Consider the following 57,671-nt stretch of genomic DNA (forward strand, 5'->3'; position numbering starts at 1 on the left):
GGCTACGGTTTCCCTTCCCATTTGATCCTGAATAGACCTTACAACTGGTGTTGGTCCTGGAATCATAACTAATCTCCTATTTTTCATTTCTATACCTCCAATTAAAATTTTTTATTGAAAACTTTATATTATTTTAATATAGATAAAGCTTTTTCCATCCTATCCATGGCTTCTTTTATCTTTTCAAGTGAATTTGAATATGATATTCTTACATTTTCTGGAGCCTCAAAAGCCTCACCAGGAACTACTGCTATATGGGCCTTATCAAGTAAGAAATTTGCCACATCCTTTGAATCTTTAATTATTTCTCCCTTGTAACTCTTTCCAAATAGGCTTGAAATATTAGGCATTAGATAAAAGGCACCTCTAGCTTGACTACATCTTATATCTTTCATTTTATTCAATCTATCCAAGAGATATTTCCTTCTTTTGTCATATTGAGTTCTCATATAATCTATGGATTCTTTAGGACCCTCCAATGCTTCTACTGCTGCCATTTGTGATATAGAATTGGCACTGGTTGTCATATGCCCTTGTAAAGAAGTCATTCCCTTTATAACTTCAGCAGGCCCTGCACCATATCCAAGCCTCCATCCTGTCATGGCATAAGCTTTAGAAAATCCATTGACAACTATGGTCTTTTCCTTAATCTCAGATGAAAAGGAAGCTATGGATATATGTTTACAGCCATCATATACAAGCTTTTCATATATCTCATCGGAAATAATATAAAAATCATGCTTTACTGCTAACTGACCTAATTCCCTAAGGGTTTCTTCTGTATAAACCGCCCCAGTTGGATTATTAGGTGTATTAATTATAATGGCCTTAGTTTTATCTGTGATAGCTTCTTTAATTTTTTGGATATTTAACTGAAATTCATCCTCTTCTTCGGTTTTAATCAAAACCGGTTTGCTGCCTGCAAGCTTAATCATTTCGATATAGCTTACCCAACAAGGGGTTGGTAATAATACCTCATCTCCTTCTTCACAAAGAGCCAATACTGCATTGATTAATACTTGCTTGCCTCCAGTAGATACTATTATTTCCTTTGGACTATACTTAATTTTGTTATCCTCTAATAGCTTTTTACATATTGCTTCCCTTAATTCAACTGTTCCTGAAACAGTAGTATATTTGGTAAACCCTTCATCAATAGCTTTTTTGCCTATTCGGCAAACGTTTTCAGGAGTGTTAAAATCAGGTTCTCCAACATTTAATGCAATTACATCTACACCTTGTCTTTTAAGGTCTAAAACCTTAGCTGTAAGTTCTACTGTTGCTGAAGGTTTCATATTTTTAACTCTTTTTGTCAACAACACCATTCCTCCTTCAACTTATATGTTCCACTTTAGATATTTTACTATTGTTAAATATCTTTTCTCTTTATTAAATATATTCTACTTATTTTACAAAATCCCTTCTTTTTTTACAAAAAATTTTTTTGTTTTTTCTATAAAAAATAAAAAGCATAGGAAAAAGCCTCAACATACAATGTATATAGCAAAACCTATTAATAGTTTTACTTAAATTTTTGTATTTGCTTTTTCTATACTTTTAATTGAGATAATTGCATAATTCCAATTTGGAACAATTTCATAATATATAGTAGTTCTCTAAAAATTTTAAAACTCAGGATTGTATCTTCTAACTTTGCTAGTTGAAACTCCATATTTAATTAATCCAGTTAAAATAATTAGAGCACAAGTTACACCATCTAATACTGGTACAGAAAGATTTTTTTGTATAATTCTATCTAATCCTGTCATCCCAGCACAGCCAAGTACTATAACCTCAGCTTTATCTTCCTTTACTGCCAGCTCAGCCGCTTTAGTTAGGCTTTCTTCTTCAGACCATTCATTATCTTTAGATTTTGGAGCTCTAACTGATGCCAGCATATCCTGGAGATGATATTTTCTTACCAGAGCCTCCTTATTGGGAATTGAATGTTCTATTGGAGAAATTACTGAAAACTTATGTCCAAGCATCGAAGCAATTTTCATCGATGCCTCAGCTATTCCCACAACTGGTTTTCTTGTAATTTCCTTAATAAGATCAAGATTTGGATCAGAATGACATGCTATAATAAATCCATCAACCTTTTCTTCATTCTCTTTGACCAACTTTATCATACCAGTAGCGGACATAATATGGTCTTCATACCTTGCAATAAACCTAGGTCCTCCCATAGTAGGCTTACATATTATTTTAAACTCTCCTTTAGCATAGTTTTCAGCTGTCTTTTCTATGGCTTTAGTCATTTCTATATCACTGTTGGGGTTTATAATCATTATCTTCACTTTATATTCCTCCCTTTATAACTCTAGAATTACTTTATGCTATTCATTATATAAAATGATTTATATTCTAAATCAGTCCAGTTTTTATACCACTTTTGTAAATATGGCTTTATCTCCTGAAGCCTTTGGGCATATCTTACTTGCTTTTTACTTAATCCCTTGCTTATTTGTTTTCTTACTTCCTTATATAATAGTTCAACATCTATTGTAACAATTTTTCTATTTTCCATAATTATTTCTCCACCAATAATAACCGTATTAACATAGCTTCCCTTACAGCGATGTATAAATATATCTGCAATATTTAAATTAGGTGACTGCCATGGATCATCCATTATTTTGTTTAAATCAATTAAAACAATATCTGCCTTCATTCCTGGCTTAATAGACCCCAATTCTCCATCAAATCCACAAACTCTAGCAGCATTAATAGTTCCCATCTTTAAAACATCAAAGGAATTCAATGGAGGAGTACTATCGAGATCAAATCCAGAGGTTCTATGAAGGTAATAAATCATCCTAAGCTCCATAATACAATCTTCATCATCATTTATTCCCTTTCCATCAATCCCCAAGGATACATTTACTCCAGCTTTGTTGAGATAGTAAACAGGAGAAATCCCATTTCTTACAGCTAAGTTACAGCTTGGGTGATGGGTTGTCGATGCCTTATGGAAAGCCAAAAGCTCAATATCAGTTTCATTTAAATAAACTGCATGCCCCAATACTAAATTCTCATCCACTAATCCAATATCATCTAAATGGGCAAGTAAAGATTTCCTATACTTTCTTATTCCAAAGGCTTTTTGTATTGGAGTTTGTAGGGTATGTATATGTATAGGAAGCTTTCCTAATTTATCGGCCTTTTCCTTTACCCTAATTAAAAACTCATCGGTTGAACCCTGAACCCAGCTAGGACCAAAAATAATTCTCGTATTATTATTATTGTATTTATGGTAAAGCCTTTCAAAAAGCTCCATATATTCCTCTATAGCAGCAGACTTATCATAAAATACCATTGGCCTTGCAAAATCTTGCAAATCAGAAGGAAGAGTTTTAAAAAACTCAATATCATCATAGGCTAGGGTATTCATATTTCGTACCCCAGGAGAATATGCTATTCTTGCTCCCACTTTTTTATATCCTCTAATCTTTTTTTCTGCCTTTTCCATTGCCTTTGAATCCAAGGCATTTCCCCAATCATTATGATGTATTGTGGTACAGCCGTTTTTAATATGACGAACAGCATTTAGCATAGTGTTGAGTTCTGGATCTATATCTGGAGCAAATGCCCAATCAATTAAAGAATTTTCCAAAAAATCGTACAATACACCTCTTTGTATATATGAAAGCCCTTGCCCATGACTATGACCATCAATTATTCCAGGTATAGCCAGCTGTTTTCCATTCCCTTTGATTTCTACATTAGGATATTTCATTTTTAAAGAATCAAAATCCCCTACTTCAGCTATCCTTCCCTCTGAAATATAAATTCCACCATTATTAATGATACCAGCTTCTTTTAAAGAAGGGTCAGTGATCAAATATTTGCTTCTAACCAATATATCCAAATTTCTCATCTCCCCTAAGTTTATTATGGGAATTATAAGATTGCCTTCAATAATTTTGATATATAAAATAGGTCTATTATGTAAATTTTTTCCTATACTATCACTACCTACAATATTCGATCTAATCTAATTATTGTATCTAACAATATCTCAGTCCCTTTTTTTATATCTTCCCAGTCTGTCCATTCATCGGGACAGTGGCTTTTCCCATCCTTACTTGGTACAAATATCATTCCCGTTGGAACTTTATTAGCTATAGCTTTAGCATCATGGCCTGCGCCACTGGCCATAATTTGATAGGGAATATTTTTATCTATACAAGCCTCTTCAATACACTGAACTATTCTTCTACTTGTCTTAACAGGAGGCTTATTTATTAATAATTCAAATTTAAAGTCCACTTCCCCTATTGATTGTGCTGATTTTTTTATTTTATTTACAGCCTTTTCTATTCTTTCTTGATTTAAGTCCCTCATTTCAAGTATTAATTCTACCCTACCGGGAATAATATTAACTGCCCCAGGAAACACATCAGTTACTCCTATTGTAGCTACAAAAGGAGCTCCCATACTCTTTGCTATTTTCTCTATCTCAACCATAAGCTTAGATGCCCCCATCATTGCATCCTTTCTCAAATTCATAGGCGTTGTTCCTGCATGATTTGCCTCTCCTAAAGCACTTATTCTATATCTAGTTATTCCGGCAATACCTTTAACAATACCAATTGGAATATCCTTACTAAACAAATCTCCTCCCTGTTCTATATGCAGCTCTAAAAATGCTTTAATTTCACTGGTATTTCTAATGGAGCTTTTCACATCATCCAAGGTTAGTCCATATTTTTTCAATTTGTCAGCTAATCCATTCTCTAAGGGATCCTGAAGGCCAACCATTACTCTACTGCCAAAGGTCCCTCCCATTTCACTACCTTCCTCTGCATTAAAAGATACTATTTCTATTGGATGCTTTGTCTTTATATTATTTTCCTCTAATACATAAATACATTCCAAAGCAGCATTCACACCTAAATTCCCATCAAAAAGACCTCCATTTTTAACAGTATCCATATGGGAGCCTATCATTATTGATGGCAAATCATTATTTTTTCCTTCTCTTTTACCAAATACATTTCCCAATCTATCTGTTTTTACTTTCAATCCAGCATCCTTCATTAAATCTTTAAAAACATCAGAAGCTTTATAATATACATCGCTGAAGGCGAGCCTTGTTATACCCTCCCCTTTTTTTCTTCCAATTTCTCCAATTTTTAAAATATTCGATTTAAGTCTTGTCAGATTTATATTCATAATTCAACCTCATTTCATAATAGTTACTTAAATTTATGATAATCAATGAAAATCAAGTAGCTTTAAATTGATATTTAAAGCTACTTAATATATAATAAAGTTGTTGTGTTTTGTTTATGCTATGCCATTTTCCTGATATTGTTGATCGTCAAAAAACCTATTTATAATCTCTTTATTAGGAGGTGGTGTAGCTAAACTTACTAATATATTTGCCAAGGTTGAAGTAAATATAGAAGGCAGTATGGGAAACCATCCAAAGGGCTTTTGCAATGCATACCATATTATTGCAGTAACTATACCAACAATCATACCTGCTAATCCACCTTGAGCATTAGATCTCTTCCATGCAAACCCTATTATTACAGTCATTGCAAGCATAGAACCCAATATTCCCACCATATTTGCCTGTATCCACATAACAGTTGAAGTCATAAACATAGTTGAAATAATAGCTAATATCCCTATTATTAAAGTAGCATATCTTGATATCTTTAATATCTTCTTTGAGTCAGTATTATTAGGGTTTATGAACTTTTGATATATATCCCTAACCGCTGTAGTCCCTGACAATAGCAATACAGAATCAGCTGTTGATACTGAAGCTGCAAGAATTGATGCTAAAACTATTCCTCCTAAAACAGGAGATAAAAGCTCTTTTACCATTATAGGAGCAACTGCATCTGGGTTGGTGATACCTGGAAATAATATTTTACCTGATAATCCTATTAACATAGTAGGTACATAAAATAAAAGTAAAGTAAATCCTGTCCATCCTTGACTCATTCTAGCAACATGTTCATCTTTGCAAGAATAAAATCTGGTCATAATTTGAGGCACTCCAAAGTTTCCAATTCCCCATGTGATACACCATGATATAGCTAACCCCCAGGTCATTGCCCCTCCTGCAAATGGATCCAAGGCTTCTGGCTCAATTTGTGCCAATGTTAAATGGAGCTCTTTAAAACCTCCAACTTTTCCTAAGGATACAAAGGTTAGTATAAATACACCTATTAATATTAAAACTGTTGATATAGTATCTGTCCAGGCTACAGAAATCATGCCTCCTGTTATTGTGAATATAATAAATACTACCCCTATAATTATTATTGCAGTATTAACAGGTATTCCAGTTGCAACATTTACTAAAACGCTGGATCCCACCAATTGTGCACAAGTAAATAATAATGTTGAAAACAAAATTAATACTGCAGCAATACCACTATGAATTTTTCCATATCTTTCTTCTAGAAAATCCGGTAAAGTCACCTTTCCAAATCTTCTTAGCCTTGCAGCAAACCACCCTGCAAATATTATGGTAGAAATTGCAGTTCCTGCCCAATTCCACCAGCCGCCCCATCCCAGCTGATAATAATATCCTAAATACCCCATAACCGATACGGTGCTGACGATGGTGGCAAAATAAGTGCCTGTACTTGGTATAATTCCCAAGCTTCGTCCTGCAACTGCCCAATCATCTGCATTTTTCACATATTTAGAAACAAATATTCCTGCTAAAAGAATTATTATAAGATATAGAAGCATCATCAAACTATAGATCATAACGTTTTCCTCTCCTTCCTATTTTTCTTTTATTTCAATTTGTCTTTTCCTTTCCTTTGCTCTTTTTTCGCCAATAAGGGCAAAAGCCATAGGCAGCATACAAAGTATTATAAAAAATAACCAATACAATTTTAAATTTTTAGGAATATAATCCAACATATGTTCATTTCCTCCCCAATTATTTTTAATACAATCAATATTTAATGATAAACCACCTTAAGGTTTAATTTACACATCTTAAAACTATCGATACTCTTGCCATCTTTCCATGTATAAATTGACCTTTAAATTTGTTTCTTTATATAATAGGCTTTATCAATTCTCCCCATCCTTCTGCTCCTTCATCCACTTCTGTATTCTCCATAATAACTCTGCCTCTAACAATTGTATGTTCTGGCATACCCTTAAGTTTCCATCCTTCGTATACCCTTGCAATATCCTTAGCCTTAGAATACATCTTATCCCTTGACACTGTAAACTCTTTATTCATATCTACAATTACAAAATCTGCATCTGAACCAACTTCAATGACTCCTTTTCTAGGATAAATATTAAATATTTTTGCAGGGTTTTCAGAAATAAGCTCTACAACTCTTTTTAATGTTATCCTTCCTTCATTAACTGCATTTAGCATTAGTGGAAGCCTTAAATCTATACCAGGAAAACCAGCTGGAGATGCAAAAATATCCTCAAGTCCCTTTTCTTTTTCTGAAAGTAAAAATGGTCCATGATCACTTCCAATAAAGTCAACGCTACCATCATTAATATAATCCCATAGTTTATCAACAATTTCTTTATTTCTTAGGGGTGGATTACATTTTGCGAAGGGTCCTAATTCTCTAATTTTGTCCTCTGTAAGGAATAAATAATGGGGACATGTTTCAAGATATAATTCTTGTCCTTCATATTTTGCTTTTTTTACCATTTCCATAGCTTCTGGCGTGGAAATATGTACAAATTCAATTTTAGCCCCGGTTTCCTTTGCAAATTGAATGAGTTTTGAAACTGTTTCAAACTCACTGATTGGGGGACGTGACTCTGCATGAGCCATAAAATCTGTTCTGCCTTTATCTCTAAGCTCTTTAATCTTTCTTTGAATGATATCATTGTTTTCTGAATGTACAGCACATATAAGTCCTGTTTTTGCCACTTCCTTAAATCCATCAAGTATTTCCCCATCATTTGCCATTGTCAATCCAATAAATTCTTCATCTCTACCCTCTGGAGCTTCATGGAGAAATGTCTTATATGCTATTATTCCTTCCTTGGCTATCTTAGAAATTTCCTCTGGAAATTCTGCTCCAGCAGCACCAAAAAATGCAAAATCCACTAATGCCTGGGGCTTTGCAACTTTGATTCTGTTTTTTAATATTTCTGGTGAATATTGTGGTGGCTTTGATATGGGATGCTCAAGTACAGTTGTAACTCCTCCAGCAGCTGCTGCCATTGTTCCCGTTTTAAATGTCTCCCTATCAGATCTACCGGGATCTCTAAAATGCACATGGGGGTCGATACCTCCTGGTAGAACAATTTTATCCTTTGCATCAATTATTTTTTCTCCCTCTGGTAAAAACCTATCCTCACATATTGCAGCAATTTTACCTTCATAGACAGCTATCCCTCCCTTCACTAATCCTCCATTTGTAAATACTAGACCATTTTTGATTACCAAATCTGCCTTTTTCATTTATGATGTCCTCCTTACTTTATTTTTTCTTGCCTTAAGTGAAACAAATTCAAAAGTAAATTTATACATCAAAAAATTGCAAAAGTATGGATATTTATAGTATGTATAAACTAAGTTTTAAGATTGCTTCACCATAGCAAGTTAATAACCTAGTAAAATTAGAATTATACAATTTCCTCACCTAAGTAAATATATTTTCTTAGAAATATTTTCTGCGCTGTCTATAACTTTTTTTAGAAGTAAATCAACCCCTTTCGTTTCGACCCTTTCAATAGGTCCTGCAATGCTTAATCCATATAATAAGTTCTTTTTATCATCAAATATTGGAGCTCCTATTCCCAAGGCACCATCATCATTTTCAGCTTTGCTGATTACATATCCTTTCCTCTTAATATCCTTTAATTGTTTTATCAATACTTCTCCATCGGTTACAGTATTTTCTGTATATTTCTTTAACCCATTCTTAATTAGCTGATTGACATCTTCCTCTGGTGCATATGCCAATAGAATTTTCCCTGTTGCACCACAATGGAGGGGTATATTTCTTCCAGGCTGGGATGTAAGTTTTATTACTGCCTTTGTTTCTACCTTTTCCAAACATATACCTCCATTTTTTGTATATACAGAAAGCATTACAGTTTCGTCAACCTGATTACATAAAGATTCCATTTCTTCTAAAATAATTTCTTTAAAATCATATTGATTCCTTATTTCACTTGCAATATTTAGAATCTTAAATCCCAATCTATATTTTTCACTATGTTTATTCTGAACAAGCCATCCTTCACTTTCTAAAGTTTTTACTATTCTATGAACAGTAGTTTTGTGAAGATTTATAGCTTTGCTTATATCAGTTATTCCTAAATATTTTATATCGCCTTTATAAAGATTAAGTATTTTAATAGCTCTTTTTATTGAATTAATTTCATTGCTCTTTCTAGACTTTTCCATTTTTACCTCCGTATTATTATTCACAATATCGGAACACTGTTTTGTTATTGTGTTTATTGATATTATTCTACAATTTTTTTAAATATCCTTCTTTTTATTACAATTTTCTGAATTATTTTTTATCTTTGCAAAAAAAAAGAACCTACAAAGGGTTCTCTTCTATGGATTCCTTTCAATCCACATACTATATAAATATTTAATTTATCTCTATATGATTTTTTGCAAATTACTAAGAATATATATCAGAAAACTCAATATCCATCATTTCCACATTCCGCTTACCATTAGATTTTTTCCCTTCTCCTTCACCATTTTCCCATGAAACCAATTTAACTGGTAGTTCTATAATAAATTCTGTTCCCTTTCCATATTCACTTTTTAAAGAAATCTTACCATCATGCATTTCTACAAAGGCCTTTACTAAACTTAAACCAATTCCACTTCCTTCAGTTTTTCTAGTTAAACATGAATCAACCTGTGTAAATCGTTCAAAGATTTCTTTTTGTTTCTCCTTTGGAATACCTATTCCAGTATCCTTTATGGAAATGATAATTTTTTCATCTTTATCATGAATATTTACTTCTATAGAATCATTTGGTTTTGTAAATTTAATAGAATTTGAAATTAAATTTAGAATAATCCTTTCTATTTTATCTGAATCAAAGGCCATAATCTTTTCCTCTACATCCGTATCAAAAACAATTTTCTTGGATTTGCTTTTCACATATTCTACAGTTGATAAGGTTATATCTTCAATAGTCGATACAATATTCCCATTTTCTAAATTCAATTTCATAAAACCAGAATCTATTTTTGTTAGATCAAGTATATTATTGATAAGCCTTAAAAGTCTATAACAATTTTGCTTTATGGTATCTACATGGTTATTCAATTTTGTAATATCAAACTTTGAATTTTCTTTTTTGAGATTAAACTTCATCAATTGAGTCGTAGAAAAAATAATATTTAATGGAGTTTTGAATTCATGGGATATATTAGAAAAGAACTCTGTTTTCAAATTTGAATACTCTATTTCCTCTTCTAACTTTTTTCTCTTTTTTTCTAAATCTTTATTCCACTTTAGCATAGGTATGGCTATAAATTGTCCTCCCTTTAAGGATATTGCTGCAATAACTAATATTCCTAAAGCTCCAATAATTAATAATTTATTAGTCTTTTTTATAATTGGACCATATATGTATTTATTAGGTATGATAGTTACTATTTTCCAATTATCTGTATTTGAAATCGTGCTAAAATATGCATTTGAACTTACACCATTGAAAACATACTCTAAATCTCCTCCATCATTATTTAAAATATATAGTCCGTATTTTACAAAATCCTCATTTATATTTTTAGATGGCTTAGTTATATTTTCACTACCAATAAAATTCCTATTGGGATGACAAATAGTATATCCATTTTTATCTACAATATATGAATAGGAGTCCTTATGCTTTACTTTATATCTTTCTATCATTCTACTTAAAGTTTCTATATTTGTAATACCACCTAATGCTCCTACTATTTCTCCCTTATTCCATATCGGTACTGCCATAGTAGCCATTAAGTCTCCACTTTTTTCTGAAATAAATATATTAGATATGGATTTTTTACCCTTCATTGTATTTTTAAAATATTCTTCATTCCTCACATTAATATTTTCCTCATCAGTACTATACTTATTTCCTTGGCTATCTACTATAAATAAATTATCGAATCTTTTAATTGATTTCATATCATCCTCTGATAAATTACTAATATTTGTTAAATTCACTTCCATTTCGAAATATTTTTTGACTCTTTCCCAATTCATATTTTTAACTAAAGGATACTGTGCATAAGTATTTAGTAGATTATATCTTCCTTGAAGATATCCGGAAATTCCTCCAGAGTAGATTTTAGAATTATCTAAGAAATTATCTTCCATCATTTGCAGCATCATGTTTTCTGAAAAATTACTGGAAAAGTAAATAAGGATTCCACTTAATATAGTACAAATTAGAACTGTAAAAGCTAGGACTCGTTTAATTATTTTAACATAGTAATAGTCTCTATCATGCATAAGCTGTCCCCCTTTATAGTATTAAATTAGTCAGATAATTACAATTTCCTCTATAAATCGATTTTTTATAGAGGATTACAGACTAAACTTTACTATATCCTTAATGGTTTTGTTTTCATTTTTTCTATATTTACATCATTATGTTTTTAAAATATATGGTTAAACAATCTATATTTTTTATTACCCTTTAAATTATATCATAAAGTTTAAGTTTAACCTGAGCTCTATTTTTTGCATAAAAAAACACTTGGCTTAACCAAGTGCTATCTTCCCAATATCTTTCCTATACTGTTTTCCTTCAAATTTTATTTTATCAACATTTTTATACGCAATATTTCTAGCTTCATTTATATTTTTTCCGGTGGCAACTACACCTAGAACTCTTCCACCATTTGTAACTATATTTCCATCCATTAACTTTGTTCCTGCATGAAATACTACTGCATCCTTTATACTTTCAAGACCCTTTATGACCTTTCCTTTTTCATATTTTCCAGGATACCCCTGTGAAGCTAATACTATACAAACAGCCTTCTTATCCGACCAAATAATTTCTTGCTTTCTTAGCTTTCCATTTAATATGCTTTCAATAATATCAACTAAATCTGTTTCAAGTCTTGAGAGTATTACCTGGGTTTCCGGGTCGCCAAATCTTGTATTGAACTCTAATACCTTTGGCTCGCCATCTTTAATCATAAGTCCTATAAATACTATTCCTTTATAGTCTAATCCATCATCCTTAAGACCTTTTGTGAAGGAGCTTAATATTCTATTTTCAACCTTTTCTTTAATATCATCATTATATATTACACTTGGTGAATATGTCCCCATACCACCTGTATTCGGTCCTTTATCTCCATCAAAAGCTTTCTTGTAATCTTGGGCACTAACCATAGGTACTATAGTTTCTCCATCTACAAAGCAAAGTATCGAAGCTTCTATTCCATCTAAAAATTCCTCGATAACTACTTTGGTTCCAGCATCGCCAAATTTTTTATCCTTCATAATCATATTTAATGCTTCAAGGGCCTGAACTTCATTTTCAGCAATAATTACTCCCTTACCAGCAGCAAGTCCATCGGCCTTTATCACCATTGGAAATCCATAAATCCCTATATCATTTATTGCTTCATCTACATTGACATATTCCTTATACTTTGCCGTAGGAATATTATGCCTTAGCATAAAGTCCTTTGCAAAGGCTTTACTGCCTTCAAGCTGTGAACATTTTTTGTTTGGACCAAATACCCTTAGGCCCTCTTTTTCAAATCTGTCAACAATACCATCCACTAAAGGTACTTCCGGACCAACTACAGTTAAATCAATATTCTTTTCTAAAGCAAAGCCAAGCAAAACCTCTATGTCTTCAGCCCTTATATTAACTAGCTCTGCCATACTACCTATTCCTGCATTACCAGGTGCACAGTATATCTTATCCACCCTTGGGCTTTGAGAAATCTTCCAAACTAAAGTATGCTCACGTCCACCACTACCAACAACAAGAACTTTCATTTTTTCACCTCCAAAAGGATTGTGCAAGGTTCAAGTAGCCACAAAACTGATTCATAGCATAAGCCAAAAGGATTCTCAGTGGCTAGGACTGTAAATCAAGCTTTATAAGTGTACATCTATACATTTAAGCTAGTAGCTTATTAATGCTTAAAATGTCTCATACCTGTAAATACCATTGCTATGCCATATTTATTAGCAGCATCGATTGATTCTTGATCTCTTATTGAGCCCCCTGGTTGAATTATTGCTGTAATTCCTGCCTTGGCCGCTGCCTCTACACAATCTGCAAAGGGAAAGTATGCATCTGAAGCCATTACACTTCCTTTAACCTCTATAATTGCTTGTCTGATTGAATTTTCCACAGCCCAAATCCTATTTACTTGTCCTGGTCCTATACCTACAGTTTGCTTATTCTTAGCCAATACTATACTATTTGACTTAATATTCTTGCACACCTTCCAAGCAAATTTTAAGTCTTCCATTTCCTTATCTGTAGGTATCCTTTCTGTTACTATCTTAAGTTCATCTTTGTATAGCTTACTATCTACATTTTGAACAAGTATACCACCATTCACTTTCTTAATATTCATGGCATTTTCACTTTGCTTTTTATGAATATCTTCTAATTTCAAAAGCCTAATATTTTTCTTAGATTTTAAAATTTCAAGGGCATCTTCATCAAAATCTGGAGCTATAACTATTTCTATGAATATTTTGTTTATTTCCTCTGCAGTTCTGTAGTCTATGCTTCTATTGGCAGCAATTATTCCTCCAAATATTGACTTTGGATCGCATTCATATGCCTTAATATATGCATCATAAATATCATATCCACTTCCTGCTCCACAGGCATTGGTATGCTTTACTCCTATAACTGTAGGCTCATCATATTCCTTTAAAAGCTCCAATGCTCCATTGGTATCATTAATATTATTAAAGGAAAGCTCTTTACCATGAAGTTTAATAGCATTTACCAATGAGCCTTCATTTTTTTCTATTTCTTTATAAAAGGCAGCTTTTTGATGGGGATTTTCACCGTATCTTAAATCTCCTACCTTTTCATAAGTAAGTGTCAAACTTTCAGGGAATTCCTTATTTTCTAATCGATTTCTTAAATAAGTAGAAATTAATGTATCATAATGACATGTATGTTCAAATACCTTAAGTGCCAATTCATACTTTGTTTCATAGGATACTTCATTATTTTGGGCTAATTCATTCATTACTTTATCATAATCCATAGGATCAGTTACAACTGTAACGTCTTTGAAGTTTTTAGCTGCAGATCTCAGCATTGTTGGTCCACCTATATCTATGTTCTCTATGGCTTCGTCAAATTCTACATTTTCCTTAGAAATAGTTTCTTTAAAAGGATAAAGGTTTATAACTAATAAATCTATCGGCTCTATATTTAACTCCTTAAGCTGCTTCATATGATCTTCATTATCTCTTACTGCAAGTATTCCGCCATGGATAACCGGATGAAGTGTTTTTACCCTTCCATCTAAACATTCTGGAAATCCCGTAATATCAGATACTTTAGTTACACTTATTCCACTTTCCTCAAGTCTTTTAGCAGTTCCACCTGTAGAAATTATTTCTATCCCAAGGTCCTTAAGCTTCTTAGCAAATTCTACAATTCCGGTTTTATCTGAAACGCTTATTAAAGCTCTTTTAATCACTCAAAAAACCTCCTCTTAAATCACTAAAGTAATTTTTTTGTACTAGTTTATATTTCAGAACAAAAATTTAGTTTAATATCACAATAGGTTATCTTAATAAAATAATAATAAGCCTTGATGTTAATGTTAACCTTAGCTTTAACCTTAACCCTATAAATCTATCCTTAATCTATACTTATCCTAACCTTCCTACCTTTAACTTGCAGTTTATCTTCACAAAACATCTTTACCCCAAGGGGTAGAAGCTCATGTTCTATTTTTAATACCTTTTTTGACAAAGTATCTACCGTATCGTCAGAATCTACATTTACAGCCTTTTGAAGTATGACAGGCCCCGTGTCGGTTCCTTCATCTACGAAATGCACCGTAGCCCCAGTTAACTTAACTCCATATTCTAAAACTGCCTCATGAACTTTAAAGCCGTAAAATCCCTTTCCACAAAAACTTGGAATAAGAGATGGATGAATATTTATTATTCTATTCCTATAAAGTTTAACTAATTTTTCACTGAGTATACTCATATATCCAGCAAGAATAATTAAATCTATTTTTCTTTCCTGTAAAATTTCGATGATTTTATTATTTCGCTTATCAATATCAGGATAATTTTTCTTTCCTATATACATACCTTCAATATTATGATTTGCCGCCCTCTCTAAAGCATAGGAATTCTTTTTACTTGAAATAACTATTTCAATTTTTCCATTGATATTACCTTTTTCAATATTATCTATAATTGTTTGAAGATTACTTCCCCTACCTGAAACTAAAACAGCAATTTTCTTTAGAGGCATAATTTCACCCCATTAATATCCTTTTGTACTTTTCCTATTATATAGGCCTTTTCACCCTTTTTTTCTACTGTCTTAACTATATTTTGAGCATCGTCCTCTTTTACAACAAATATATATCCTATACCCATATTGAAGGTCTTAAACATCTCGTCTCTTCCTATATTTCCCTTTTTTTGCATTAAACTAAATATAGGTGGAACATCCCAGCTTTTTAGATTAATATTTACACCTAAGCCCTTTGGAATAATTCTGGGTATGTTTTCGTAAAATCCTCCACCAGTTATATGAACCATTCCATTTACATCATATTGCTTTAATACAGCCATAACTGTATCGGCGTAAATCTTAGTAGGTCTTATCAAAGCTTCTCCCAATGTTTCACCTAATTCATCTATATATTTATCTGCTTTATATTTCAATTTATCAAAAAATAATTTTCTTACTAATGAATACCCATTTGAGTGAATACCACTTGAAGGTAATCCTAAAACTATATTTCCATCTTCAATCCTGCTTCCATCTATTATTTTATCCTTATCTACTATGCCAACACTGAATCCAGCCATATCATACTCCCCATCGGAATAAAAACCTGGCATTTCAGCAGTTTCTCCTCCTATAAGGGCACAACCTGCCTTTATACATCCATCAGAAATACCCTTTACTATATCGGCAATTTTCTCAGCCTTTATTTTCCCTGTTGCTACATAATCTAGAAAGAATAATGGCTTTGCTCCCTGGCATAAGATATCATTAACACACATTGCCACAAGGTCAATACCTACAGTATCATGTTTGTCCATAATGAAGGCAAGCTTAAGCTTAGTTCCAACTCCATCGGTTCCCGAAACCAAAACTGGAGACTTATAATTATCTGAATCTAGCTGGAAAAGCCCACCAAATCCACCAAGATCACATAAAACATTTTTATTAAAGGTATTCTTTACATAACCCTTCATTAAGTCTACAGCCCTAGCACCTTCTTCTATATCAACTCCCGAATCCATATAAGTCAGTTTTTCATTCATTTTCATTCACCTCCAGCAAAATTTTTTTACTTTTTCCCATAACGAAACTTACTATTACCATTTGGAACTTCCATAGGATAATTTCCACTAAAACAAGCAGTGCAAAGATTTTCATCCTTCATATTAATTGATTTTACAAGACCTGGTATACTTAAATATGCCAAGCTGTCGGCTCCAATAGCTTCCCTTATTTCTTCTACTGAATTGGTAGCCCCTATAAGCTGCTTTCTTGTAGGAGTATCTATTCCAAAATAACATGAGTGTTTAACTGGAGGTGAACTAACCCTTATATGGACCTCTTTAGCTCCGGCCATCTTAAGCATATCTACAATTCTCCTGCTGGTAGTTCCCCTAACAATAGAATCATCTATTAAAATTAATCTTTTTCCTTCGACATTTTCCTTAAGTACACTGAGCTTTAGTTTAACCATAAGCTCCCTCATCTTTTGATCCGGTTGAATAAAGCTTCTTCCTAAATATTTATTTTTAAGGAGTCCCTGTCTATAGGGAATTCCAGACTCCTCAGCATAACCTATTGCAGCAACGGTTCCAGAATCGGGTACAGCCATAACGATATCTGCATCTACTGGATTTTCTCTTGCAAGTATTTTCCCTGCCTCTATTCTACTTTGATATATACTCTGTTCATCGATAACGCTATCGGGTCTGGCAAAATATACAAATTCAAAGGAACAAAGAGCCTTTGGCTTATCTTCATCATACATTATGGATTCTATACCATTATCATCTATAATAACAATTTCTCCTGGTTTAACATCTCTTATAATTTCTGCACCTACAACTCCTAGACCACAGCTTTCTGAAGATAAAACATATCCGTCATCGAGTTTGCCAATACATAGGGGTCTAAGTCCATGGGGATCTCTAACTCCAATTAGCTTTCCTTCACAAATTATACTTAAAGCAAAGGCTCCTTTTATTCTTTTTACAGCAGTGGCTATAGCTTCTTTAAAGCCAAGATTATAATTTTTAGCAATCAAATTAGCTATTACTTCACTGTCTATCGAAGTTTGGAATATTGAACCTCCGTCTTCCAATTCATCTCTAATTTCATTGGCATTTACAAGATTCCCATTATGGGCCAATGCTATGGAACCACCTTTATATTTAACAACCAAAGGCTGGGCATTTGTAACATAGCTTTCACCGCTTGTAGAATATCTAACATGTCCAATTCCGATATTCCCCTTTAGTCTGGAAAGTATTGTATCATTAAAAACCTCTCTAACCAGTCCCATTTCTTTATAATAATGGATTTTATTATCATTATACAGGGCTATACCAGCACTTTCCTGTCCTCTATGCTGCAGAGTTATAAGGCCAAAGTATATCATTCTTGATATATTTTCCATGCTGTTTGAATATATTCCAAATACTCCACATTCTTCTTTTAATTTATCTAAAGCAAAGTCATTGCAGGCCATTGTATTTTATCCCTCCATTTATTATAGATGTGTGATTCTGAAAATTAATAAAAAGAACGTTCAATCCAACAAGAATTTAGAAAAAAAGAAACAGATTTTTCCATTACTGCAACCTCTTTAATACTTCTTCGTAGGCTTCCTCTACTTCTCCTAAATCTCTTCTAAATCTGTCCTTATCAAGCTTTTTATTAGTCTTTAAATCCCATAGTCTACAAGTGTCAGGAGAGATTTCATCGGCAAGTATTACTTCCCCATCATGTAAACCAAACTCTAGTTTAAAATCCACAAGCCTAATATTTCTATCTTTAAAAAATTCTACTAAAATATCATTTGTTTTAAAAGCATATTCCTTAATCTTTTGAATCTCATTGTCCGCTGCAAGTTCTATTGCTTTAATATGATAGTCATTAATCATAGGATCACCTAAATCATCATTTTTATAGCAAAATTCAAGTACTGGAGTTTTAAGGGGTGTTCCTTCTTCAAGGCCCAATCTCTTTGCTAAAGAACCCGCAGCCACATTTCTCATAATAACTTCCAAGGGAATTATTTTTACATTTTTAACTATCATTTCTCTGTCATTTAAAAACTCTAGGAAGTGGGTTGGTATTCCCTTTTCTTCTAAAAGCTTAAAAAGTAAGCTGGACATTTTATTATTGATTATGCCTTTACCAAGGATTGTCCCCTTTTTAACTCCATTAAATGCCGTTGCATCATCTTTATATTCTATAATGTATTTTCCTTCATCATCGGTTTTAAAAACCTTCTTAGCCTTTCCCTCATACAGCATTTCTTTTTTTATCATTTTTTATCCTCCCATGTGAATAAAGTTTGGTTTTATTAGTAAAACAAGTATATATGGTTTTTTAAGCTACTTTGTCATTCTTTCTAAATACTCCTTATAGCCCAAATCCTCTAATTTTTCTGCTTTGTTTTCTACTTCTCTTTGCAGATTATCTTTATACTCCTTAACTTTATCTCTAATTTTTCCATTCTTTACACCCAATATTTCGGCTCCTAAAATACCGGCATTTTTGGCTCCATTTATTGCCACTGTAGCAACTGGAACTCCACCGGGCATTTGAACAATTGATAAAAGGGAGTCAAGTCCACTTAGCTTCGATGTTTTTACTGGAACTCCTATAACCGGCAGCTCTGTAATTGAAGCAATCATTCCAGGTAGATGGGCTGCTCCTCCTGCCCCGGCAATAATCACCTCTAAGCCTCTATCCCTGGCAGTTTTTCCGTACTCAAATAGCTTCTGAGGAGTTCTATGGGCTGAAACTACTGTTAATTCATAATCAATATCAAATTCATCCAATATTTTAGCCGCTTCACCCATAATCGGTAAATCTGAATCACTGCCCATAATAATTCCAATCAATGGTTTTTTACTCTTCATGCTTAGCCTCCTTTGATACAGCCTTTAAAGTTTTCTTTACTTTATATGCCTTTTCTATAGCCTTGTCTATTTCTTTATCTACAATAGTGACATGACCCATTTTTCTATAGGGCATTATCTCTTTCTTTCCATAAATATGAATACTAACACCTGGAATAGATAGAGTCTCCTCAACTCCTATATAATCTGCAGTTCCACAATGATTTTTTTCTCCTAAAATATTTATTACTACAGTAGGAATTATTAATTCCGTGGATCCAAGGGGTAAACCCATTATGCACCTTAAATGCTGCTCAAATTGAGAAGTAACACATCCTTCAATTGTATAATGACCTGAATTATGAACCCTTGGAGCAATTTCATTAACTAAAATTCTCTTATCCTTTGTAAGAAACATTTCTATTCCAAAAACTCCTACACCATTTAAATTTTCTACACACTTAACGGCAATTTTCGATGCTTCCTCGTAAATACTTTCATCCACCCTTGCAGGGGCTATAATCATATCGCAGATATTTTTCTCTTCATCAAACTCCATTTCAACCAATGGATAACATTTGATTTCCCCTTGCTTATTTCTTGCAACCATTATTGCTAATTCTTTTTCAAAATCAATATACTCTTCAAGGAAGGATTCTGTTTTTAATCTGTTTTCTATATTCTCTTTATTTTTGATAACATAAACCCCTCTACCGTCATAACCTCCTCTACAGGCTTTTTGAACAACGGGAAAAGCAGGTATTTCATCATCTAAAGCATTATGATCAACTTTTTTCCAATTACTAGTGGGAATATTAAATTCATCTAGAAATTCTTTCTGTTTTGATTTGTCCTTTATAATTTCTAAAACCCTTGAAGCAGGATAAATTTCTTTTCCTCTGTTCTCAAGTTTTTTTAGGATTTCAGTGTTTATATGTTCTATCTCAAAGGTAGTTATATCGCATTGATTAATTAATTCTTCAATTTTCCCTTTATCATTAAAATGGGAAACTATTTGTTTGTTTGCAATTTCACTAGCGGGTGAATCAGGTGTTGGGTCTAAGATAATAACAAATAGCCCCATTTTCTTAGCCTCTTGTGCTATCATTTTACCTAGCTGGCCTCCACCTATAATTCCAATCTTCAAATCAATAAATCCCTTCAAATATATCACCCCTTGATTTAATCTTAGCAAAAAGGATTTTTTAAGTCAATGATTTATACGTATATTTTTATTTATTTTAGTTTTATAGTTCGTTTTAAATTGAACTTTATACATGTCTATTTTTGTTTCCGTTCACAAACATGTTTTGAGTTCCTAATTTATATAATCTAATCACTGAAAATTATAAGAAAAGTGTAAATATTGTGCTAGTAACTCAAATGTTTTATATTAAAAGTTTTATTTAAAAGAAATACTAAAACTCTAAATATATAGAAACTAGCACAATTAATTAAATTAATTTCTAACCAAAATATCTAATTCCAGCTTCAAATATCTTCTGATCCTTATCACCTGGTACATTTTTGCATACATTCATGCCCATTCTTTCGGAATGTCCCATTTTTCCAAGTATCCTTCCATCAGGACTTGTTATTCCCTCAACAGCATTAAAGGATCCATTGGGGTTAAACTCTCCTTCATAGCTTGGATTACCATCAAAATCTACATATTGAGTAGCCACTCTGCCGCTTTCTATAAGCTCCTTCATTACCTCTTCATTTGCCACAAATCGTCCTTCACCGTGGGACATAGCTATTCTATGAACATCTCCAACCTTTACATTATTAAACCATGGAGAAAGATTCGACACAACCTTAGTCATGGACATACAGGAAATATGTCTTCCTATTTTATTAAATGTGAGGGTTGGTGAAGTTTCATCAATATCCCTTATTTCTCCATAAGGTACTAATCCCAGTTTTATAAGAGCTTGAAAGCCATTACATATACCTAATATTAATCCATCCTTGTTTTTAATAAGATTCATAACGGCTTCTTTAACCCTTGGATTTCTAAATACAGTTGCTATAAATTTACCGGAACCATCGGGTTCATCTCCAGCACTAAATCCACCGGGCAGCGCTATTATCTGGCAGTTATTTATCTTTTCTACCATTTCTTCAATAGATTCTTCAATATCCCTTGAAGTAAGATTTTTTAATACAAAGGTATCTGCTTTTCCACCAGCCCTTTCGAAGGCCTTTGCTGTATCGTATTCACAATTTGTTCCAGGGAATACAGGTATAAATATCCTTGGCTTTGCAATTTTTACCAAAGATTTTATTACATTACCATTTTTATATAATATATTTTGAGGTTTTCCCTGAACATCCTCTTTTGTTGGGAAAATATCCTTTAAAGGTTCCCTCCAGGCATTTATAGCCTCATCTAAATCAATGCTTACTTCATTAACATCTATAGATTGTTTTAATTGTGTTCTTCCTAAAACTTCATATTCTATTCCAGCTAATAATTCTTTTAAATTTTCATCTGGATCTATTTCTATAATCATTGAACCACAGTGGTCCTTAAATAATTTACCGCTTTCTATTCTATTATTAAATGTAAAACCTATTTTATTACCAAAGGACATTTTTGAAATTCCAGCTGCTATACCACCTATTCTTACAGCTTGTGCAGATAGAATTTTTCCCCTTTGAATAAGCTCATAAATCTTAGAGTAGTTTTTATCAAGAATATCAAAGTTTGGGATATTTCTTTCATCCTTTTTAAGGGGAACAAAAACTACAGTACTATTTTTCTTCTTAAACTCCGGTGATATTATTTTTCTAGCATCGGCAATGTCTACAGCAAAGGACACCAAAGTAGGAGGAACATTTAAATCCTTAAAGGTTCCTGACATGCTGTCTTTACCGCCAATTGCCGGTACTGAAAGTTTCTTTTGAACATAAAAGGCTCCAAGTAGTGCACTAAGTGGCTTACCCCATTTTTCTCTATTATCTCCCAGCTTTTCAAAATACTCCTGTAATGTTAATCTAATCTTTTTATAGTCTCCTCCAAGGGCCACAATTTTTGAAATCGATTCTATTAAAGCATACATAGCTCCATGGAAGGGACTCCATTTAGCAAGCCTTGGGTTATATCCATAGGTCATTATACTGCAGGTATTGGTTTCTCCATCTAATACAGGTATCTTTGCTACCATTCCTTCCGATGGAGTAAGTGAATGCTTCCCACCAAATGGCATCAGTACAGTTGAAGCACCTATTGTGCTGTCGAATCTTTCAACTAGTCCTTTTTGATCTGCAACATTTAAATCCTTAAGATTTTCTATCCATGCCCTTTTTATTTCCTTATCCTTATATAAATTAGCAGTTTCATCAAAATAGTTATCCTTATGGGACGGTTGAATTATTTTTGCACTGGTTTTTTGTTTAACTCCATTACTGTCCAAAAACTCTCTACTTATATCAAAAATATTTTTTCCACGCCATTTCATTATTAATCTGCCGGTATCCGTTACCCTCGCCACTAAAGTGGCTTCCAGATTTTCCTGCTTTGAAAGTTCCTTAAATCTATCTAAGTCTTTTTTGTCAATTACTACTGCCATACGCTCTTGGGACTCTGATATTGCAAGCTCTGTCCCATCTAATCCTTCATATTTCTTAGGAACCTTATCAAGGTCTATTTCAATGCTGTCTGCAAGCTCTCCTATGGCTACAGAAACTCCACCTGCTCCAAAGTCATTACATTTTTTAATAATCTTTGCAAGCTCTGGCTTCCTAAATAGCCTTTGTATTTTTCTTTCCGTTGGCGGATTACCTTTTTGAACCTCTGCTCCACAAGTAAAAATAGATTCTTCTGTGTGTTCCTTAGAAGACCCTGTGGCTCCACCGCATCCGTCTCTACCTGTTCTTCCTCCTACCAGTAATATCAAATCTCCCTTGACAGGCTTTTCCCTTTTAACATTTTCCTTTGGAGCTGCTGCAATAACTGCTCCAACTTCCATTCTCTTGGCCACAAATCCTTCATCATATACTTCTGCAACCTGTCCAGTGGCAAGTCCTATCTGATTTCCATAGGAACTGTAGCCATGGGCAGCTTCCACGGTGATTTTTCTTTGGGGCAGCTTTCCTGGCAATGTCTCTTCTATGCTTTTTCTTGGATCTCCACTCCCTGTAACTCTCATGGCCTGATAAACATATGATCTACCTGATAGAGGGTCCCTTATTGCTCCTCCAAGACAAGTAGCCGCTCCACCAAAGGGTTCTATTTCAGTAGGATGATTATGGGTTTCATTTTTAAACATAACTAGCCATTTTTCATTTTTCCCATTTACATCAACATCTACTTCAATGCTGCAGGCATTTATTTCATCGGATACTTCAAGATCGTCAAGTTTTCCTTTTTTCCTAAGCTCTTTCATACCAATAACAGCTATATCCATAAGACAAATATCCTTATCTTTATCACCGTAAACGTACTCCCTAGATTTTAGATATTCTTCATAGGCCCTTTCAATTGGATCGCTGTAAAAGCCTTCTTCTATTTCAGCTTCTTCTATTTTAGTAAGGAAGGTAGTATGTCTACAGTGATCTGACCAATAGGTATCTATTGCCTTTAGCTCGGTAACTGTTGGATTTCTCTTTTCTATATCTCTAAAATAATCTCTACAGAATACAAGATCATCTATGTTCATTGCAAATCCAAATTCTTCTCTAAAACTAGCTATTCCCTCTTCTTTCTTGTCAATAAATCCTTCTAAAATCATTACGTCATTAGGAACTACAGTCTCCATTTCAAGGCTCTTTGGCTTTTCAAGGGAAGCTTCTCTGGAATCCACAGGATTTATACAATAATCTCTAATTTTTTCAAAATCTTTATCCGTTATGCTACCCTTTAATATTAATAATTTAGCAACATGAATAATTGGCCTTTCTTTTTGAGTCAATATCTGTACACATTGCTCAGCAGAATCGGCTCTTTGGTCGTATTGTCCCGGCAAAAACTCTATTGCTAATGTTTTTTCATTCTCATCAATATTTATATCTTCTTCATATACATTGTCTACATTTGGTTCTGAAAAGATGATATTTTTTGCTTTATTAAATTCAACATCTGAAATTCCCGATACATCATAGCGATTGATAACCCTTATTTCTTCTAAGTTTCTTATCCCTAAATCATCTTTTATGTCCTTAAGTAGATGCTTAGCTTCCACATCAAAACCACTTTTCTTTTCAACAAATAGTCGTCTTACTATTTTATTCACGAGATAACCCCCTATATATAATAGTTTTTCAACTAAAATTATCTAATTTTTTATCTGTTTCTTATACTACAAAGATTTAATCCTAGTCATTATTTATTATTAATTATTAATTGCTTTATAAATCTGTTTATCCTTTTTTATTCAATCTAAAACTTATTTTTACATGAGCCAAAAGGATTCTCAGTGGCTACGACCGCAAATTGAACTTTTAAAGGCGTACATTTATACTTCTCTTTACAATTAAATTCTAACATAGTAAAATATATAAATAAAATTAATAATATTAATAATTATTATAAGGAGTGCTAATGCATGGATATTAATTTTGAATTATATAAAGTTTTCTATTTTGCAGCAAAAACCATGAATTTTTCTAAGGCTGCCGAAAAGCTTTATGTCTCCCAATCAGCAGTAAGCCAATCTATAAAGCTTTTAGAAAAAAAACTGGATACTAAGCTCTTCTTTAGGCACACAAAAAATATGAAATTGACCTGTGAAGGTGAAACTCTTTTTAAGCATATAGAACAAGCCTTTAATTTTATAAAGTCCGGTGAAAGGGCTTTATTTGAAATAAGTAATTTAATGGAAGGCGAAATCCGCATCGGTGCCAGCGATACCATTTGTAAATATTTTCTCCTACCCTACTTCAAAAAATTCCATGAAAATTATCCAAATATTAAGATTCACATAACTAACAGGCCCTCTCCTTTATGTCTAGAACTTCTTAAAAGGGGAAATATTGATATAGCTGTAATTAATTTAAGTGATAAATACAAATATGAAAATCTAGAAGTGACTCCAGTAAAGACTATACAGGATGTTTTTATTGGGGGAGAAAGATTTAATGAGTTGAAGGATAAAACTATCAACCTTAAAGAACTGGAAAAGTATCCAATATTAAGTCTGGAAAAGAATTCTACAACAAGGGTTTATTTTGAAAAGCTCATCAAGAAAAACAATGTGAAAATTTCTCCAGAAATAGAACTTGACAGTATAGATTTGCTTGTGGAAATGACTAAAATTGGGCTAGGAATTTCCTTTGTTATAGAGGATGCAATTAAGGAGGATCTGAAGAAAGGAAATATATTTACTCTTAATATGAAAGAAAAGATTCCAAGTAGAAGTATAGGTATTGTCACCCATAAAAAAATACCCCTGCCATCTGCTGGTAAGGAGTTTCTTGGGATGTTTTGATATTAATATCTATTCCAATAATACAGTATATTTGCAATACCACCTTTAATTATGGATATTGTTATATAAGCACATACTATCCCAATAGACAATATATAAAGATGTTTTATTGACGATTTACTCATTATACTCTCTAAAGCCCACTTTGCATAATCTATCCTTTTCAAATTATTTATTCAGTTTTATTTCCATTTTTATCAAACTTCTTATGAAGTTCTACTTGTACAATAAGAAATACAATTACAATTATACCTAGAACTGAATATGCTATAATACTTATTACTTGAGTATAATCTATCAATTTAGAGAAAACAAATGCTAATGAAATACATTCAAGTACGATACCCATTCCTAAAAAAAGTTGCCCAGCTCTTTTATTAGCATATTTCCATGTACTTATGGATCTTGATGATGCTCTTGTTCTAAATCCCCAAATGTTATTTATTTTTTTTGCAGGTAAAAGTAAAAAAGTCACCCCTGCAATAATTATAATAAAAGGTAAAACAACTATTTTTATAATATTTAAAACCATTAGCACCCCTCCAGGTTTTAATACATGATATAGATAAACAAGTTTAAGATTAAAAATTACTTATACTAACTTGTAGCATTAATAAGAGATTTGACTTCAAGTTTATTAGAATTCATATAGCTAAGATAACCTACGATAAATTCTTCCCTTGGAACTCATTTTTCAAAACACATTCTTGCTTAAATCCTATTGTCTTAAATAATTCTAAAGCCTTAATATCCTAACTCTTATTTTTTCTATATTCTTAGCAATTGGTTTAACAAGCCTATCTAACATCCTTCTCAAAACTAGCATTAATTCTTCTTTTTCAGAAGATAGACGTTTTTTTTTACAAATGGTTCAGGCGAATTATTATTTCATGAAATTCTTGGACATATGTTAGAAGGTGATAGAATTGTAGCTTCCACATCTCCTTTTACCAATAAACAGGGAAGATTAGTAGTAGGAGAAAACATCACTTTGATTGATGATCCGACAATAGAAGGTGCTTGGGGAAGCTACAATTATAATGATGAAGGTATAAAATCAAATAAAAATAGTGCTTTCATCCCATCCACTTATAGAAGATAGGAAAATTTCACACTATTTTGTTAAAAAACACTAAAAATTTAATATTCTTTTTCCAGCCAAGTATTTATATAGTTAATATATTTGCCAAAATCCTCAAAATGATTTTTAAATTTATCTACCATAATTTTTTTATCTATTCTCATATAATCATGTACCAGTATATTTCTATTTATAATCCCCTTTCAATTGCCCAATACTTTATCATATCTTCCTTTAGATTTTCTTCGTTTATATCAGCTGATACAGTATTATTTAATTTTTATTCTAGTATATATTTGACTTCATCTAAATTTTTTTGTATCATATATATCTCTACTTGTACTTTAAAATTTTGTTATCTTCCACCCCTTATTACTCTAAGCTCTATTTCCTGTTTTTCAACTTTACTTTTTATTTCCTTTACATCTTCTCTTAATCCACTTATTCCCTCTATACTCTGCTTGTATCCATCATAAAGGGCTTTATGGTTTTCGTCCATTTTATTTTCTAGTCTAACTATATCCTTTTTTACACCGTCTATATCTTTTTTTACACCGTCAATTTTTTCATCAATCTTATTATCTAGTTTTTTAAATCCATTTTGCATTTCATTATACATTTTCGTTAGTAATTCAAAGGTTTTATCTTCCATCGTTTTTACCCCCTTTTTTTCTTTATCCGTAGGTTTATTAATTATATTTTATCATAAATATAAAGTGTTTTGATATTAATAACCCCAGTGAATAAAGCACTTTAAATTTAGTATCTTTTTTATTTAAATTATTACCGTCCTTTTATTAAAATTTTTAGTTTTTTAATTCCAATAAACCAATTTTAAAAACATATTCATTATTTTTATTTGTTCCCTTAATTCTTCATCACTGGAAACGCCATAATATTTACCCTTTATTCCCCTTGATTCCACTGTCCATAAAAATGACTTAAAATTGGGATAATCTTTAATAGCTTTTTTCATAAACCATATAAAATCCTCTAATTTCTTATATTTTAAAGTCTTATTTTTCTTTTCTATTTTATACTTCTCTAAATCCAACAACAGTTCAAAGGGAATCATAATTTGATAACGAAAATCATTTTTATCTTTTCCATCAAAGTCCCTTATATAATTTAAATAGCTTTCACACACTATTCTATACATTATATCGCTCCCTAAATAATCTAAGCTTTTCTATATTTACATAATTATATCAAAATCATCCTTATGTACAAGCAGCCTTGATAAACCTTCCCTATCCTTTCTTAAAATTTCTCCGGCTAAATTTCTGCTTTTTATATCCATGTTTTTGTTCTATATCTTTTCCTCTATTTTTCCTTCTTTTATAACTATACTTGCTATTACTGGAATTACAATTAATGTTAATAATGTTGAAACCAAAAGTCCTGACATAAGTGAAATAGCCATAGGGGTGAAAAGTTCACTTCCCATTAGAATCAGTGGTATAAGTCCAATAACAGTTGTGGTTGTGCTTAGAAGTATTGGTCTTGATCTTTTTTTAGCAGCTTCAATGCATGCATCTTTTTTACTTCTTCCTTCTTTGATTTCACTATTTATATAGTCAATAAGAATTATAGCATTATTTACTACTATTCCTGCAAGACTGACCATTCCAAGAAGTGCCGTAAAGGAAAGATTAGTTCCTGTAGTATAAAGCCCCAAAAATGATCCAATTACCGAAAGGGGGACAGTTAATAGGATAATAAAGGGTTCTATAAATGATTTGAACTGTAATAAAAGTATTCCATACACCACTAGCAAAAATGCCAAACCAATAAAACCAATTTTACTAAAGTTCCTTTCAATGGATTTGCTTTCTCCTCCTAAAACAAACCTAACATCTGAATACTTACTTTTATCAACCTTATCCATCAATTCCTCTTGAATCTTAACGGCATTACTTCCAGAAAGAACATCAGAAAAAACATTTACTGAATATTCATTGTCAATTTTTTTAATAACTGGCAATACTGAGGCCAGCTCTATTTTCCCCATATCCTTTAGTATATGCTTCTTATCTGTAATTTTTGATTTTATAGCTAGGTTTTTCAATTCACTAACCTTAGAAATATTGCTTTTAAGTCTGATATCATATTCCTCACCATTCATTCTAAGAATCCCGGCATTTCGTCCCCTTAGTGCTATATTTATTTCATTTTGAATGTTGTAGTTATTTATCCCCATATGACTAGCTTTTATCTTATCTACATTGGATATATACTCATATTGCTTTGATACAAAGTCAGTATCTACATTTGATGTTCCCTTTATTGTCTTCAAAACTGCTTTAATCTCTTTAGCTACTTCTCCTAATCCTTCAACATCCTTCCCAACTATTCTTATATTTACCGGAGTCCCAATAGGCTCTCCCTGTTCAAGCTGTTTAACAACCGCTGTTCCTGAGCTTATCTTTTCATTAAGCTTTCTTTGAATATCATCCCTTAAGGCGGTCAGATTACTATATTTCCTACCTTTACCAATCAATCCTTTGTCAAGCTTTACAACTATTTGCCCATAATCCTTTGATGGAAAGGCTGGAAACATAGTGTCATAGAATCTTGGAAGTCCATCTCCTATTGCCGCTACGCAGTCAGTTATTTCATCATATCCAATTACTATTTTTACAATTTCATCAGTCAATTCCTCTGTTTTTTCTATATCTGAGCTGAGTTCACTTCTTACATCTATATACATCATATCCGTATCTGCAAAGGGGAAGAACTTTAATCCCATACTGCCTCCAAGTTTAACCGTTCCAATAATAATTATCACAAGAAGAAGTAATACCAAAGATTTTCTGTCTATAGAATATTTAAGTATTTTATCAATGAATATTAATTTTTTCCTCTTAGGTCTACTCTTTTTAAAAAACAGAAATGCCATAGTTGGTGTTAAAAATAACGCAACTAAGTAAGATGAAGAAAGAGCAAGAATAACGATAATAGGCAAACTTTTAAGATACTCACCAATCTCTCCTCCCATTAATAAAAGGGGCATGAAGGTACAAATAGTCGTTGCTGTAGATGTTAAAATCGGAACAGCAACCTCTATAACGCCATCCACACAAGCCTTAATTCTATCTTCACCTTTATCCAGTCTTACTTGGATTGCATCGGATACAACGATTGCATTATCAACCAGCATCCCCAAGGATATGATTAAGGCAACTATTGATATCTGATGAATCTCAACCTCAAACAATCTCATTCCCGAAAAGGTCATAAATATTGAAAGAGGTATTGCAATAGAAACTATTATTGCATTCCTCAATCCCATTCCAATGAATACCACAATAATAACAAATATAATCCCTTGAAGTAAGCTTGTTATAAATCCACTAACTTCTCGCTCTACTATTTCTGGCTGATATAGTACTTTACCTATTACAATATCATTTGGAATTTGATGCTTAAGTTTTTCAAGGGCATTATCAATTTCCTTACCAATTGGAATAATATTTTTACCATCTTCAAAGTATCCCACTATAAGAATTGAATTATTTAAATTCGTTTTAACTTTATAGGCTGAGTCTTCTAATGCTAATTTTACAACACCGATGTCCTTGATTCTAGTTACAATCCCTGTTTCTTCAGATACTGCAACAACAATATTTTCAATATCACTTAAGTCATCATAAAAACCCTTTGCTCTAAAATTTATCTTACTATGACCATCGAAGACCTGTCCTGAGGGAATCTCCAAATTTTGTACCTTTATAAGACTCAGTACTTCATCATAGGATACTCCCAAATAATTCATCTTTCTATAATCAAGCTCTATAAGTATCTCTTCCTGATGCTTACCCTCAATCTCTATTTTATTAATTCCATGAATCCTACTTAACTCCCATTTAATATCATCACCATACTTTTCAATCTCACTATAGGAATAGTTGTTCCCGCTTAAAGACAGAATAATGCCAGCAGTTGCCATAAAGTCAGTATCTACTTCAATTCTTCCGCAGCCTTCTGGTAGTTCTCTTTGCAAATCCTCCATCCTTCGTCTTACCTTATCCCATGTTTTTGAATAATCATCTGCCACCTTAACAGTAAACAAAATAACCGATACACTTGGTCTCGAATAGGAGGCTACTTCATCATACTCTTCAAATGTCATTAGTTCTTCTTCGATCTTTTTGGAAACCATCTCCTCAACATCTTCAGCAGATGCACCAGAATAAACTGTGGTTATCATTGCAGTGGCAAGCTCAATTTTGGGAGATTGCTGTTTTGGAGCCATATGATAATTAAATAATCCAATAATCACCAGAAGAAAGGCCACAAATAGTGTTATCTTTCTATCTCTAATAGCTATATTTACAAATCTCTTCATTACCCTTTCCTCCTACTTCAAAATATTGATTCTATCTCCTTCACTTAGAGCTCTCATCCCTTCCACTACAACATTATCATAATCATTGATACCTTTAACTAATACAAATTCATCATAGCTTCTAATAATATTCACTTCTTTTTTTATTGCTATATCATCGGATACTACATAGACATAATCTTTTTTATCTGTTCCAATTGCCGTCAAAGGAACCTTAACCCCATAATTCTTTTCTACTATTACATGAACATTTACAATTGATCCTATTGGAAACTTATTATCCTCCATTACTATTTTTACTGGGAATAGCCTAGTTTCAACATCAGGCTCCTTTGAAATTTCTACTATAATACCACTAGTTTCCCTATCATCGATAAAAATTTTCACTTTATCCTCTAACCTAATTTTTTCTAAATCATCAGCGGTAATTCCCATATTCACAATATCTTCGTCTTTTCTTACTACAATAACTGGCATTCCTACCGAGGTTATTTCATCTTCTTTAAATAAAATTTTGGTAACATAACCATCAAATGTTCCATATACAATGCTTTCAAATACATCTTTGTTGGTCTTATTATAATTTAGCTTAGCTAATTCATAATTCTTCTTAGCTGTTTCATAGTCTTGCTTTGTAGTCTTAAGCTTTAACTTTGCCTTATCATATGTAACCTCATCAATAGAAGCATTTTTATAAAGCTCGCTAATACGTTTATAATTATCATCAGCAAACATATACATTTCTTCTGCTTTTTTTAGCAATGATTTGCTTTGATTAAGCTTGAGCTTACAGCTACTTTGTAAAACCTTTAAATCCGAATCATCCACTGCAAATAGCTTATCACCTTTCCTTATCCTTTGGTCCTTCTCCACAAATATCTCCCTTATTTCACCTGGAATCTTAGATGAATATTTAATATATTCATCTGCTGTTACTATTCCTATATAATCAAGGGTTTCAGTTATCTCTTCGTTAATAGCCACCTCTACTCTTATGGGCTTTTTTAAAACCTCCTTAGCATCATTGGCATTTGTCTTTGTACAACCACTGAAGCTCATTAATAAAAATATTAGAAGAAGAAAAATACTAAGTTTGCAAATTTTCATAACATCCTCCTGTAGATAACCAATATAAAATATACTATACTTTAAAAGTTGGTTATATTAATATTGTTTAGCATCTAAACTATACATTAGAATTATTGTTTAGGTTCTAAACCATTTTAATTATAACACTACTCTTAATTGCTATCAATATAAATTCAAAAAAAAATAAAACTGGTTTTTTACACCAGTTTATTAATTACTCTCCTATACACCTTTACTTTATTTGATCTAGATATCTATTCATCATATGGTCAAATATATCCATAAGTTCTTCTAGAAAATCAATATTTTCCTGGGAAGATGCTGCAAGAAATTTAAATATCTCGCCATCCACCTGCTGATGATGATTTTCATGAAATCGAAATGCTTCCCAACCCAAATCTGTAAGATCAACAATAACTTCCTTGGCATTTGTACTATCCTTATACCTTCTAAGAAAGCCCTTCTTCTCTAGCACTGTAAGTTTTTGTGAAACAGCTCCCTTTGTTACTCCTAGATGTTTGGCAATCTCCGTTACATTAGCATTCGGAAATCTTCCTATTGTGTCAATTAGATGAATATCTGTACTGCGAATATCAAAACCTCCTACATTAAATGTTAGCTTTTTATCCATTGCCACAATCTTAGTAAGTAACCTATTAAATTTTAATAATATTATTTCATACCCACTATTATTCATATCCATTTTATTCTTCATATTTAAAGTTTATGTAAGTTTGAAATTCATGTCAAGGAATAAAACAGTAAAAAACATAAAGTTTTCACAAATTCACATATGTGTATATTGCTATTTTACAAGTGAATAAAGCACTTTAAATTTAATATCTTTTTTACTCAAGGGACCACCATTTTTTATTTAATTATTTTAAATAAGTAGATATCCTATGCCTTTCCTTGGTTTTTTTGTTGAGTTATTCCACATACAAGACATTAGCCATGGACTATTGACATCTACTGTGTTAATGTTTAAACTGCTGCAGCTTTGATAAACTTTCCCTATCCTTTCTTAAAATTTCTCCGGCTAAATTTCTGCTTTTATCATCAAGTCTACCCCTCAGTACCTTTTCAGCCATATTTATACCTTGACTTTCTCCTTTTATAGCTTTATTTACTACATATGAAGGATCAGTGTCACCGGCTAAATCCATATTAACCATCAAGTCCCCCATTACACCCTTTAATCCTAATTTTTCATCGGGTTTATGTCCTAAATCTTGAATATAATTTGATAAAACTGTCATGTTTTCTCGATGTTGGTTTTGTACTTCTTGAAAAGTTCTTTTCATATCTTTATCATCAATCTCATCAATATAGCTATTAAAAGCTTCTACTGCCATATGCTCTCCTTGAAGTAATTTATTAAGGGCTTTTATTGTTTCTTTACTCATCATATTTGCTCCTTTCTTATTTATATTTAAGCTTATTTTTTCCTATTTTATATGAAAATATTAAAACTTCCGATATAGGAATTCCCACAACGAGTTAATTTACTAACATAAGAGATTAAAATAGCTTTTCTTAAGCTTCTATGCTAACAATAATTTTTCCACTCAAAAAGTAGAAGCCCTTATTTTGGACTTCTACTTTTTTTATAAAATCTCCTCATCCAAATTATATCTGTTTACATTAAGGTAATAAGGGAGGAAACAAAACTTTTGGATAAGGAAAATATATTTAATTTATACTATAAAAAATTTAACTACAAATAATATTGCCAAAATGTACATAAGTGGTGAAACCTCTTTGAATCTTCCTGTTAAAGTCTTTAATAAAACATAGCTTATCATACCAAACACTATTCCTTCTGCTATACTATAAGCAAGAGGCATCATTATTATTGTTAAAAAAGCCGGTATAGCTTCTGTAAAGTCTTCTAAATTTATGTCCTTAATAGGTGACATCATGAAAAGTCCTACTAATATTAACGCTGGTGCCGTTGCCGCTGAAGGTATCATTGTAAACAAAGGAGACAAAAACAACGCCAAGGCAAACATAGCTCCAGTAGCCAGTGCAGTAAGTCCTGTTCTACCACCTTCTGCAACCCCTGATGCACTTTCTACATATGTTGTTACTGTACTTGTTCCAAGTACTGCACCTACTGTTGTTCCAATTGCATCTGCAAACAATGCCTGCTTAGCCCTTGGAACATTTCCCTCTTTATCTAACATGCCCGCCTTTGTTGAAACCCCAACTAAGGTTCCAACGGTATCAAACATATCTACAAATAGGAAAGTGAATAGTACTATTAACATTTTCATTGAAAAAATCTGTGAAAAATCAAATTTGAAAAAAATTGGTTCTAATGATGGGGGAGCACTGATAAATTTTAATCCCTCCGGTAATTTAGTAATTCCCATTGGTATACCAATAACTGTTGTAATTAGTATTCCATACAGTAATGCTCCCTTTACTTTTTTAGCTAATAATAAACCTGTAATTATTAAACCTATAATTGCAAGTAGTGCCGATCCTGAAGTTATATGTCCAAGTTTTAATGGAATTCCATCCCCTATAACTACAACATTTGAATTAAAAAGACCAATGAAGGCTATGAATAGTCCTATTCCCACAGAAACTGCTTTTTTAAGAGATAGGGGGATAGCATTAATTATAGCTTCTCTAACATTTAAAAACGTAAGAATAATAAATATAATTCCCTCTAAAAATACTGCTGTTAGTGCAAACTCCCAAGAAACCTGTAAACTCCCTAAAACCACTGTATATGCAAAAAATGCATTAAGTCCCATACCAGGAGCCAGTGCAAAGGGTAAATTGGCAACAAATGCCATTACTAGGGTTGCTATAACTGCTGATAGGGCAGTAGCTGTAAATACAGCTCCAAAATTCATTCCAGCATCCTTTAACGTTAACGGATTGACTACAAGTATATAGGCCATAGTCATAAAAGTAGTAATACCAGCCATTATTTCGGTTTTTACATTTGTGTTGTTTTTAGATAGCTTAAAAAATCCTTCAATCATTTTATCCACCTCATCTTTTATTATAGATATTCGCTTTTATTATTTGAGGAAATTACATAATTATCTCTTTTAAAAACTAACTATTCCATATAAGCTTTAAAATCTCTAGGTGATTATCATATATATTATGCAATTATCCCAAATTCTAATCAAGCGATTATCCTAAATGAAATTATTTTGAGATAAATTAAAAACAGAAGCTACACATATAGAGTGAAACTTCCGCTCAAAATATTATCTCACAGCCAAGTGGAAAATACCACTTAGATAAATTTCACCCATAGTCAGACAATTTACGGTTGCCCGGTAGAAACTTCCCGACCATATTTCGGAAATTATATGAGAGGATATTTATTTTTGACAAATAAATCATAACAAAGTAAATTCCAATAGTCAATAGATTTCCCGAATTTTATTTTGTTATTTTTATTATTTAGTTGTGATAGTCCGAATGTTTATTTTTAATATTAAAATCCAATTCGATTTTTTAAGTTACTATCTTTATATTCTATATGTAAAGAAATATAGAATATAAGAGTTTTCTTGACTCTTTATATTATATAGGTATAAACTAATTTTAAATTAATATTATTTTAAAGATAGACAACTTTGAAGATTGTTTATCTATATATAGTGAAACAAATCTATAATATTTTAAATTTTTATTTAAAAGGAGGTTTTTCAATGTTTAAAAAATCTTTAAAATCAACAGTATTAGTATTTGTTCTATTAGTTACAATGGCTTTTTCATCTCTAGGAGTTTATGCCCAGACAAACACTATTCCTACAAGGGATGAAATCGAGGATAAATACAAATGGAAACTGGAAGACATTTATGAAACCGATGAAGCTTGGGAAAAGGATTATAAAAGATTAGAGGATACGATCCCATCTATAGAAAAATATAAGGGAAAACTCCATGAATCACCAGACCACATTGTAAATTGTATACAGCTTGTAGAAAAAGTGCACCGTTTAAATGACAAATTAAATGTTTATGCTTCTATGAGAAGCGATGAAGACTATGGGAACGATAAATATAAAGCTATGGCCAATAAAGGAGCTATTATTAACAGCAATCTATATGAAACCATTTCATTTATAGAACCTGAATTATTATCTATTTCTGAAGACAAATTAAAAAAATACTTTGATAATGAATCCCTAAAGGATTATGATTTATATCTTAAGAACTTATTAAATTTCAAAGCCCATTCCCTTTCTGAGGGAGAAGAGGGTATACTTGCTTCTACAGGTGAACTATCTTCAACTCCAGAAAATGTCTATGAAGCATTTAAATATGTCGATAGAAAAATCGGAAAAATTCAAGGGGAAGATGGAAAAGAGATAACCGTATCTCCAGCAGAATACAGTAGATTACTTAATCATTCAAATAGAGATATGAGAAAAAAAGCCTTTGAAGTAGAATTTAACAGTTATAAGGAGTATATAAATCTCTTGGCAGAAAGCCTTGCAGGAGAGGTGAAAAGCAATATATTTTACGCAAAAACAAGAAATTATAACTCAGCCCTTGAAGCTGCTTTAGCTCCAAATAATATTAAACCAGAGGTTTATAATTCTCTAATTGAAGCTGTAAATAATAATTTAAAACCCCTACATAGATATGTATCCCTAAGGAAAAAGATTCTAGGTATTGAGGATAAGGTTCATTATTACGATATGTATGTTCCAATGATAAATTCTGTATCCTCCAATATTCCCTATGAAGATGCTAAAAAAATGGTAATGGAAGCTTTAAACCCACTTGGGGAAAAATATATAGAGGATTTAGAAATTGCATTTGATAGTCGGTGGATAGACGTCTATGAAACTCAAAATAAATATTCGGGAGGATATTCCTGGGGAGCATACGATACCCATCCCTATGTCCTTTTAAATTATAACGGCACTTTAAGTGAAGTATCTACATTGGCCCATGAAATGGGGCATGCATTAAATACTTACTATACAAATCAAAATCAGCCATATATTAAATCCGCTTATCCAATATTTACTGCTGAAGTGGCTTCTACCACTAATGAAGCAATAATGTATGATTATTTAATAAAAAATGCAGAAACCACAGAAGAAAAAATATATTTAATAGGTTCCTACCTTGAACAAATAAGGGGTTCTATTTATACCCAACTAATGTATGCAGAGTTTGAAAAAATCATACATGAAGCAGTAGAGTCGGGAGAAACACTAACCGCTTCATTCTTAAACGAATCTTGGGGCAATTTAATGAAAAAATATTATGGTGAAGATTTTGAGGTGGATGAACTTGTTAAGGTGTGGTGGTCAAGAATACCACATTTCTACTGGAATTTCTATGTATATCAATATGCCACAGGACTTTCAGCTGGAATTAAATTGTCAGATAACATAGTAAATGGAGGAGAAGAAGAAAGAGAAGCATATCTTGAATTCCTTGGAGCTGGTGCTTCCGATTATCCCGTTGAATTATTACAAAATGCAGGAGTAGATATGTCTACTACTGAACCTGTAGAAAAGGCACTAGAAAAATTTGATGAGCTTTTAACTGAACTTGAAAAGCTTTTAGAGGAATAGGCCTCAAAAGTTCCTTAAGGGACTTTTGTAGATTCCAAGTTCTAAGTTTTAAGAAATATAGGTTAATCTTTTGGGATAAATTTTAGACGACTCTTGTGATTGAGTCGTCTTTTTAACTATCATTAAGAACTATCATTATTAGCTTTCTTTCATTAATTCTCTTTCAGCCATTTCGATAAGTTTTCTAGTCATTGTTCCTCCCAAATCTCCACCATAAGAGCCATTTTTTCTGGAAGTCAAATTCCCTTTATCTCCCTCTGGGATGCCTTTTAATCCAAGTTCATTAGATATTTCCATTTTCATTTTTTTTAAAGCCTCTCTAGCATTAGGATCTATTGGTCTATTTGCCAATTGAATTCACCTCTTTTTTTCTTTATCTTTAGTATTATTTTTTGAGAATTATATAATTAAAATTCCAGGTAAATTTAGGTTTATTTATATAGTGAAACAAATTCAAAAGTAAATTTATATATAAAAAACTTCATTATAGATATTCCAGTAAAACATTTAATTTATACATATCAAAAATCCTTAGAAACACTGGATATTTTCATACGTATAAATTAAGTTTTACTATTGCAAATCTCTATATGTAGTTCATACTGCATTTCAATAGTAACTATGTTGTAACAAATACCATTGATTGTTAGGATTACAAGCGACACATTTTTAACCTTTAGAAATTAAAGATCATATCTTGCTTTTTTTACATTTAATGGTGCTACATAATTTATTTTAAAATAATCCATTAATTTTTAGGAACTTTTATTGGACCTTACCGTCTAATCTAACAAAGCAGTTTAAAAACTATAAAGCTAAAATAATTTTTCAAATTAAAATTAAAGGAGGACATTAAAATGAAATTCAATAAAATACTTGTATTTACAATAGCAGGTACAATATTAACTTCAAGTCTTATTGCATCAGCTGAGTATAATCCAAACAAGGTTACAAAAGGACCTATTACTACTATGAATGTAAAAGTTAGTGAAGAGCTACAAGATTCCTATGATAATATGAAGTTTGTCCTTGTAATAAATGGAAAAGGATTAGATCTTAAAGAAAACAATATCTATACAAAAGATAACACTATTATGATTCCATTAAGAATTGTTTCTAAGGCTCTAGAATATGAAATCAAATGGAATAATGAAGAAAAAACAATAGATTTAACTAAAGGCCCCCATTGGATTACTATTAAACCAGGAGAAGATTACTATACCTTTGGAAAGAAAGCTCCTATTAAGCTTGGTACAGCTTCAGAAATTTTAAAAGACCGCACTTATGTACCTTTGAGCTTTCTAACAGATGTCTTAAATATAGATGTATCAATAGATGAAACTGGAGTAATCAATATCAATTCAGAAAATAGTATTTCAGAAAAGAAAGAACTACTAGAAATTCAAGGAGAAATTACTGAAATAAATAAAACAGAAAAAAGTACAATGATATGGATTAAAGGGAAAAAAACTGATGCAGGAGAAAAGTCCGTCATTTTACATATCAATGATGAAACTCCTATAGTTAATCCAATAACCGATGAAGAGCTATCTATAAAAGATCTTAAAGAAGGAGACACTGTAAGAGGTTTTTATGGACCAGCAATGACCAAAAGTATTCCTCCCCAAGGAAAAGCTGAAAAAATTCAAATTTTAAAGGATATAACTGTTAGAACAGGTAAAATTACTAGTATTATGAATAATGAAAAAGCAAATCAAATTCTAATAGGAGACAAAGCTAATGGTATAGTTTTAAACATCAGTAAGGAAACGAAAATAGTTACACAAGATAATAAAGAATTAAGTTTTGAAGATTTAGAAGAAGGAATGGAAATTGAAGCATTTCATTCTATTATAATGACAATGAGCTTGCCACCAATTTCTTCAGCACAAAAAATTGTAGTTAAAAACACAGATATTTAAACATACAAGAGAATATAAAATATTTTATAGAGCAAAATGGGGGACTGATAAGTTCCCCTTATATTTTTTAGCATTTATAGCTTATATATAACTCTTAAGCTAATCTTTCACTAAAATATATTCCTACTTGAGATATGCATTCCTTCCACTGCCTAATAGGCTGACTCCATTTTTTTTGATGTTCATAGGAGCTAGATAAATTATTTTAACTAAAGCTTCATCGTAGGATATGTAGTTTTATTTTTAGTATATATTAGTTTTTTCATTTCATATGGATATTTAAAATATGTCGTAATTTCATACCATTCATTCTTAAATTATGGTATAAAAGAAGTCTCCACACTACCTTATAAAGATACTATGGAGACTTAAGTTTAATGGAAAAAGATAAAATTCAAGTAATTAGAGTCTATTTCTCTAACTAACTTTTAAACAATCTTTAGGAGGGGGAATTATATTCAGTCTACCTTTCTCCATTAAATAAATTCTGTCACATATTTTTTTCAACAATTCCTTTTCATGACTTATTACTATTAATCCTAAATTTCTTTTCTTCACAATGCTTAATAGCTGTTTCCAAATATACGCCTGTGTAATCCCATCAAGCATCGTCGTCATTTCATCGGCGATAATATATTCTGTTAAAGGATTTAAAGCACGAACAATTGAGAATCTTTGCAATTCTCCTCCTGATAATTCTATTGGCCATCTATTCATCCATTCTTGTTTTATTCCAAAGGTATCTAACAAATCTTGGTCTGGAGAATAGCTTTCATTTAAGATCTCCTTCATTTTCCATTTAGGATTCATTGATTTCTCAGGATGTTGGTAAATCAACTGAACCTTTTGAAATCCTTTTAAAGATATTAACTTACCATCAATAAGCACTTCTCCTTCACAAGGTTGTTGAAAATTTGATAGAATTTTAGAAAGACTGGTTTTTCCACAACCGCTATACCCTGAGATTCCAACAATTTCTCCACGCTTAATTCCAAAATTAACACCCCGAAATATCCATTGATCATGATTATAGTAAAATCCAATATTATTGCATCTTAATGTCATTTAAACACCTCCATATCAATAAACTCATTTTGTGGTAACGAATTCCAAAGATTTTTCGCATAATCCGTTTTCAATTCACTTCCATTTCCCTTAAATGCACGAGCAGGAGCCGTCTCTATATTTTCCCCATCTTTAAAAATCGTTACATAATCGCATATCTTCAATGCCGAAACTATATCATGAGTAATTAGCATAACAGCCATTCCTCGATCTGCAAAGCTTCTCAATTGAGTTAATATAGCATTTAATGCCTCAGGATGGATTCCAGGTGTTGGTTCATCAGCTATAACTAATTTTATGTCATCCTTAACACTCGTAGCAAATAATACTCTTCTAAGCATTCCTCCCGATAATTGAAAAGGATATAAATCTCCATCTGATTTTTTTAGTCCATATTTCCCGAACAATTGTTCCTGAACTGCCTTTGCTCGATCTTTGGGTAAGCCAATTTGTACTTGATCTTTTACTTTCATTAAAGGATCTAGATAATTTACAGATTGTGGTATGAAAGCTATTTCTTTTCCTCTTAATTTCTCAATTCTCTTCTGATCCATCAAAACACCGTTGTAATACATCTCACCTTCTATAGAAGCATTAATCGGTAAAATTCCCATAACTGCATGTGCCAATAAACTCTTTCCAGATCCACTTGCCCCTACAATTGCTAATATTTCCCCCTTTTTAATACTTATATTTAATGATTTAACTGGTGTGATTCGGATTGTATCTAACCCTCTCGAATATTGGGTAAAAGATATAGATAAATTATTAACTTCTAAAATATTATTTTTCATCGTTTCACCACCTACATATAACTAGTTTGTGGATCAAAGAGTACACGTAATGATTCGCCTATACTATCAAAACTCTTAACCACTATTACAAGTAAAGCTCCTGGAAAGACTACTAGCCACCAATCACCTAAAGAAATATACTTTACCGCTTCAGATAAAATGATTCCAATAGATGAAGTTTGTGCTGATAAACCGAATCCTAAAAAGGTCATGGAAGCTTCGTGTAAAATTGCATGAGGAAATAATAATAAAAGACCTACCATAACCTGGGGTAATACAGCTGGTAAAATATGTCTTGACACGATAAATAACTTACTTTTCCCAAAATTCTCTGAGATCTTAATATACTCCATATTTTTTATATTATATACTTCATTTCTCACAAGTCTTGCAAGGGTTGGCCAGTGGGTTAATGCTACACCAATTACAACGCCCTTTGCTCCCCTTCCTACTGCGAAAGAGATTAAGATCAAGAAAATCAAATGAGGCATACTAATAAATAAATCAATTAACCATAAAATTAAAGAATCTATTTTCTTCCCTGCAGTTGCAGCCATAACTCCCATAATCACAGCTATTATTGCACCAGTAAAAGAACCTATTAAACCAACAAGCATGGAAAATCTAAGGCCTTTAACCGTTCTTGATAGCATATCTCGCCCTAAAGAATCGGTTCCAAATAAATGACGTGCATTTGGTGCTAAGCTCTTTTCAGCAACGTTTGTAGTTACATTTGTACCGGTTAGCAAACAGCTTAATATGATAATGGTTAAAATTATTAAAGCTGATAAAGCAATAGAAAAAATTAACTTTTTTCTTGACTTCAATTCCATTATCTACTAACCCCCTCTTTCAAATATGGATTTATACCTGCGTTTATAATATCTCCTAACATATTACCTACAAAAACGAATACAGCACCAATCATGACTATTCCTAATAACAAGGGCATATCACTTTTTAATCCAGCTTCTGTTAGGGTTTGACCCAAGCCAGGATAAGAAAAAACCTGTTCTGCTAACACTGAACCCCCAAATAATTCTCCAAAATATGCAAAATGTAAGGTTATTGCTGGAAAAATAGCATTTCGTAAGGCATGATGCTTAAATATTTCCCAATTACTTTCACCTCTTGCTCGGGCAAAAACAACATATTCACTATTTAATACATCAATCATTTTTTCTCTTGTGTGTAAAGTCACATTTGCAATACCAAGTATACTTAGTGTCATCACTGGTAAAACCAAATGGTGTATTTTATCAGCTAGGGTAACTTCACTGTGACTCATTCCTATCGGTATTGATATAGCTATTGGGAACCACTTTAATTGAACTGCAAAAATCAGCAAAAAGATTAATCCCATCCAAAAAGTTGGGACAGATGCTTGAAAATAAGATAGCCATTTAATTATACGATCTACTATACTTCCTCGTTTAAAGGCAGCAATGGTTCCCAAGACAAATCCAATAATACCTGACAACACCCAAGAAATTCCCATCAATGCAAAAGAAGCTTTTGCTTTCTGTTTAATAATTTTAGAAACAGGCTCGTGATGGATTCTAGAAACACCCATGTCCCCATGTAGCATGTTTTTTAGCCATATTCCATACTGTTTAACAGGAGGTTCATTTAAACCCCAATATTCTGCAATTGCTTCATATTGCTCCTGTGTTAAAGAAGTGTCATTATCAACACTTGCTCTCACAGGATCAATTGGTGAAAATTTCATTAAAGTAAAGGATAAAATAGAAAGTCCAATAAGTAAAGTAATCCCACGTATCAATTTATTAAAAATGAACTTATATTTTTTGTTCAATTTTCTAACCTCCCTCCTTCATATAAGAAAGGGGGGGACTATTAAAAAGAACCCCCCTATTACTTAATTATTTTGCATCTTCATTCCAAGTCCATTCTGCAATATTATGAATTAATGAGAACTCGTGCCCATGACTATGTATTGGCTGTTCACCAACATCAATTCGTTTATCTCCTAAATATGTGTGATTAAAACGAATCAACCAACAATTAGGCAAGTCTCCTAACGTACTAGCACCGATCTCTCCATCCCATTGTGCTAATTTCCAATATTTATTCGCCTCTTCTAAATTAGAAGCAACCATAGCTTTTTTCATATATTCCATGACCTTTGGATTGTCATAGAATGTAATATTTGTCCAACCACGACCTGCCACTGCAGGGTTATGAGACTCATAGAATTGGTTTGGATGATGTCTACCCCCTGCATAAAGTAATGAAACTTCGTGGGATTTTGTAAACATTTCATCCCAGTTACTTCCAACAAGGTTTATATTTATACCAATTGCTTTAGCTTGTTCTGATGCAGCAATTGCTACATTTGTTCTAAGTACATCGGCTGTTGGATAGTATAAATCAAACTGTGCCTTAATTCCATTCTTTTCTCGAATCCCGTCATCACCTTCTATCCAACCTGAATTGGTTAATATCTCTTTTGCTTCATCTACTCGATTATCTTCTATGGCAGTTTCAGGATTCCACCAAGGCATACCATCAACAACTGAATATGCAGGTTTTCCATGTCCATTTAGAACTGTATCTACTATCGCCTGACGATTTAATCCTATATTTAAAGCCTTTCTAATGTCTGGATCGCTTGTTACTTCATTTCCTACAGGATATCCATCTGGAGATTCTTTCTCACCTGGTTTTACATAAGGCAGCGAAAGCCCTCTTACATCATTCGATTCATATTCAAACAACTTCCATCCTGGAATTTTTTCATCAGCAAATTCAGGAATTGCATAAATCATGTCCACTTTTCCAGCTTTAGCTGCAGCAAGTGCTGTATTTTCATCTAAGCAAACCCATGTCCATTTTTTAAAATGTGGTTCCTTCCCATGCCAATATGGGTTTACCTCAAAAATCGCCTGCTCATCCTTATCATACTGTACAAGCTTATACGGACCCGAACCAATAGGATTTCGAGGATAATTTTCATCATAATGATCCTTTGGAAGAATAGGCACCTCACTTAATTGTGCAACAAAAGTTGACCGAGGTTTATTCAAGTGAAAAACAATTTTATTTTTTTCAGGAATTTCTATTTTATCTATAAAATTTAAATCCCAATGCTTTCCATCTTCCTTTAACATCTCATATGAAAATTTTACATCCTCTGGTGTAACAGGCTCTCCATTAGAAAATTTAAAATCATCATGTAAATTGAATGTCCATGTTAAACCATTTTCTGAAATAGTATAATTTTTAGCAAAATCTCCAATAAAATCTAAGTCAGGGGTTTTTTTCAATAAAGTGCTATGTAATATAGGAGATTCGTTATACATACCCCACCTTTTCTTTGGATCAAATTCATGAGTAATTCTAGCTCCCATGGAGATGACTAATTCATCTTTTACTTTAGGCTTCTCTACAGTTTCTTCATTTGTAGTTTGATTAGATTCGTTGTCGACAGGTTCGTTTGAAACTTCTTTATTGCTACATCCGACAACTAATACCAACAAAGCTATTACAAAAGTTAATATTAACAGTCTTCTTCTAAACATTTTCGTTCCCCTTTTCATTATTATTTAGCTTTATAATTAATTGTACATATGATAATAATATTTTAATTATTATCAGTATTACGTAATCAAAATGTTTATTACTTTTTATTAATATTTATTAGTATATATCACCGCCTTCTTTTTCTTGGATCAAATTTTCCAGGAGCTCTTGTCCCCATCCATACAAAGAACCAACTCATCTTTTGGCTCTTCTTCTTTGGTTTCCTCTTCATCCATTTTGCTTTTTATATTTAAGCTATATTTAGCAGCTAACCCCATGAAATAATAATGATTATCATTATGAATTAGCTATTGCTAATGGTAACAGATTACCTCCCACAAATCAATACTATGGAAACAAACTTCATAATTCTTCATAATTTCCATACCTATAATATTACAGGCTCACTTTCAAAAATCATGTTCATTTATTAATTGAAGTTAGAAACATACCACTATCCAAGCCAATGCAACTTATACAGCATACATTTACTCAATATTATAATAAAACAAATAAGAAAAGACTTTAGAAATAGGCTTAGATGAGATTATTAATAATACCCTTGATTATTTAGATTTATCAAAGCAATAGGTGTAACAAAATCATTAGTTAGTAAGATAAATATAGTCTTGCTTAAAGTTGATAAGGAAATATATGAGATGTATAATAAAATAATAATGAATAGAGGTGCAAAATGAAAAAAGACAAACAAATATTAAGTGTAAAAAATTTAAACATATCTTTCACACAATATTATAAAGGCCTTAGAGCTAAACGTGTAAATCCCATTAAATCATTAAGCGTAACAATTAATGCGGGAGAAATAATGGCTGTAATAGGGGCAAGCGGGTCAGGTAAAAGTTTACTGGCACATGCTATCTTAGGTATATTACCTAATAATGCAACCTGTGGCGGGGATATTATTTACTGTGGAGAACCATTGACAGAAGAAAGAAAGATTCAATTAAGGGGTAAAGAAATTTCTTTTATACCACAATCGGTAAATTATTTAGATCCATTAATGCGAGTATCTGAACAAGTAAAGATAGGCTTACCCAAAAAAGAAGCGGATAAAAAACAAAAAGAATTATTCCTCCGATATGGGCTTAAGGAAAAGGATGGAGCTTTATACCCCTTTCAGCTATCAGGGGGGATGCTGCGTCGTGTTCTTTTCGCCACAAGCGTGAGAGATAACATAAAACTTGTGATAGCTGATGAGCCAACACCCGGAATTCATCCTGAGGCATTAAGTGCTATGCTCAATCAATTAAGAACATTCGCTGATGATGGAGCTGCGGTTATGTTGATTACCCACGATATTGTTTCAGCCCTTACCGTTTGTGACAGAGTAACAGTATTAAAGGACGGCCAAACAATTGAGACAACCATGGCTGAAAATTTTTCTTTGGATGGCAGAAATCTAAAGCATGAATACAGCCGTGCCCTTTGGAATGCTTTGCCTCAGAATAGCTTTTCTATCTATAAGGAGGTGTAAACTTGGCTTTAAAAGGTTATAATTTAGGCTTTTATTATAATAAAAATCAGTGGTTGTTTCGTCATCTTAATATAGAACTTTTTTATGGAGAAATATTAGGGATATCAGGCTGCAGCGGCAGTGGAAAAACAAGCTTATCTAAAATACTATCAAATTATCTTAAACCAGTGGAGGGGTTTGTAGAGATAGATGAAAAGCCCTTTACAAAAAAAGAAGTTCAACCTGTACAACTTATCTATCAGCATCCTGAGAAGGCAATTAATCCTAAATGGAAGATGAAGGATGTTCTGGAAGAAAGCTATGATCCAGACGATACTATTTTAGAACGATTTGGAATAAGGAAAGAATGGTTATCAAGATTTCCTATTGAGCTTTCAGGAGGGGAGCTTCAGCGTTTTTGCATTGTAAGAGCATTGCATCCTAACACAAAGTATATAATAGCCGATGAGATGACCACAATGCTTGATGCTGTTACTCAAACAGTCATATGGAGAGAACTCTTAGATGTTTGCAGAGAACGTAAAATAGGTCTTGCAATTATTAGCCATGAAGCTGCTTTACTTTCAAGATTATGCGATAGAATTATTTCTCTAAATCAAAGGAAATCATATTATTCAATTGAAAATAGGATTAAAAACATTGTATAGCTGCTAATAACAGCATATTACTAGAAGGCTAGTGAAAAACTAGTTGCGCGTAAATTTAGATTTTAAATATAAAAAGGAGATAAATTTTTGGTAAATCACAACCCCAAATTTATCTCTTCGATTTTTCTGTATTCCTATTGCTATCCTTTGTTTTGTATAGGAAATTTAATAATTGATTTATAGCATCTATTATCAGAACGAGTTAAAAACTCTCCTTTATGAAGCTCCATAATTTTTTTACAGTTCATCAAGCCTATCCCCGTACTGTTTACTGTATATAAGCTGTTCTTAGGATTGACCCCATTAGAAATAACAATTTGTAAAAAATCCTTTTCAACTATAACTGTTACTGTGACAGTAGTACAATGATCTCCATAACGAATGATATTTGTAAAAATATTGTCAAATAGTCTTTCAATCAATCTAATGTCATATACAAGAGCATATTTATAGGGTTTGAAAGAAATTGTATAAGTAAAACCATTATCTTCTAATATATCTAAACGTTGATTAATTATCGATATAAGATTTTGTGTTGAGTTACATCTAAGCAGAGCTGTAATATCTGTCTTTTCTCCTTCAAGATAGAAATATTCAAAGGCTGAATTGACAAGATCATTGAGCTGTAGTCCCCGATTTAAGCAAAGCTTGGTATATTTCATTCGTTTATCATTATCTTCAAGTCCATTATCAGATAAAATCTCCAAGTAACCAATTAAACTTGTTAGCGGTGTTCTTAAATCATGAGATATGGAAGCTAATAAAGAATTTTGTGCATTCCTTCGATGATCTTCTATCATTTGCTTTTTTGCAAGCTCTTGTCTCAATTCATTAATATGTAAGCTAAGATGTGCTAATTCATCATCTCCCTCAATTAAAATATCTTTTTCTATATCCCCTCCTTTTATATTGTAAATACAATTAATGATATATTCTAAATATGATAAACGTTTTTTTATAAAGATACTTATAAGACCTATATAAAGAAAAAAACAAAGAATCATATTTAAAATCAAACAAAAATCCTTTAACCTATAAAGGTTATATGTATAACTTAGGTTCAATAAAAAATGGTCAATATACCAAAATGATAATTTATATAAAAAGAAGAAAGGCGCTACTAATAAAGGGAGAAATTTAAGAGAAAGCAACAAAAACTGCTTAATGATTTTTTTATATTGTTTATTTTTAATACACAACATAACCTTTTCCCCATACAGTATGAATATATTCAAATTCTGAATCAATAGCTTGTAGCTTCTTTCGTATATTTTTAATGTGGACCACCACAGTATTATTTGAAGACAGTATAAACTTTTCTCCCCATACATTTTCAAAAATTTCCTTCACACTAACACTGTTCCCCCTATTGCTAATGAGGTAGAATAATATCTTGTATTCAATATCAGTAAGTCCAACTTTAATGTTATTTACAGTAACTTTATTTATGTTTTTATCAATAAAAAGATTATGGATGCGTATTCCTGATAATTGTCTATTAGCATTTTCTCGTCTTGACAACGCAAACACCCTTGCAAGTAATTCTTTAGACGAAAAAGGCTTTATCATATAATCATCGCCACCACATAATAAGCCTTTAACCATATCATCTTCACTTGATTTCGCAGTTAGAAACAGTATCGGAACCATGGAAACTTCCCTTATTTTTTCACATAAAGAAAACCCATCTTCGTCTTCCATCATAACATCTAAAATTATGACAGAGAAGTGGTTATTTTTAAAATACTTCAGTGCTTCATTCGAATTTATAGCTTTATACACAAGATACCCTTTTTTAGAAAGATGATAATCTAAAATATCTAATATTTCTGAATTATCATCAACAATTAGTATGGATTGCATAGTTCCCCCCCTTTTTGAAGGTTTAAGCTAATGTAGTATATTATTGTCTATGTATAAAATGTAATTAAAAATGATTTTCAATATTATCTTACATTAGTCTTGTCATAATTGCAAGACACTAGTTATGGAGGTTACTGTCCAGTAATAGTTAGCAATTTTTTGAGAATATAAAATATCTTGTGTAAATGAACGATGTATTAAAAATTCATATGTGAATAATTATTAATTGAATATACATAGGGTGCCCCGTAGAGCAAAATGGGGGACTGATAAGTTCCCCTTATTTTTTTAGTATTTATAGCTTATATAATTTCTACTATCACCAAAATTATTTCCATTAGAATCATTCTTATTATAACCTAAATGGTGCTCAAGCTCTGCTTCTAAAGCTTGTTACATTGTTTCTCTAAATATTACCTTGACAGCTTCTTTTACTTCATCTACTGTTTGACATTTCTGTGCTAACTTTTTTATCGTTAAATTATTAAAGTTTTGCATAAATAATTATCTCCTCTTCTTTTATTATTTTTCTGATGATTTCCATAACTTTTCTGCTGTTATAGCCCATTTTTTCGATACATCCTGGCATTTATCAGTTAATTCATCGACAGACTCTTTATCGATAGGTTGGGTAGAATGGGCCTTTGCCATATGTACCATTTCTTTTAACTTATTAGGATTATCCAATAATGGACAGGGTCTTAGATGGTTATCGTTAAAGGGCTGATTTTTCTGATATTCCATAAACAAAGGAGATTTTAGGGCTTCTATTAAACTTACATCCTTTATATTTAAATTAGAATAATGAATGAATGCACAGGGTTCTACATCTCCATTTGCATTAATATGTAAATAATTTTTGCCACCTGCAATACAGCCGTTAACATATTTTCCATCATTCCAAAAATCCATAAGGAATATTGGTTTTTCTGATCTACTCTTTGTAACTTGTCTATACATATACTCTCTTTGCTCCGAATTTGCAATCAAATCTAAAACTGCGCCTTTTCCTATTGGTATATATGTAAAATACCAGCCAAACATACATCCCTTTTCTATCATAAAATCCAAATAATCATCTGACCCAACAGTTTTTGTGTTTTTGCTATGGTAACAAGTTGAAAAACCAAAACCTACTCCATATTTCTTTAAGATATCCATAGCTTTCATTACCTTTTGATAGGTTCCTTTTCCACGCCTCATATCTGTTTCTTCTTCATAGCCTTCAATACTAATAGCCATTAGAAAATTCCCGACTTTTTGTAACTCCATGGCAAATTCTTCATCAATTAATGTTCCATTGGTAAAGGCTAAAAACATACAGTCATTATGCTTCTGAGCTATCTTTATGAGATCTTTTCTCCGCACCAAAGGCTCTCCTCCAGAATAAAGATACATATATATTCCAAGTTCTTTTCCCTCACTAATAATTCTATCCAATAACTCATTGCTCATTAAATCAGCTTTATCATATTCTGCCGCCCAACATCCTTTACACTTTAAATTACAAGCTGAAGTGGGGTCCATTAATATAGCCCAAGGAATATTACAATTATATTTCTTTTTCGCTTTTTCAGATATTTGTGATGCCACAATATTTGAATTTATAAAGAAATTTATTAAAGTTTTTTCCTTTACCTTTGGTGCTAATTCATCAAAACCTCTTTTTATAATTTTAAATGTATTATTTTCTGGATTTTCCACACCTCTGCGAAGCCCTTCGATAATTTTTTTGTGATATTCCTTTACTGCGAGTTTATCTGCCCAATTCAATATTTTAGGTATATTTTTTATAGGATCTTTATCAATATAGCTTATACCTTCTTTAACAATGCTGGCTCCTATTATTTTCTTTGCAGTAAGCATATTAATCCCCCTTTAATATTATAATTTTATGAACATTAATGTTTTTTTAGACAATAGTGTCATTAAAAAATTAAAAAAATTATACCTTTAATCCATCTATAATTATATATATATTTTTTAGATGCTCTTCTATTGTAATATTGTCATAAAAACATGTTTGGAGTAAACAAACCTCTATTAACGCATATAAAACAAAAGACATACTTTCTACATTAATTGTCTTGATCTCTTTATCTTGTATCCCATCTTTCAAAACATTTTTAAAAGTATTTTGAATTTTACTGGTGTATTGATTCATTGTTTCTACCATTCTATTATTTTCTCTTTTAAATAGAAGCCATAAATCAATTAACATTAAAATTATATTATTACTTTTATATTCTATGACAATCAAGTTAACAATTTTCTTTATTTTCTCTATATGAGACAATTTATTGTCTTCCAAAATAGTTTTATAGTCTTCTTCTGAAACTTCAATAATATAGTCAATGGCGTATTGAAATATTTCATCTTTATTTTTAAAGTATTTATAAAGTGTAGTACGTCCAAAATTGCATTCCCTTGCAATATCTGAGAATTTTGTATAATGATATCCCTGGGCCACAAATATTTTTAATGCTTTTTCTGTAATCTCTTCTTTCTTTTTTTCATAATCTACAATTTTAGGCATATTCAGCTCCTTTCTTTTCATATTATATCATATAAATATTAACTTTTTAATATTCTTGTCATAATATGTAATTACACAATTCAATAAATTGGAAAACATGTAATAAATCTGGATTTTTCATGGGCTTATTATAAGTATATGCCAATATCATGGTTTTAAAAGAAATTTTGAAAAGGGTATAAGAAGCATTTTATATAATATTTTTTTCATAGAATGAAAAAACAAAAAATGGTTATAGATACTCATAAAGGGAGTATTCCAATAACCACTTTGTTACAAATTAAATCTAAACACATTTTTTTATTTCATTATATATATTTTCAACAATTTTTATCTCTGTTAATCCTGTTTCTTTATTAATTGCACTACTATAAATATGAGGTATTACCTTTGAACAACCAGCACCTATACAAACCTTTATTATTTCAGCAACATTATCTAAGCTTATACCACCAGTTGGCTCTATAATAGGCATTTCCACTCTAACACAAGCCTTCGCTACTTCTTTTAATTCTTCTATATGCTCCAACCCACCCATATGATAATATTTAACAGATTGAACCCCTACTTCTTTTAACATCATAACTGCTGTATCAACATCGGCTTTAACTTCTGTCATATTGCAGCTTTGGGCACCAGTAGATATTTTAACCTTTCCAACTACCCCAGTTGGGCTTATTAAAGCATTTACGATTGTTTGTTTACATCCCTTTCCTTTCAGTAGCCCCACAGTATAGCCAGCTGCTGAATATACTTGATTTACATGGCCTGGATCTAATTCTGATGCTATGTCAGCTACAATTGACCATTGTTTAGGATCACCATCCCCAAGCCCAATAGACAAAACAGGAACTTTTTCTAAGTATTTCTTGCCCATATTAATAGCATCTTCAACTGAATTAAATTTTTTAGATAGTATACCAATAACTGCATTACCATTCATAGTATCCACAACTTCTTTAGCATTATCTGGATCTTTAGCTAAAAAATTAACTGCAACCCTATCCTTATAAAAATTAAATCTATCTAAATTCATTTCTAATTCTCCTTTAATCTATCTATAGTTTTTAAAACGGTATTTAACAATAAAACTTCCTGCCCCTCTTTCAAAGGTCTAGGATCAAAATGTATATATCCTAAATTTGAATAGTAATTTCTTGTATATACTGCTGGATTCTCACATTCTAGAGCATTTATAAGTTTTTTAGCATTAAAACCTAAAATATTTTCATCAATTTTAAGCTTCAGTCTATATATTTCCCTACCAGCACTATCTTTTTCAATCTCAGCCCTTAGGCCTTCAATTTTATTGAATTCTTCTCTTAGCCAATTAACTATTTTTAATTGTTCATCTATTAGACTTTTTAAATCTTTATTTTCATAAAGCTGTAAAGCCTTTAGCAAACCAATAATATTTTCCTTATTAACCTTCATTGCCCTTGCAATTCCAGCATATTGCCTTTTGCAAGCTGAAATCCACTTTCTCTTTCCTGTAATAAATCCTGAAGTAGGACCTTCTATAGCCTTAGCCCCACTATAAATAACCATATCTGCATTCATTTCTATATATTTTTTTAAGTCTTCTTCAGCAGCTGCATCCACTATAATAGGTAAATTGTTTCTATGTGCTATCTCTATCATTTCTTCAAGAGAAACCATGCCTTTTTGTACTGCATGATGAGATTTAATATACATTAAAGCAGCAGTTTTTTCATTAATGCTTTCTTCAATGTGCTCACACAAAACTTTATTTGCCTGCCCTACTTCTACAACATTTCCTCCCCCTAAGCTTATCATCTGAGGAATAGATGCACCAAAGTTTATAGAATGGCCTTTTTGTATAATGATTTCGTTTTTCATGCCTTGACTATTTGGTAATTTTTCAATAAGATTGAGTTTTCCCTTAGTTATAACTGCTGCTGTTGTTATTGCAATGCCGGCAGCAGCTCCTAAGGTTACACAGCTTCCCTGGGCCGATGTGAATTTTGATATGATTTCATCGGCTTTTTCTATTAATTCTTCCATAACAACATAGCTTTTAGAAGCATAGTATACTGCCTTACCTACTCTATCATCTTGTGTTGAAACACCCAAAATTGTCATTTTACCACTTGCATTAATAACATCTCTTACTCCAATTTCTTTATAAACCTCCAACATTCTTTCCCCCCAAATAAGGAAAACAGGAGAATCTCCCCCGTTTTCCTTATAAAATTATAATATTCCTAATATTGAAGCTACTATACTTATTACAATAATTGATGATAAGATAATATTGTATCTTGGTCCCTTTTTCTTTAAAAATCCGTATATCCCAAATACTGCTACCAAGGGAAGTAATCCCGGTGCCATTGAATCTAGTATTTCCTGTATAACTATTGGGCTTCCTTCTAAAACATTTATTTCCAATGGTGTTGTTATGTTTATATAACTGGCTGATAACGCTCCCATCATAAATAAACCAAGTATACTTGCACTATTAATTAATTCTTTGACCCTTCCATCCTGAAGCAAATTAAGTATTGATTCTCTGCCTAATTTATAACCTTTATGACATAAAGCATAGCTTATTATTAAAGTTATTGCTGTATAAGAAACAAGTGGTAAAATTCCGCCCATTGAACTTCCTTCCATGGCAAAGGGTAGAAAAATTCCTATAATTAATGGCATAATTCCTGCCCAAACAATAGAGTCCCCCATACCGGCCACAGGTCCCATCAAACCAGTTTTAATACCTGTAATTGCAGAATCCGGCACATTTTCTCCATTTGATTTTTGCTCTTCCATAGCAACTGAAATACCGTGAATTATGGTACCAAAAATCCCCTCCGTGTTAAAAAAGTTCAAATGTCGTTTAAGAGCTTCACTTAAGGTTTCTTTAGTTGTATATAGCTTTTTAAGAACTGGTATCATGCTTGTACAGAAAATTAAGCTCTGTAAACGTTCATATGAATTTGACAATTCTGCTCCTAAATAATAAATAATCCAAACCTTTGAAATATCCTTTTTAGTAATTTTTGATATAGTAGAATTCTCAGACATTATGCTTCAGCACCTCCACTTAATGATGTACCTTTGTATAATAACGCTATACATGTACCAAAAATTGCTGCTGCCATAACACTAATATTCAAAAACTTAACAGCAAAGAAGCCCATTATAAAGAATGGAATTAATTTTTTCTTTCCAATAACCATTATTGTGATAGCAAATCCTAATGCTGGTAAAATACCTCCCATAATCTCAAAGGAGTGGGTCAACCATTGTGGTAAAATATCTAATATTTTTGAAACAACTGTCTCTCCATAATATGTTGATATAAATACTATGGGAAAACGAATAATAAAACCAAGTATTGCCGGATAAAGAAAAGCACAGCGGTAAATTCCTTTAGTATTTGCTTCTTCAGCATATTTATCAGCCATATGTATCCAAAAAGCATTTGTTGTACGTCGGATTTGATCTACAAATACACCAAGTATTCCAAAGGGAACTGCCAATGCAACTGCTAAATTAGGCTCCATTCCAGTCTGTAATGCTATTGGAATAGCAATACAAGCAGCCAGTGCTGGATCTGACGGCACATTTCCACCTGGTGTGGAAGTAACCCCTAAATATACTAGTTGAACTCCCGCTCCTATAATCATAGCTTGTGTCATATCTCCAAATAGCCATCCAACTACCACAGCCACACAAACTGGTTGTAGTAGCATTCCAGAAAAAGTATATCCAAAACGAAGTCTGGCAAACCAATAATATAAACCCATACAAACAGCAATCATAAATGATCCCATACTAAAACCTCCTATTTATTATATTTTTTTAATATTTCTTTAAACTGCTGTGGCTTGTCTTCCGGTATAGTTTGGAAAATAAATTTTACTCCTTTTGATTCCAATCTTTTTATAATTTCCACATCATTATCATCCAAAGTAATATTTTGAAAAACAGTTTTTCGATTTGGCCCTCCGCCTAATCCTCCAATCTGAACATTTTCAACTTCAAGTCCCTTATTCCAAGCCTCTTCAAGGGAATTCAAATCACCAAACAGTAATAATACATTTCCTTCTCCAAATTTATTACTATTCCAATTTTCACAGGCTTCTTCTATACCATAGCAATCAACATTTACATTAGGTGGTGCAGCCATCAAGTAAACATTTTTCATAAATGGGTCTTGAATTAACATATCACTTGCAACTATAATTCTATTTGCATTTGATTGTGAAACCCACTTTGTTACTACTTGTCCATGGATCAATCGACTATCTATTCTACACAATACAATTTTAGCCATATTTCTTACCTCCATTTAAAATCATTTTTCACTATTCATCGACAATTGTATTTCCTTTAATACATTTTTACAGCCATGCTTCCCGGAAGCCACTATTCTTTCAACAACCTCCCTATCCCCTAAATTATCTATAGAAGCCACTGCTTCAAGTAACATATTTGCATTTAAACCCGACACTACATTGATCTTGAACTCTTGACTAAGCTTTGCAGATACATTTGACGTAGTTCCTCCATATAAATCTGCCATTAATAGTGAATTTTCCGGTAGATTAGAAACCTTGTTCCTAACTTTTTTATAATATTCCTGAAAAGTTTCACTTGCCATCAAAGGAATTTCCGTTATTCTATCAGTGCTTCCAAAAATCATCTTTATACTGTCTATTAGTTTTTCTCCCCATCCTCCATGGGTAAGTAATAATATTTCTGGTTTCTTATTTGTCATTTAAGCACCTCCTCTCATATTGTCAATTATTATACTAGCAATCTTCATGCCAAATTTGTGTCATAAAAAAAACACCTTAAGGTGTTTTATTATATAAAAGCTCATAAATGCAAGATATTTCACTATGAGAAAGTTGTATGCCATAATTTTTTTCTATTTTTGAAAATGACAATTTTATTACAGTAAATTTTTCATTATAATCCAATGATTTATATCTAGCTTCATATTCCATAGGTTTTTTCATTACTATTATTCGTTCCACCATACAACAGCAGTGTATTAAAAATCTTAATCTGATTTGTTTAGTTATTGCCAAATCTAATTTTTCGCATATATTACTTAAAGCTTCCTCAACCTCCAATAATATCTTTTCTGGATTTAAAATCGTTAGATAATCAATAATACTTTGTAATGTAATAGAACTTACAAATTTTTTAGTTATTTGCTTTGTATCATCCCCACAATCACCTATGCGATCAGATATTCCGATTATGTCTATAAGCAATTCAATACCATTTTCAGAGAACAGTTCTTCCAGGGATATAAAGGGAATATCTAAAACATTTATATTAAAGGTACCTATGACTCCTATTATTTCTTCATCCTCATTTATTTGATTTAGTAATTTTTCCTGACTATCAATATTATGGTATTCCTTTGATTCTATCCTAAAATTCTGGGGTAATAAATCTTTAAAGGTGTTTTCAATTAACACTTTTATTTTATTTGCTGTTCCTATTCCAGTAATACATGAAGTTATCAATACCCTTGATTTTTTTTCTGCAATTTTTTTGCTTTCTACAATTAATGAATCCCCACAGGATAATTTTTTAAAATAGCTTTTCATTTCATCAAGGGGTTTTAAATCATATATTACTTTTCTAGTTACTTCCAGTAAAAATTCCGTATTAATATTTTTAACTACAAGGGTTTTAATCCCCAATTGTTTTTCAATGATTTGCCCAAAGGAAACTAATGACCCCATATCTACTAAAAGTATTATTTCTTTATATTTTTTATTTTTTATAATATTAATTAATTTCTCCAAGGTTTCTCCAATGGATTGATCAATAGGCATATCTATTGACTGCAATATATCTGTTCTAAATAAATCATTGGCAAAACTTGCCATGCTTGTTGCCGTTGTATTACCATGGGCAATTAGTATTACACCACAATTTCTATCCATTACCTTTATTGGACTACTATTATATACAGCGTTCAAAAATAATGTTATAAAAATGAGTTCACTTTTAGGAC

The 57,671-nt window shown here is 31.9% G+C and carries 50 protein-coding genes, 2 pseudogenes and 1 riboswitch (1 of these 53 running past the window's edge); of the genes and pseudogenes, 6 read left to right on the top strand and 46 right to left on the bottom strand.

Annotated elements, in window-relative coordinates; translation table 11 throughout:
• Positions 1-128 precede the first annotated feature (128 nt).
• From B5X81_RS06080 to B5X81_RS06160, 18 genes are all read right to left on the bottom strand, one after another.
• Positions 129-1,319, bottom strand: coding sequence for a pyridoxal phosphate-dependent aminotransferase (locus B5X81_RS06080; RefSeq protein ID WP_330397340.1), 1,191 nt, complete (start codon positions 1,317-1,319; stop codon positions 129-131).
• A gap of 306 nt (positions 1,320-1,625) precedes the next feature.
• Entirely contained in the window at positions 1,626-2,291 is a 666-nt protein-coding gene (locus B5X81_RS06085) for an aspartate/glutamate racemase family protein (protein ID WP_244282028.1), read from the bottom strand.
• A 38-nt stretch (positions 2,292-2,329) separates the two neighbouring features.
• The gene (locus tag B5X81_RS06090; RefSeq protein WP_170917299.1) at positions 2,330-3,871 is read right to left on the bottom strand and encodes an amidohydrolase family protein; all 1,542 of its coding nucleotides are present in this window, start codon (positions 3,869-3,871) and stop codon (positions 2,330-2,332) included.
• 107 nt (positions 3,872-3,978) lie between these two features.
• Complete coding sequence (locus B5X81_RS06095; RefSeq protein WP_079490210.1) at positions 3,979-5,178, bottom strand: Zn-dependent hydrolase; 1,200 nt, start codon at positions 5,176-5,178, stop codon at positions 3,979-3,981.
• A gap of 114 nt (positions 5,179-5,292) precedes the next feature.
• Positions 5,293-6,738: a sodium:solute symporter family protein gene (locus tag B5X81_RS06100; protein ID WP_079490211.1), complete on the bottom strand. Its 1,446-nt coding sequence runs from the start codon at positions 6,736-6,738 to the stop codon at positions 5,293-5,295.
• Positions 6,739-6,756: 18 nt separating this feature from the next.
• Entirely contained in the window at positions 6,757-6,897 is a 141-nt protein-coding gene (locus tag B5X81_RS27295; protein WP_170917300.1) for a hypothetical protein, read from the bottom strand.
• Between the two features lie 139 nt (positions 6,898-7,036).
• The gene (gene allB / locus B5X81_RS06105; RefSeq protein ID WP_079490213.1) at positions 7,037-8,425 is read right to left on the bottom strand and encodes an allantoinase AllB; all 1,389 of its coding nucleotides are present in this window, start codon (positions 8,423-8,425) and stop codon (positions 7,037-7,039) included.
• 177 nt (positions 8,426-8,602) lie between these two features.
• A complete protein-coding gene (locus B5X81_RS06110; protein WP_079490214.1) occupies positions 8,603-9,376 on the bottom strand; it encodes an IclR family transcriptional regulator in 774 nt (257 codons plus the stop codon).
• A 229-nt stretch (positions 9,377-9,605) separates the two neighbouring features.
• On the bottom strand, positions 9,606-11,444 hold the full coding sequence (locus B5X81_RS06115) for a sensor histidine kinase (RefSeq protein ID WP_079490217.1): 1,839 nt from the start codon (positions 11,442-11,444) through the stop codon (positions 9,606-9,608).
• Positions 11,445-11,696: 252 nt separating this feature from the next.
• Complete coding sequence (gene purD / locus B5X81_RS06120) at positions 11,697-12,956, bottom strand: phosphoribosylamine--glycine ligase (protein ID WP_079490219.1); 1,260 nt, start codon at positions 12,954-12,956, stop codon at positions 11,697-11,699.
• 140 nt (positions 12,957-13,096) lie between these two features.
• Positions 13,097-14,638, bottom strand: coding sequence for a bifunctional phosphoribosylaminoimidazolecarboxamide formyltransferase/IMP cyclohydrolase (purH, locus tag B5X81_RS06125; RefSeq protein ID WP_079490222.1), 1,542 nt, complete (start codon positions 14,636-14,638; stop codon positions 13,097-13,099).
• Positions 14,639-14,802: 164 nt separating this feature from the next.
• Entirely contained in the window at positions 14,803-15,432 is a 630-nt protein-coding gene (gene purN / locus B5X81_RS06130; RefSeq protein ID WP_079490224.1) for a phosphoribosylglycinamide formyltransferase, read from the bottom strand.
• Positions 15,423-16,460, bottom strand: a complete 1,038-nt coding sequence (purM, locus tag B5X81_RS06135) for a phosphoribosylformylglycinamidine cyclo-ligase (RefSeq protein ID WP_079490227.1) — start codon at positions 16,458-16,460, stop codon at positions 15,423-15,425. Before purM ends, purN begins: the two co-directional genes overlap by 10 nt.
• Positions 16,461-16,486: 26 nt before the next feature.
• Positions 16,487-17,905 carry an amidophosphoribosyltransferase gene (gene purF, locus B5X81_RS06140; RefSeq protein ID WP_079490230.1) on the bottom strand — a complete coding sequence of 473 codons (1,419 nt, stop codon included), beginning with the start codon at positions 17,903-17,905 and terminating at the stop codon, positions 16,487-16,489.
• Between the two features lie 103 nt (positions 17,906-18,008).
• Positions 18,009-18,710, bottom strand: coding sequence for a phosphoribosylaminoimidazolesuccinocarboxamide synthase (purC, locus tag B5X81_RS06145; protein ID WP_079490232.1), 702 nt, complete (start codon positions 18,708-18,710; stop codon positions 18,009-18,011).
• Between the two features lie 66 nt (positions 18,711-18,776).
• A complete protein-coding gene (gene purE, locus B5X81_RS06150) occupies positions 18,777-19,307 on the bottom strand; it encodes a 5-(carboxyamino)imidazole ribonucleotide mutase (RefSeq protein WP_079490234.1) in 531 nt (176 codons plus the stop codon).
• Positions 19,297-20,451 (bottom strand): 5-(carboxyamino)imidazole ribonucleotide synthase, encoded by a 1,155-nt coding sequence (locus B5X81_RS06155; protein WP_139380260.1) that lies wholly within the window; start codon positions 20,449-20,451, stop codon positions 19,297-19,299. Before B5X81_RS06155 ends, purE begins: the two co-directional genes overlap by 11 nt.
• Positions 20,452-20,752: 301 nt before the next feature.
• On the bottom strand, positions 20,753-24,523 hold the full coding sequence (locus B5X81_RS06160) for a phosphoribosylformylglycinamidine synthase (protein ID WP_330397341.1): 3,771 nt from the start codon (positions 24,521-24,523) through the stop codon (positions 20,753-20,755).
• A 312-nt stretch (positions 24,524-24,835) separates the two neighbouring features.
• Here B5X81_RS06160 and B5X81_RS06165 point away from each other — a divergent pair, with 312 nt between their 5' ends.
• Positions 24,836-25,717, top strand: a complete 882-nt coding sequence (locus tag B5X81_RS06165; RefSeq protein WP_079490235.1) for a LysR family transcriptional regulator — start codon at positions 24,836-24,838, stop codon at positions 25,715-25,717.
• Positions 25,718-25,889: 172 nt separating this feature from the next.
• On the opposite strand, the gene B5X81_RS06170 is transcribed toward B5X81_RS06165, so the two are convergent.
• Complete coding sequence (locus B5X81_RS06170) at positions 25,890-26,249, bottom strand: SdpI family protein (RefSeq protein ID WP_079490237.1); 360 nt, start codon at positions 26,247-26,249, stop codon at positions 25,890-25,892.
• 339 nt (positions 26,250-26,588) lie between these two features.
• On the opposite strand from B5X81_RS06170, the pseudogene B5X81_RS06175 reads away from it, so the two are divergent.
• A pseudogene (locus B5X81_RS06175) lies at positions 26,589-26,819 on the top strand (metallopeptidase TldD-related protein); the annotation flags it as partial.
• A 38-nt stretch (positions 26,820-26,857) separates the two neighbouring features.
• Here B5X81_RS06175 and B5X81_RS28565 read toward each other — a convergent pair.
• The 8 genes from B5X81_RS28565 to B5X81_RS06210 form a co-directional block, all read right to left on the bottom strand.
• Positions 26,858-26,995, bottom strand: coding sequence for a HepT-like ribonuclease domain-containing protein (locus B5X81_RS28565; RefSeq protein WP_330397352.1), 138 nt, complete (start codon positions 26,993-26,995; stop codon positions 26,858-26,860).
• 158 nt (positions 26,996-27,153) lie between these two features.
• The gene (locus B5X81_RS06180) at positions 27,154-27,450 is read right to left on the bottom strand and encodes a hypothetical protein (protein WP_079490240.1); all 297 of its coding nucleotides are present in this window, start codon (positions 27,448-27,450) and stop codon (positions 27,154-27,156) included.
• 162 nt (positions 27,451-27,612) lie between these two features.
• Complete coding sequence (locus B5X81_RS06185; RefSeq protein ID WP_079490242.1) at positions 27,613-27,957, bottom strand: hypothetical protein; 345 nt, start codon at positions 27,955-27,957, stop codon at positions 27,613-27,615.
• Positions 27,958-28,107: 150 nt separating this feature from the next.
• Positions 28,108-31,146, bottom strand: coding sequence for an efflux RND transporter permease subunit (locus B5X81_RS06190; RefSeq protein ID WP_079490244.1), 3,039 nt, complete (start codon positions 31,144-31,146; stop codon positions 28,108-28,110).
• Between the two features lie 12 nt (positions 31,147-31,158).
• A complete protein-coding gene (locus B5X81_RS06195) occupies positions 31,159-32,253 on the bottom strand; it encodes an efflux RND transporter periplasmic adaptor subunit (protein WP_079490245.1) in 1,095 nt (364 codons plus the stop codon).
• A gap of 214 nt (positions 32,254-32,467) precedes the next feature.
• Positions 32,468-32,950, bottom strand: coding sequence for a MarR family winged helix-turn-helix transcriptional regulator (locus B5X81_RS06200; protein WP_079490247.1), 483 nt, complete (start codon positions 32,948-32,950; stop codon positions 32,468-32,470).
• A 262-nt stretch (positions 32,951-33,212) separates the two neighbouring features.
• Entirely contained in the window at positions 33,213-33,641 is a 429-nt protein-coding gene (locus B5X81_RS06205) for a DUF2383 domain-containing protein (RefSeq protein ID WP_079490250.1), read from the bottom strand.
• 291 nt (positions 33,642-33,932) lie between these two features.
• On the bottom strand, positions 33,933-35,234 hold the full coding sequence (locus B5X81_RS06210; RefSeq protein WP_330397342.1) for an NCS2 family permease: 1,302 nt from the start codon (positions 35,232-35,234) through the stop codon (positions 33,933-33,935).
• Between the two features lie 261 nt (positions 35,235-35,495).
• Positions 35,496-35,597: riboswitch (purine riboswitch) on the bottom strand.
• A gap of 321 nt (positions 35,598-35,918) precedes the next feature.
• Here B5X81_RS06210 and pepF point away from each other — a divergent pair.
• The gene (gene pepF, locus B5X81_RS06215) at positions 35,919-37,805 is read left to right on the top strand and encodes an oligoendopeptidase F (protein ID WP_079490251.1); all 1,887 of its coding nucleotides are present in this window, start codon (positions 35,919-35,921) and stop codon (positions 37,803-37,805) included.
• Positions 37,806-37,943: 138 nt separating this feature from the next.
• On the opposite strand, the gene B5X81_RS06220 is transcribed toward pepF, so the two are convergent.
• Positions 37,944-38,156: an alpha/beta-type small acid-soluble spore protein gene (locus B5X81_RS06220; RefSeq protein WP_079490254.1), complete on the bottom strand. Its 213-nt coding sequence runs from the start codon at positions 38,154-38,156 to the stop codon at positions 37,944-37,946.
• Between the two features lie 506 nt (positions 38,157-38,662).
• Between B5X81_RS06220 and B5X81_RS06225 the strand changes: the two genes are divergently transcribed.
• Complete coding sequence (locus B5X81_RS06225; RefSeq protein ID WP_079490257.1) at positions 38,663-39,727, top strand: copper amine oxidase N-terminal domain-containing protein; 1,065 nt, start codon at positions 38,663-38,665, stop codon at positions 39,725-39,727.
• Between the two features lie 94 nt (positions 39,728-39,821).
• Here B5X81_RS06225 and B5X81_RS28055 read toward each other — a convergent pair.
• The 7 genes and pseudogenes from B5X81_RS28055 to B5X81_RS28355 form a co-directional block, all read right to left on the bottom strand.
• Positions 39,822-40,044, bottom strand: a pseudogene (locus tag B5X81_RS28055) (IS256 family transposase); the annotation flags it as partial.
• Positions 40,045-40,144: 100 nt separating this feature from the next.
• Positions 40,145-40,792, bottom strand: a complete 648-nt coding sequence (locus B5X81_RS06230) for an ABC transporter ATP-binding protein (RefSeq protein ID WP_079490259.1) — start codon at positions 40,790-40,792, stop codon at positions 40,145-40,147.
• Entirely contained in the window at positions 40,789-41,586 is a 798-nt protein-coding gene (locus B5X81_RS06235; protein WP_079490261.1) for an ATP-binding cassette domain-containing protein, read from the bottom strand. The genes B5X81_RS06230 and B5X81_RS06235 overlap by 4 nt, the downstream gene beginning before the upstream one ends.
• An 11-nt stretch (positions 41,587-41,597) precedes the next feature.
• Positions 41,598-42,419, bottom strand: a complete 822-nt coding sequence (locus tag B5X81_RS06240) for an ABC transporter permease (RefSeq protein ID WP_079490263.1) — start codon at positions 42,417-42,419, stop codon at positions 41,598-41,600.
• On the bottom strand, positions 42,419-43,402 hold the full coding sequence (locus tag B5X81_RS06245; protein WP_244282017.1) for an ABC transporter permease: 984 nt from the start codon (positions 43,400-43,402) through the stop codon (positions 42,419-42,421). Before B5X81_RS06245 ends, B5X81_RS06240 begins: the two co-directional genes overlap by 1 nt.
• A gap of 67 nt (positions 43,403-43,469) precedes the next feature.
• Positions 43,470-45,128, bottom strand: coding sequence for an ABC transporter substrate-binding protein (locus B5X81_RS06250; protein WP_079490264.1), 1,659 nt, complete (start codon positions 45,126-45,128; stop codon positions 43,470-43,472).
• A gap of 150 nt (positions 45,129-45,278) precedes the next feature.
• A complete protein-coding gene (locus B5X81_RS28355) occupies positions 45,279-45,407 on the bottom strand; it encodes a hypothetical protein (RefSeq protein ID WP_280175248.1) in 129 nt (42 codons plus the stop codon).
• 416 nt (positions 45,408-45,823) lie between these two features.
• Here B5X81_RS28355 and B5X81_RS06255 point away from each other — a divergent pair, with 416 nt between their 5' ends.
• Together B5X81_RS06255 and B5X81_RS06260 are read left to right on the top strand one after the other, a co-directional pair.
• Entirely contained in the window at positions 45,824-46,624 is an 801-nt protein-coding gene (locus tag B5X81_RS06255) for an ATP-binding cassette domain-containing protein (RefSeq protein ID WP_079490266.1), read from the top strand.
• 2 nt (positions 46,625-46,626) lie between these two features.
• Positions 46,627-47,271, top strand: coding sequence for an ABC transporter ATP-binding protein (locus B5X81_RS06260; RefSeq protein WP_079490267.1), 645 nt, complete (start codon positions 46,627-46,629; stop codon positions 47,269-47,271).
• 140 nt (positions 47,272-47,411) lie between these two features.
• Here the strand turns inward: B5X81_RS06260 and B5X81_RS06265 are convergent, their stop codons facing one another.
• The 11 genes from B5X81_RS06265 to dagR all read right to left on the bottom strand — a co-directional run.
• Positions 47,412-48,275 carry a sensor histidine kinase gene (locus tag B5X81_RS06265; RefSeq protein ID WP_208985001.1) on the bottom strand — a complete coding sequence of 288 codons (864 nt, stop codon included), beginning with the start codon at positions 48,273-48,275 and terminating at the stop codon, positions 47,412-47,414.
• 184 nt (positions 48,276-48,459) lie between these two features.
• On the bottom strand, positions 48,460-49,134 hold the full coding sequence (locus tag B5X81_RS06270) for a response regulator transcription factor (RefSeq protein ID WP_079490270.1): 675 nt from the start codon (positions 49,132-49,134) through the stop codon (positions 48,460-48,462).
• A 522-nt stretch (positions 49,135-49,656) separates the two neighbouring features.
• Positions 49,657-51,000, bottom strand: a complete 1,344-nt coding sequence (locus tag B5X81_RS06275) for a radical SAM protein (RefSeq protein WP_079490272.1) — start codon at positions 50,998-51,000, stop codon at positions 49,657-49,659.
• A 79-nt stretch (positions 51,001-51,079) separates the two neighbouring features.
• Entirely contained in the window at positions 51,080-51,691 is a 612-nt protein-coding gene (locus tag B5X81_RS06280; RefSeq protein WP_079490273.1) for a TetR/AcrR family transcriptional regulator, read from the bottom strand.
• 265 nt (positions 51,692-51,956) lie between these two features.
• Positions 51,957-52,706, bottom strand: coding sequence for a 2-dehydro-3-deoxy-phosphogluconate aldolase (gene dagF / locus B5X81_RS06285; protein ID WP_079490276.1), 750 nt, complete (start codon positions 52,704-52,706; stop codon positions 51,957-51,959).
• A 2-nt stretch (positions 52,707-52,708) separates the two neighbouring features.
• Positions 52,709-53,830 carry a DgaE family pyridoxal phosphate-dependent ammonia lyase gene (locus B5X81_RS06290; protein WP_244282018.1) on the bottom strand — a complete coding sequence of 374 codons (1,122 nt, stop codon included), beginning with the start codon at positions 53,828-53,830 and terminating at the stop codon, positions 52,709-52,711.
• A gap of 54 nt (positions 53,831-53,884) precedes the next feature.
• Positions 53,885-54,712 carry a PTS system mannose/fructose/sorbose family transporter subunit IID gene (locus tag B5X81_RS06295; protein WP_079490278.1) on the bottom strand — a complete coding sequence of 276 codons (828 nt, stop codon included), beginning with the start codon at positions 54,710-54,712 and terminating at the stop codon, positions 53,885-53,887.
• Positions 54,712-55,464 (bottom strand): PTS mannose/fructose/sorbose/N-acetylgalactosamine transporter subunit IIC, encoded by a 753-nt coding sequence (locus tag B5X81_RS06300; RefSeq protein WP_079490279.1) that lies wholly within the window; start codon positions 55,462-55,464, stop codon positions 54,712-54,714. The genes B5X81_RS06295 and B5X81_RS06300 overlap by 1 nt, the downstream gene beginning before the upstream one ends.
• 11 nt (positions 55,465-55,475) lie before the next feature.
• Entirely contained in the window at positions 55,476-55,967 is a 492-nt protein-coding gene (locus tag B5X81_RS06305) for a PTS system mannose/fructose/N-acetylgalactosamine-transporter subunit IIB (protein WP_079490282.1), read from the bottom strand.
• Between the two features lie 21 nt (positions 55,968-55,988).
• The gene (locus B5X81_RS06310) at positions 55,989-56,411 is read right to left on the bottom strand and encodes a PTS sugar transporter subunit IIA (RefSeq protein WP_079490283.1); all 423 of its coding nucleotides are present in this window, start codon (positions 56,409-56,411) and stop codon (positions 55,989-55,991) included.
• A 76-nt stretch (positions 56,412-56,487) separates the two neighbouring features.
• A protein-coding gene (dagR, locus tag B5X81_RS06315) for a transcriptional regulator DagR (RefSeq protein WP_079490285.1) crosses the window boundary here: on the bottom strand, positions 56,488-57,671 show its 3' end. It continues 1,675 nt past the right edge of the window; 1,184 of the gene's 2,859 nt are visible here — the last part of the coding sequence; its start codon lies beyond the right edge, outside the window; it ends in the stop codon at positions 56,488-56,490.

The organism is Maledivibacter halophilus, from assembly GCF_900167445.1.
GTDB lineage: Bacteria > Bacillota > Clostridia > Peptostreptococcales > Caminicellaceae > Maledivibacter > Maledivibacter halophilus.

Bases quoted from the DNA above. Each gene is read 5' to 3' on its own strand.
- purD (WP_079490219.1), bottom strand. From the start codon at position 12,956: ATGAAAGTTCTTGTTGTTGGTAGTGGTGGACGTGAGCATACTTTAGTT.
- B5X81_RS06280 (WP_079490273.1), bottom strand. From the start codon at position 51,691: ATGAAAAGAAAGGAGCTGAATATGCCTAAAATTGTAGATTATGAAAAA.
- B5X81_RS06095 (WP_079490210.1), bottom strand. From the start codon at position 5,178: ATGAATATAAATCTGACAAGACTTAAATCGAATATTTTAAAAATTGGA.
- B5X81_RS06100 (WP_079490211.1), bottom strand. From the start codon at position 6,738: ATGATCTATAGTTTGATGATGCTTCTATATCTTATAATAATTCTTTTA.
- B5X81_RS06200 (WP_079490247.1), bottom strand. From the start codon at position 32,950: ATGAAGAATAAAATGGATATGAATAATAGTGGGTATGAAATAATATTA.
- B5X81_RS06235 (WP_079490261.1), bottom strand. From the start codon at position 41,586: ATGAAAAATAATATTTTAGAAGTTAATAATTTATCTATATCTTTTACC.
- B5X81_RS06265 (WP_208985001.1), bottom strand. From the start codon at position 48,275: ATGATTCTTTGTTTTTTTCTTTATATAGGTCTTATAAGTATCTTTATA.
- dagF (WP_079490276.1), bottom strand. From the start codon at position 52,706: ATGAATTTAGATAGATTTAATTTTTATAAGGATAGGGTTGCAGTTAAT.
- B5X81_RS06085 (WP_244282028.1), bottom strand. From the start codon at position 2,291: ATGATTATAAACCCCAACAGTGATATAGAAATGACTAAAGCCATAGAA.
- B5X81_RS06270 (WP_079490270.1), bottom strand. From the start codon at position 49,134: ATGCAATCCATACTAATTGTTGATGATAATTCAGAAATATTAGATATT.
- B5X81_RS06190 (WP_079490244.1), bottom strand. From the start codon at position 31,146: ATGAAGAGATTTGTAAATATAGCTATTAGAGATAGAAAGATAACACTA.
- B5X81_RS06170 (WP_079490237.1), bottom strand. From the start codon at position 26,249: ATGGTTTTAAATATTATAAAAATAGTTGTTTTACCTTTTATTATAATT.
- B5X81_RS06275 (WP_079490272.1), bottom strand. From the start codon at position 51,000: ATGCTTACTGCAAAGAAAATAATAGGAGCCAGCATTGTTAAAGAAGGT.
- B5X81_RS06165 (WP_079490235.1), top strand. From the start codon at position 24,836: ATGGATATTAATTTTGAATTATATAAAGTTTTCTATTTTGCAGCAAAA.
- purM (WP_079490227.1), bottom strand. From the start codon at position 16,460: ATGAATGAAAAACTGACTTATATGGATTCGGGAGTTGATATAGAAGAA.
- pepF (WP_079490251.1), top strand. From the start codon at position 35,919: ATGTTTAAAAAATCTTTAAAATCAACAGTATTAGTATTTGTTCTATTA.
- allB (WP_079490213.1), bottom strand. From the start codon at position 8,425: ATGAAAAAGGCAGATTTGGTAATCAAAAATGGTCTAGTATTTACAAAT.
- purC (WP_079490232.1), bottom strand. From the start codon at position 18,710: ATGATAAAAAAAGAAATGCTGTATGAGGGAAAGGCTAAGAAGGTTTTT.
- B5X81_RS28355 (WP_280175248.1), bottom strand. From the start codon at position 45,407: ATGGGGTTAGCTGCTAAATATAGCTTAAATATAAAAAGCAAAATGGAT.
- B5X81_RS06225 (WP_079490257.1), top strand. From the start codon at position 38,663: ATGAAATTCAATAAAATACTTGTATTTACAATAGCAGGTACAATATTA.
- B5X81_RS06305 (WP_079490282.1), bottom strand. From the start codon at position 55,967: ATGGCTAAAATTGTATTGTGTAGAATAGATAGTCGATTGATCCATGGA.
- B5X81_RS06310 (WP_079490283.1), bottom strand. From the start codon at position 56,411: ATGACAAATAAGAAACCAGAAATATTATTACTTACCCATGGAGGATGG.
- B5X81_RS06180 (WP_079490240.1), bottom strand. From the start codon at position 27,450: ATGGAAGATAAAACCTTTGAATTACTAACGAAAATGTATAATGAAATG.
- B5X81_RS27295 (WP_170917300.1), bottom strand. From the start codon at position 6,897: ATGTTGGATTATATTCCTAAAAATTTAAAATTGTATTGGTTATTTTTT.
- B5X81_RS06250 (WP_079490264.1), bottom strand. From the start codon at position 45,128: ATGTTTAGAAGAAGACTGTTAATATTAACTTTTGTAATAGCTTTGTTG.
- B5X81_RS06290 (WP_244282018.1), bottom strand. From the start codon at position 53,830: ATGTTGGAGGTTTATAAAGAAATTGGAGTAAGAGATGTTATTAATGCA.
- B5X81_RS06110 (WP_079490214.1), bottom strand. From the start codon at position 9,376: ATGGAAAAGTCTAGAAAGAGCAATGAAATTAATTCAATAAAAAGAGCT.
- purF (WP_079490230.1), bottom strand. From the start codon at position 17,905: ATGGCCTGCAATGACTTTGCTTTAGATAAATTAAAAGAAGAATGTGGA.
- B5X81_RS06230 (WP_079490259.1), bottom strand. From the start codon at position 40,792: ATGACATTAAGATGCAATAATATTGGATTTTACTATAATCATGATCAA.
- B5X81_RS06185 (WP_079490242.1), bottom strand. From the start codon at position 27,957: ATGTATAGAATAGTGTGTGAAAGCTATTTAAATTATATAAGGGACTTT.
- B5X81_RS06300 (WP_079490279.1), bottom strand. From the start codon at position 55,464: ATGGGATCATTTATGATTGCTGTTTGTATGGGTTTATATTATTGGTTT.
- B5X81_RS06115 (WP_079490217.1), bottom strand. From the start codon at position 11,444: ATGCATGATAGAGACTATTACTATGTTAAAATAATTAAACGAGTCCTA.
- B5X81_RS06210 (WP_330397342.1), bottom strand. From the start codon at position 35,234: ATGATTGAAGGATTTTTTAAGCTATCTAAAAACAACACAAATGTAAAA.
- B5X81_RS06255 (WP_079490266.1), top strand. From the start codon at position 45,824: ATGAAAAAAGACAAACAAATATTAAGTGTAAAAAATTTAAACATATCT.
- purN (WP_079490224.1), bottom strand. From the start codon at position 15,432: ATGCCTCTAAAGAAAATTGCTGTTTTAGTTTCAGGTAGGGGAAGTAAT.
- B5X81_RS06195 (WP_079490245.1), bottom strand. From the start codon at position 32,253: ATGAAAATTTGCAAACTTAGTATTTTTCTTCTTCTAATATTTTTATTA.
- B5X81_RS06240 (WP_079490263.1), bottom strand. From the start codon at position 42,419: ATGGAATTGAAGTCAAGAAAAAAGTTAATTTTTTCTATTGCTTTATCA.
- B5X81_RS06295 (WP_079490278.1), bottom strand. From the start codon at position 54,712: ATGTCTGAGAATTCTACTATATCAAAAATTACTAAAAAGGATATTTCA.
- purE (WP_079490234.1), bottom strand. From the start codon at position 19,307: ATGAAGAGTAAAAAACCATTGATTGGAATTATTATGGGCAGTGATTCA.
- B5X81_RS06205 (WP_079490250.1), bottom strand. From the start codon at position 33,641: ATGAGTAAAGAAACAATAAAAGCCCTTAATAAATTACTTCAAGGAGAG.